54 protein-coding genes (1 of these 54 running past the window's edge) are annotated in these 57,671 nt (G+C 52.7%); 8 read left to right on the forward strand and 46 right to left on the reverse strand.

The window, feature by feature from the left end:
• The 6 genes from HOL66_01290 to HOL66_01315 all read right to left on the reverse strand — a co-directional run.
• A partial coding sequence (locus HOL66_01290; protein MBT5242858.1) for a nucleoside-diphosphate sugar epimerase occupies positions 1-113 on the reverse strand: 113 nt, incomplete at its 3' end.
• Positions 114-132: 19 nt separating this feature from the next.
• A complete protein-coding gene (locus HOL66_01295; protein ID MBT5242859.1) occupies positions 133-1,377 on the reverse strand; it encodes a class I SAM-dependent methyltransferase in 1,245 nt (414 codons plus the stop codon).
• Positions 1,378-1,380: 3 nt separating this feature from the next.
• Positions 1,381-1,851, reverse strand: a complete 471-nt coding sequence (locus HOL66_01300) for a hypothetical protein (GenBank protein MBT5242860.1) — start codon at positions 1,849-1,851, stop codon at positions 1,381-1,383.
• A gap of 241 nt (positions 1,852-2,092) precedes the next feature.
• Positions 2,093-3,031 carry a GDP-L-fucose synthase gene (locus HOL66_01305; protein ID MBT5242861.1) on the reverse strand — a complete coding sequence of 313 codons (939 nt, stop codon included), beginning with the start codon at positions 3,029-3,031 and terminating at the stop codon, positions 2,093-2,095.
• A gap of 126 nt (positions 3,032-3,157) precedes the next feature.
• Positions 3,158-4,045 carry a hypothetical protein gene (locus tag HOL66_01310; protein ID MBT5242862.1) on the reverse strand — a complete coding sequence of 296 codons (888 nt, stop codon included), beginning with the start codon at positions 4,043-4,045 and terminating at the stop codon, positions 3,158-3,160.
• A gap of 26 nt (positions 4,046-4,071) precedes the next feature.
• Positions 4,072-4,917, reverse strand: coding sequence for a hypothetical protein (locus HOL66_01315; protein ID MBT5242863.1), 846 nt, complete (start codon positions 4,915-4,917; stop codon positions 4,072-4,074).
• A 563-nt stretch (positions 4,918-5,480) separates the two neighbouring features.
• Here HOL66_01315 and HOL66_01320 point away from each other — a divergent pair.
• The gene (locus tag HOL66_01320; protein MBT5242864.1) at positions 5,481-6,029 is read left to right on the forward strand and encodes a methyltransferase, TIGR04325 family; all 549 of its coding nucleotides are present in this window, start codon (positions 5,481-5,483) and stop codon (positions 6,027-6,029) included.
• Positions 6,030-6,033: 4 nt separating this feature from the next.
• Here HOL66_01320 and HOL66_01325 read toward each other — a convergent pair whose 3' ends face one another.
• The 15 genes from HOL66_01325 to HOL66_01395 form a co-directional block, all read right to left on the reverse strand.
• Positions 6,034-7,038, reverse strand: coding sequence for a kinase (locus HOL66_01325; protein ID MBT5242865.1), 1,005 nt, complete (start codon positions 7,036-7,038; stop codon positions 6,034-6,036).
• A complete protein-coding gene (locus tag HOL66_01330) occupies positions 7,039-7,779 on the reverse strand; it encodes an NTP transferase domain-containing protein (protein MBT5242866.1) in 741 nt (246 codons plus the stop codon).
• Complete coding sequence (locus HOL66_01335; protein ID MBT5242867.1) at positions 7,772-8,716, reverse strand: SDR family oxidoreductase; 945 nt, start codon at positions 8,714-8,716, stop codon at positions 7,772-7,774. Before HOL66_01335 ends, HOL66_01330 begins: the two co-directional genes overlap by 8 nt.
• Positions 8,717-8,761: 45 nt before the next feature.
• Positions 8,762-9,931, reverse strand: coding sequence for a DegT/DnrJ/EryC1/StrS family aminotransferase (locus tag HOL66_01340; GenBank protein MBT5242868.1), 1,170 nt, complete (start codon positions 9,929-9,931; stop codon positions 8,762-8,764).
• Between the two features lie 39 nt (positions 9,932-9,970).
• Positions 9,971-11,041, reverse strand: coding sequence for an alpha-ketoacid dehydrogenase subunit beta (locus tag HOL66_01345; GenBank protein ID MBT5242869.1), 1,071 nt, complete (start codon positions 11,039-11,041; stop codon positions 9,971-9,973).
• Positions 11,025-11,996, reverse strand: coding sequence for a thiamine pyrophosphate-dependent dehydrogenase E1 component subunit alpha (locus HOL66_01350; GenBank protein ID MBT5242870.1), 972 nt, complete (start codon positions 11,994-11,996; stop codon positions 11,025-11,027). Before HOL66_01350 ends, HOL66_01345 begins: the two co-directional genes overlap by 17 nt.
• Positions 11,997-12,114: 118 nt before the next feature.
• On the reverse strand, positions 12,115-12,819 hold the full coding sequence (locus HOL66_01355; GenBank protein ID MBT5242871.1) for a glycosyltransferase family 2 protein: 705 nt from the start codon (positions 12,817-12,819) through the stop codon (positions 12,115-12,117).
• A 99-nt stretch (positions 12,820-12,918) separates the two neighbouring features.
• Positions 12,919-14,424 (reverse strand): radical SAM protein, encoded by a 1,506-nt coding sequence (locus HOL66_01360; protein ID MBT5242872.1) that lies wholly within the window; start codon positions 14,422-14,424, stop codon positions 12,919-12,921.
• Between the two features lie 58 nt (positions 14,425-14,482).
• On the reverse strand, positions 14,483-16,459 hold the full coding sequence (locus HOL66_01365) for a radical SAM protein (GenBank protein ID MBT5242873.1): 1,977 nt from the start codon (positions 16,457-16,459) through the stop codon (positions 14,483-14,485).
• Positions 16,460-16,593: 134 nt separating this feature from the next.
• Positions 16,594-18,735, reverse strand: coding sequence for a hypothetical protein (locus tag HOL66_01370; GenBank protein ID MBT5242874.1), 2,142 nt, complete (start codon positions 18,733-18,735; stop codon positions 16,594-16,596).
• 24 nt (positions 18,736-18,759) lie between these two features.
• Positions 18,760-19,704 (reverse strand): NAD-dependent epimerase/dehydratase, encoded by a 945-nt coding sequence (locus HOL66_01375; protein MBT5242875.1) that lies wholly within the window; start codon positions 19,702-19,704, stop codon positions 18,760-18,762.
• Entirely contained in the window at positions 19,701-20,111 is a 411-nt protein-coding gene (locus HOL66_01380) for an FdtA/QdtA family cupin domain-containing protein (GenBank protein MBT5242876.1), read from the reverse strand. The genes HOL66_01375 and HOL66_01380 overlap by 4 nt, the downstream gene beginning before the upstream one ends.
• Entirely contained in the window at positions 20,108-21,118 is a 1,011-nt protein-coding gene (locus HOL66_01385) for an NAD-dependent epimerase/dehydratase family protein (protein ID MBT5242877.1), read from the reverse strand. The genes HOL66_01380 and HOL66_01385 overlap by 4 nt, the downstream gene beginning before the upstream one ends.
• 3 nt (positions 21,119-21,121) lie before the next feature.
• Positions 21,122-22,219, reverse strand: a complete 1,098-nt coding sequence (locus HOL66_01390; GenBank protein MBT5242878.1) for a DegT/DnrJ/EryC1/StrS family aminotransferase — start codon at positions 22,217-22,219, stop codon at positions 21,122-21,124.
• The gene (locus HOL66_01395) at positions 22,216-23,439 is read right to left on the reverse strand and encodes a class I SAM-dependent methyltransferase (protein MBT5242879.1); all 1,224 of its coding nucleotides are present in this window, start codon (positions 23,437-23,439) and stop codon (positions 22,216-22,218) included. The genes HOL66_01390 and HOL66_01395 overlap by 4 nt, the downstream gene beginning before the upstream one ends.
• Positions 23,440-23,630: 191 nt before the next feature.
• On the opposite strand from HOL66_01395, the gene rfbC reads away from it, so the two are divergent.
• Genes rfbC through rfbA form a run of 3 tightly spaced genes read left to right on the forward strand, consistent with a single transcriptional unit; the run spans position 23,631 to position 26,156 of the window.
• Positions 23,631-24,185 carry a dTDP-4-dehydrorhamnose 3,5-epimerase gene (rfbC, locus tag HOL66_01400; protein MBT5242880.1) on the forward strand — a complete coding sequence of 185 codons (555 nt, stop codon included), beginning with the start codon at positions 23,631-23,633 and terminating at the stop codon, positions 24,183-24,185.
• Between the two features lie 19 nt (positions 24,186-24,204).
• Complete coding sequence (gene rfbB / locus HOL66_01405; protein ID MBT5242881.1) at positions 24,205-25,281, forward strand: dTDP-glucose 4,6-dehydratase; 1,077 nt, start codon at positions 24,205-24,207, stop codon at positions 25,279-25,281.
• On the forward strand, positions 25,278-26,156 hold the full coding sequence (gene rfbA, locus HOL66_01410; GenBank protein ID MBT5242882.1) for a glucose-1-phosphate thymidylyltransferase RfbA: 879 nt from the start codon (positions 25,278-25,280) through the stop codon (positions 26,154-26,156). The genes rfbB and rfbA overlap by 4 nt, the downstream gene beginning before the upstream one ends.
• Here rfbA and HOL66_01415 read toward each other — a convergent pair.
• The 11 genes from HOL66_01415 to HOL66_01465 all read right to left on the reverse strand — a co-directional run bounded on the left by HOL66_01415 (position 26,153) and on the right by HOL66_01465 (position 39,987).
• On the reverse strand, positions 26,153-27,034 hold the full coding sequence (locus tag HOL66_01415) for a glycosyltransferase family 2 protein (GenBank protein ID MBT5242883.1): 882 nt from the start codon (positions 27,032-27,034) through the stop codon (positions 26,153-26,155). The genes rfbA and HOL66_01415 overlap by 4 nt on opposite strands.
• Positions 27,035-27,067: 33 nt before the next feature.
• Positions 27,068-27,763, reverse strand: coding sequence for a glycosyltransferase family 2 protein (locus HOL66_01420; GenBank protein MBT5242884.1), 696 nt, complete (start codon positions 27,761-27,763; stop codon positions 27,068-27,070).
• A 135-nt stretch (positions 27,764-27,898) separates the two neighbouring features.
• The gene (locus tag HOL66_01425; GenBank protein MBT5242885.1) at positions 27,899-29,839 is read right to left on the reverse strand and encodes a hypothetical protein; all 1,941 of its coding nucleotides are present in this window, start codon (positions 29,837-29,839) and stop codon (positions 27,899-27,901) included.
• Positions 29,839-30,840, reverse strand: coding sequence for a glycosyltransferase (locus tag HOL66_01430; protein ID MBT5242886.1), 1,002 nt, complete (start codon positions 30,838-30,840; stop codon positions 29,839-29,841). The genes HOL66_01425 and HOL66_01430 overlap by 1 nt, the downstream gene beginning before the upstream one ends.
• Positions 30,830-32,722, reverse strand: coding sequence for an asparagine synthase (glutamine-hydrolyzing) (gene asnB, locus HOL66_01435; GenBank protein ID MBT5242887.1), 1,893 nt, complete (start codon positions 32,720-32,722; stop codon positions 30,830-30,832). The genes HOL66_01430 and asnB overlap by 11 nt, the downstream gene beginning before the upstream one ends.
• 1 nt (position 32,723) lies before the next feature.
• Positions 32,724-34,442: a heparinase II/III-family protein gene (locus HOL66_01440; protein MBT5242888.1), complete on the reverse strand. Its 1,719-nt coding sequence runs from the start codon at positions 34,440-34,442 to the stop codon at positions 32,724-32,726.
• An 8-nt stretch (positions 34,443-34,450) separates the two neighbouring features.
• A complete protein-coding gene (locus tag HOL66_01445) occupies positions 34,451-36,139 on the reverse strand; it encodes a hypothetical protein (protein ID MBT5242889.1) in 1,689 nt (562 codons plus the stop codon).
• Positions 36,140-36,170: 31 nt separating this feature from the next.
• Positions 36,171-37,118 carry a phosphoglycerate dehydrogenase gene (locus HOL66_01450; GenBank protein MBT5242890.1) on the reverse strand — a complete coding sequence of 316 codons (948 nt, stop codon included), beginning with the start codon at positions 37,116-37,118 and terminating at the stop codon, positions 36,171-36,173.
• A complete protein-coding gene (locus tag HOL66_01455; GenBank protein MBT5242891.1) occupies positions 37,115-38,176 on the reverse strand; it encodes a 3-dehydroquinate synthase in 1,062 nt (353 codons plus the stop codon). Before HOL66_01455 ends, HOL66_01450 begins: the two co-directional genes overlap by 4 nt.
• 4 nt (positions 38,177-38,180) lie before the next feature.
• The gene (locus HOL66_01460; protein ID MBT5242892.1) at positions 38,181-38,900 is read right to left on the reverse strand and encodes an SDR family oxidoreductase; all 720 of its coding nucleotides are present in this window, start codon (positions 38,898-38,900) and stop codon (positions 38,181-38,183) included.
• On the reverse strand, positions 38,893-39,987 hold the full coding sequence (locus HOL66_01465; protein MBT5242893.1) for a methyltransferase domain-containing protein: 1,095 nt from the start codon (positions 39,985-39,987) through the stop codon (positions 38,893-38,895). The genes HOL66_01460 and HOL66_01465 overlap by 8 nt, the downstream gene beginning before the upstream one ends.
• A 121-nt stretch (positions 39,988-40,108) precedes the next feature.
• On the opposite strand from HOL66_01465, the gene HOL66_01470 reads away from it, so the two are divergent.
• Positions 40,109-40,261, forward strand: coding sequence for a hypothetical protein (locus HOL66_01470; GenBank protein MBT5242894.1), 153 nt, complete (start codon positions 40,109-40,111; stop codon positions 40,259-40,261).
• Positions 40,262-40,264: 3 nt separating this feature from the next.
• Positions 40,265-42,205 carry a phospholipid carrier-dependent glycosyltransferase gene (locus HOL66_01475; protein ID MBT5242895.1) on the forward strand — a complete coding sequence of 647 codons (1,941 nt, stop codon included), beginning with the start codon at positions 40,265-40,267 and terminating at the stop codon, positions 42,203-42,205.
• Between the two features lie 18 nt (positions 42,206-42,223).
• Here the strand turns inward: HOL66_01475 and HOL66_01480 are convergent, their stop codons facing one another.
• The 6 genes from HOL66_01480 to HOL66_01505 are packed head-to-tail and all read right to left on the reverse strand — an operon-like array spanning position 42,224 to position 48,934.
• Positions 42,224-43,246, reverse strand: a complete 1,023-nt coding sequence (locus HOL66_01480; GenBank protein MBT5242896.1) for a Gfo/Idh/MocA family oxidoreductase — start codon at positions 43,244-43,246, stop codon at positions 42,224-42,226.
• 11 nt (positions 43,247-43,257) lie between these two features.
• A complete protein-coding gene (kdsB, locus tag HOL66_01485) occupies positions 43,258-44,028 on the reverse strand; it encodes a 3-deoxy-manno-octulosonate cytidylyltransferase (GenBank protein MBT5242897.1) in 771 nt (256 codons plus the stop codon).
• Positions 44,025-44,798, reverse strand: coding sequence for a 2,4-dihydroxyhept-2-ene-1,7-dioic acid aldolase (locus tag HOL66_01490; protein ID MBT5242898.1), 774 nt, complete (start codon positions 44,796-44,798; stop codon positions 44,025-44,027). Before HOL66_01490 ends, kdsB begins: the two co-directional genes overlap by 4 nt.
• Positions 44,791-46,455, reverse strand: coding sequence for a hypothetical protein (locus HOL66_01495; GenBank protein ID MBT5242899.1), 1,665 nt, complete (start codon positions 46,453-46,455; stop codon positions 44,791-44,793). Before HOL66_01495 ends, HOL66_01490 begins: the two co-directional genes overlap by 8 nt.
• Entirely contained in the window at positions 46,410-47,447 is a 1,038-nt protein-coding gene (locus HOL66_01500; GenBank protein MBT5242900.1) for a class I SAM-dependent methyltransferase, read from the reverse strand. The genes HOL66_01495 and HOL66_01500 overlap by 46 nt, the downstream gene beginning before the upstream one ends.
• A complete protein-coding gene (locus HOL66_01505; GenBank protein MBT5242901.1) occupies positions 47,444-48,934 on the reverse strand; it encodes an ABC transporter ATP-binding protein in 1,491 nt (496 codons plus the stop codon). The genes HOL66_01500 and HOL66_01505 overlap by 4 nt, the downstream gene beginning before the upstream one ends.
• Before the next feature lie 3 nt (positions 48,935-48,937).
• On the opposite strand from HOL66_01505, the gene HOL66_01510 reads away from it, so the two are divergent.
• Positions 48,938-49,135: a hypothetical protein gene (locus HOL66_01510; protein MBT5242902.1), complete on the forward strand. Its 198-nt coding sequence runs from the start codon at positions 48,938-48,940 to the stop codon at positions 49,133-49,135.
• A gap of 146 nt (positions 49,136-49,281) precedes the next feature.
• Here HOL66_01510 and HOL66_01515 read toward each other — a convergent pair whose 3' ends face one another.
• The 7 genes from HOL66_01515 to HOL66_01545 are packed head-to-tail and all read right to left on the reverse strand — an operon-like array spanning position 49,282 to position 56,945.
• A complete protein-coding gene (locus HOL66_01515; GenBank protein ID MBT5242903.1) occupies positions 49,282-49,983 on the reverse strand; it encodes a WbqC family protein in 702 nt (233 codons plus the stop codon).
• Positions 49,980-51,011, reverse strand: a complete 1,032-nt coding sequence (locus tag HOL66_01520; protein ID MBT5242904.1) for a hypothetical protein — start codon at positions 51,009-51,011, stop codon at positions 49,980-49,982. The genes HOL66_01515 and HOL66_01520 overlap by 4 nt, the downstream gene beginning before the upstream one ends.
• Positions 51,008-52,018 (reverse strand): N-acylneuraminate-9-phosphate synthase, encoded by a 1,011-nt coding sequence (locus HOL66_01525; GenBank protein MBT5242905.1) that lies wholly within the window; start codon positions 52,016-52,018, stop codon positions 51,008-51,010. The genes HOL66_01520 and HOL66_01525 overlap by 4 nt, the downstream gene beginning before the upstream one ends.
• Positions 52,015-52,938: a hypothetical protein gene (locus tag HOL66_01530; GenBank protein ID MBT5242906.1), complete on the reverse strand. Its 924-nt coding sequence runs from the start codon at positions 52,936-52,938 to the stop codon at positions 52,015-52,017. Before HOL66_01530 ends, HOL66_01525 begins: the two co-directional genes overlap by 4 nt.
• A gap of 7 nt (positions 52,939-52,945) precedes the next feature.
• The gene (locus HOL66_01535) at positions 52,946-54,097 is read right to left on the reverse strand and encodes a DegT/DnrJ/EryC1/StrS family aminotransferase (GenBank protein MBT5242907.1); all 1,152 of its coding nucleotides are present in this window, start codon (positions 54,095-54,097) and stop codon (positions 52,946-52,948) included.
• Positions 54,094-55,203: a radical SAM protein gene (locus HOL66_01540; protein MBT5242908.1), complete on the reverse strand. Its 1,110-nt coding sequence runs from the start codon at positions 55,201-55,203 to the stop codon at positions 54,094-54,096. Before HOL66_01540 ends, HOL66_01535 begins: the two co-directional genes overlap by 4 nt.
• Positions 55,200-56,945, reverse strand: coding sequence for a hypothetical protein (locus HOL66_01545; GenBank protein ID MBT5242909.1), 1,746 nt, complete (start codon positions 56,943-56,945; stop codon positions 55,200-55,202). The genes HOL66_01540 and HOL66_01545 overlap by 4 nt, the downstream gene beginning before the upstream one ends.
• Before the next feature lie 66 nt (positions 56,946-57,011).
• Here HOL66_01545 and HOL66_01550 point away from each other — a divergent pair, with 66 nt between their 5' ends.
• The gene (locus tag HOL66_01550; GenBank protein MBT5242910.1) at positions 57,012-57,650 is read left to right on the forward strand and encodes a hypothetical protein; all 639 of its coding nucleotides are present in this window, start codon (positions 57,012-57,014) and stop codon (positions 57,648-57,650) included.
• On the opposite strand, the gene HOL66_01555 is transcribed toward HOL66_01550, so the two are convergent.
• A protein-coding gene (locus HOL66_01555; protein MBT5242911.1) for a CBS domain-containing protein crosses the window boundary here: on the reverse strand, positions 57,647-57,671 show its final stretch. The gene runs 1,064 nt beyond the window's last position; the window shows 25 of its 1,089 coding nt (coding positions 1,065-1,089); its start codon lies beyond the right edge, outside the window — the gene reads right to left on this strand; the stop codon is at positions 57,647-57,649. The two genes, HOL66_01550 and HOL66_01555, sit on opposite strands and share 4 nt — an antisense overlap.

The raw sequence follows: 57,671 nt of genomic DNA on the forward strand, positions 1-57,671 counted from the left end.
AGGAAACCCCGGCCACCGGTCAGTAACACCGTCTTGCCCGAAAAGTCCTTAGCCTGAATGGCCAGCCGCTGACAGATCTCGTCGATATCGGATTTAAGCAGAAATTCGGTCATGGAAATGTCTTCTTCGTGGTTAATGGGTTTCAAGACTGGGCAGGGGTACAATAAAGCGGCCACCGGAGGCTTTAAAACTGTCAAGTTTCGCCATGATCGGGGTGGCAAAATTCCACGCCAGAATGACAATGTCATCTGGTTTATGCTCTTCAATGGCGCTTGAGGGCACGACCGGGATATGCATACCGGGGCTATAAAGCCCTTGTTTTAAAGGACTGTCATCGACGATAAAATCAATCAGGTCTGCTCCGATATCGAAATGATACATCAATGTGGTCGCCTTGGCGGGCGCACCGAAGGCCGCGATGGTTCGCCCGGCGTCCTTGCTGGCGCGTAACAGGGTGGATAATTCCGCCTTCAAAACATCAATTCGCAGGCCAAAATCCCGGTATGTTTCAGCCTTGTCCAGTCCCATCTTTTTTTCAAGGTCGATCAGCTGGGCAACGGAAGGGGCAACGGATTTGCCACCACCGGTTTGTTGGGCGACGGCACGCAAAGAGCCGCCGTGTGTGGAGACACGCTCAGCACCAATCAGTTCCATACCGTGCGCCGCCATGAAAGAAACAAGCGGTGCAACGGTGTGATAAGCGAGATGTTCGTGGTAGATGGTGTCAAACAGGGTGTGTTCGAAAACATCAAGCAGATAAGAAACCTCGAATACGAAAACCCCGTCATCGGCAAGTAACGCAGCAATCCCGTTCAGAACCCCGCCCAGATCATCAATATGGGCGAACACGTTGTTGGCGGTTATGACGCTGGCCCCGCCGTGTGCTGTCCGGACATCCCTGGCCATGGCCGGGGAGAAGAAACCGGCAATCGTCTCGATCCCCTCAGCGCTCGCCCGGGCGGCAATGTCTTTGGCCGGATCAACGCCAAGAACCTGATAACCGGCCTTTTTAAACGCTTTCAGTAAGGTTCCGTCGTTTGATCCAATATCAAAAATCAGTGCACCGGGTTGCGGGGCATACGTGTCGATAACGAAGGCGGCGTAGTCTTCAAAATGATTCACGAAAACAGGAGAGGTTCCCGACACATAGACATAGTTTTCAAACAGCACCGCCGGATTGACAACATCCAGAAGCTGAACATGGTGGCAATCTTCGCAGAAAAAAACATCAAGGGGAAAGGTCGGCTGGATTTTGTCAAGCTGATCTTCGGCAACGAAAGCATTGGCGGGCGGTGTTGGCGCCAGCGACAACACTTCACTTAAGTGGCTGCTACCGCACAGGCGGCAGGTTGTTCTACGATGACAAGCGGTACCCATCTTCTAATTGTCGTCTTCGGGCCGCCAAGAGATGCTGTCCGCATCATCAAGCATATCAACCCGCACCACATCGGCTTCATAGGTCGCCTGATCGCGTGGGTTGCGCGACAGAGTTAAAAACACAGTATTTTCAGGGAACTTCATGCCGTGATCAATCATCGGCGGGGTGAAGACCATCTGGCCTTGTTTAACCAAAAGCATTTCAGGCTCATCAGTGCTGCCGGTGGTACGGTGGTAATATTCGATGGTTCCTGAAATGACATAACAGTAATGCCAGTCGGTTTTGTGATAATGATTGGCCCTGAGTGCACCCTTTTTTGATTCAATCATCACCGCCGATTTCATCATCCGGTCAACCAGCGGCTGAATGGCCCCGCGATCATCAACAAACGGTTTTTCAAGCGGCACGATGGCCTCATCGGGCCAGCTTAAGCGTTCTTCTTCGGTGACGGGATCGATATCGGGTTCGGACATGAATCACAGTCTCCCTTTAGCGGGATTCAACCGGGCTAAAAAACAGGGTAGTTAAACACCCGTTTTGTATAATCTGACTGGCCTGCAACAGCAAGGAGTAATAGGTCTCGTAGAGATCCTGGCATGAGTCCTGTTGCTGAAAAATACATGAAGACTTTTCGAACGATTATCGATTTCGTCAATCTTTGTTTGGTCGGCGAACAAGAGCATCTTTTCAGTTGCGATCCATCATAAGACTGTTTCACGGTCTGAATGATTCAGCTTTATTTTCAAGAAACCACCGATAGGCCTGGCTCAGGCCATCATCGAGGCTGGTTTTCGCCTGCCAGCCAAGATTGGACAGCTTGCTTGTATCAAGAAGCTTTCGCGGGGCGCCATCCGGCTTGGAAGTATCGAACGTCAAATCGCCCTTAAACCCCACGACCTTACAGATTGTTCGCGCCAACTCGCGGATACTGACTTCAATTCCGGAGCCTACGTTAATTGGGTCGATACAGGAATAGTTCTGCATCAAAAAAACGAGGGAATCGGCCAGATCATCGACGTAAAGAAACTCTCTCAAGGGTGTCCCGGAGCCCCAAACCAGCATGGATTCATCCCCACTTTCCTTCGTCTGGTGGGCTTTCAGAATCAGCGCGGGAATGACATGGCTGAACTCAACGTTAAAATTATCGTCGGGGCCGTAAAGATTGGTCGGCAACACGGATATGAAATCACAGCCATATTGTTTTCTGTAGGCTTGACATAGTTTGATCCCTGCGATTTTTGCGATTGCATACCATTGGTTGGTGGCCTCCAGGGGGCCACTGAGCAAAGCCTCTTCGACCACAGGTTGGGTGGCGTTCTTGGGGTACAGGCATGACGCCCCGAGCAACATCAACTTTGCAACACCGTTTTTCCACGCACCGTGAACGACGGAAGTTTCTATGGTCAGGTTATCGTAAATAAATTCTGCTGGAAGGGTGTCGTTGGCTAAAATTCCACCTACCTTTGCGGCGGCTAAAAACACCACCTCTGGCCGGTGTCGCGCCATCCAGGCATCGACGTCCTCCCGATGACGCAGATCAACCTCGTCGCGCCCGACGGTAAGCAGTTCGCAGTCCTCTCGCTGCAGCCGCCGGACGATAGCCGAACCAACCATGCCTTTATGACCGGCCACCATGACCCGTTTGCCGGTCAGGGAGAATGCGGATTTTTGTTTTGCATTCATTTTAGAAATAATGAACCTTCCATGTTTTTAAAGTTGAAAAATAGCTGTTCACGCATTTGGAAGCGTCAAGACATCCTGTTTAATACCAGAGACAGATCATTGCAGCTTGCCGATTTTTTTAACGGCCAAGTCAAATTGCGCCAAGGAGGAAATGCCCATCAGCATGGTGTCGATCTGCCCTCGTTCGAGAACCCATTGGTAGGCGTACTCATCCAATGTCAAACCCTTATCCCCTGAGACTCTGACAAGTGCCTCGATTTTGACGGCCGTTTCATCCTTCAGCAGGTTGTCATAGTAATCCCTGTGCCGCGTTGCTTCTATGAGGCGTCCGCCCGGTCGGGACCCGTCGGAACGAGCGCGGTATTTTCCGGTTAAAAGACCTTCACACAAGGGGCTGAAGGAAATGGTATTCAAAGATCGTTGCCCATGCAATCGCCACAGGGGATCATCCCTAAATAATAGATTGTGCCTTACATGGATGCCATCGATTGCGTCGAGCAATCGAGGTGAAGCCAAGACGGCCAAGATGGAGCGGGATGAAAAATTGCTGATGTGAAATTCTCGAATCAACTCTTCGGATTTTAATTTATCGATAATCCCGGCAAGGGCCGCGAAATCCGGAAGATTAAGATCGTTATGGAGAGTGAAGTAGTCGATCCGATCGACCCTCAACCGCTCAAGACTACCTTCCAATCCCGATCTGATCGCCGCTTCCAACTGCCCCGGCGGCAATTCTTCGAGATAAAATTTTGTTGCCAGCGTTATCAAGTTCCTATCCAGTTTCTGGAGAGCCATGCCGGTAATTGTTTCGGACAAGCCATTTCCGTAGCTGGGTGATGTATCGATCACGCCAATGCCCACGCTCATGCACCGTTCAAGAATAGCCGAGGCTTCCTGCAATGGCACCTTCCAGCCGAACATCATGGTGCCAAGGCCGACGCGGACCATCGGGTTTTGTAACTTATTCATCTTCCCCGCAACCAAAAGGCAATCTCCCTGAAAGGTCACATTCAGCCAACTGGCAGGGCACGATAGCGATCTTTCACCAAATGTGACTGAATCGTATTACAGGCCATGAACCAGCGGCCATCGTGGGATTGAAAGTTTGTCGGCCTGTCCGGATCGATAAATTCGACACCATGGGGAATAAACGAATACCAGCAGACGATATCCCCGCAACTCATATTATCTTCCAGCATGACGCGCTCGCCCGCGCCGTTGATGATATAAAAGCCGCCGGCATCATAATCGGTTTCCGACGAGGACAGGTGAAAACCAAACAGCGCACGGATGCAGAAATCGGGGTCTGTGTGTGTTGAAATATGACCACCACCACGCGGATAATTAATGAGTTGAATGCGGTCGACCAGGCCGTCAGCTGGTAAATTGGTCTTGAAGGCGCCGGGCGCATAGCCGTTGAAGATTTTGCATAATTCCCAATAGGTATCGGCAGTGTTGAAAAGTTCACCGTTTCCTTCATTCCAACGAAAAAAATAATAGGAATGATCCAAAACCGTATAACCACCATTAGCGGTTTCCATGGTATCGTTTATTTCGTGCCAGTCGGGACAGTCGGGAATAATTTCATTGTGGGATGCGGAGTTTAACGCCGCAAAATCGAAGGCAACCTTTTTGATCTGATCAACCTTTTCCTTCAAAAGGGCGTTTTTAAGGATGATGGCCTCGCCGGCAAAGATCCGTTCCGCGACCTCCGCTGCGGCCTTTTGGTCCGCTCCCAACACCAGCTCGGAAAATTTGGAATATTCCATTTGAGAAATGCCGGTAAGTGCCCTCGGCCTGTCGCCTTCCTCCAACAATTGTTTCCACTTGTTTGCAAAAAAACGTGAGTGATCCATACTGACTCCTGTTGTTGCAAAGGCTGCTCATAGGCCGATAATTCAAGAGCCTCTCTGCTGGTTCTCATAAAGGTATATGTTAAATTCGCTAGCAATAATAGTCACTTCCATTAGGGGCGACAGTTTTAAATTAAGATTTTGGAGTTTTTTGAAACAGGCTTGCCAAATACAATTGGATCATCAATGATGCGATCAATGTCCACCTTGAAAATGGTGATTTGCAGTTCAACACTCGAGGCTGGTGTCGCTTCGAGTTGACCAGGAAAGCAATGCTTAAATCTGTTGAGAAATTCCTGAAGTTATTCATCCCGCCGGTTTTTTCGCATCTCTGGCGAAAGATAAGGCCACGGCGTATCAGGGGACACCTGATCTTCGCACCAGATGGATCGAACACACAAATAAAGGCGTCTGAAAAGGGATGGGACTCCGAATATATCGTCGCGGACATGGAACGTGAGATTGACAGTTTTGCCCGGCGATGCCGGGGGGCCGGGCCGCTATCCTTCACCCACCTGAGCAGTGAATCAAAATCGGAGAACCCCCTTCGTCTTCATAACCTCCACATGACGTGGGCCTACGTTATAGCCCTGGCCTCACGAAATAAAGAAGCCATATCAATTCTTGATTGGGGAGGGGGTCTTGGTCATTTTTATCAGCTGGCGAGGGCCGTCCTCTCCGAAGATGCGCTCGACTACCATTGCAAGGAGATTCCTTCGACGGTGAACGTTGGGCGACGCATTAATTCTGCCGTCACCTGGTATGATGACGAGGCGTGTTTGGTTAGGACTTTTGATTTAATTCTTGTCAGCGGATCGCTTCAATATATGGAAAACTGGGCGGGGTTTCTCGGCAAGCTTGCGGCCATCGCCGATGACTATCTACTGTTATTGCGAACGCCCGTTGTCGATGAAGGCGATGGTTTTTATGCTATTCAACGCATCGGCGAGACGGAACTCCTACACCAACTATTCAGCGAGCCGGAAATTCTCGCCGTGATGGATGATTTTGGGTTTTCTCTGGTCAGGGAATTTTTTGATGGCAGCCGGCTGAGGATCGTACAGGCAGAAATCGAGTGCGAATTGAAAGGGTGGCTGTTCCAAAAAAAGACCTGATGGCTCAGTTGCGACCTGGCCAGACAGACTTGTTAATAATGATTTTAGAGCCTTCGTCATCGACATCAAAAGGTACATGAATGAGATGAGAAAGCTTCTTCTTGAAGTTTTCCTGGTTTTCCGGTTCAACATAAAAAATCATAAATCCACCACCACCGGCACCGAGAAGCTTGCCCCCAACCGCCCCGGCATCAATAGCGGTTTCATAAATGGAGTCAATTTCCGGGGTGCTGACGACATCGACAAGACCCTTCTTCAACTGCCAGAATTCATCGAGCAGGTGACCGATTTCGGATAATGGCCGGCTGGCCGAGGCGAGGATATTTTCCGCTTCATCCACCATTTCCATCATTTTAAAGACATGGGCCTGACGTTTTGACAGATTGGCGATTTTCTTTTCGGCGATCAAGGATGCGAACCGTGATAGACCGGTAAAAAACAGCATTAAATTACCGGTCAGTTCCTTGCGCCGCTCTGCCTCTACGTTCAGTGGCCTGACGTCGATATTTCCGCTTTGTTTGAAATCGATCCTGTTCATCCCGCCAGTCGCTGCCCAAACCTGATCTTGTGAGCCGACGTGCTCCTTAATGACATTCTGCTCCATGTCAATGGCTGCATTTGACAGTTGGAGTTTAGTCAATTCCAGGCCTTGAAAAACATTGAGCGCATTGATTATTCCGACGGTGAATGACGAACTCGAACCAAGTCCTGAGCGAGCTGGTAAATCTCCGTCATGGTGAATTTCCAATCCCATATCGGGCTGCATAACCTGCAAACTCGCCCGAACGACAGGATGTTCTATTTCATCAATTTCCTTCACCAATTCAATTTTTGAGTGGACGATCCTGTGCTGGTGTTCGAAGAAAGGCGGTAGCTGACGCACTGAGATATAACAATATTTGTTAATTGCCATGCCGAGCACACATCCGCCATGTTGCCGATACCAACTGGGGTAATCGGATCCTCCACCGAACAGTGATATGCGAAAGGGAGTACGGCAGATTATCATTTAACACTTTCCGTCCGGCATAACCGATCTTGCGGTTTGCAAGCTTTCAGGTGTGCCAATATCTATAAAGTTTGCATTATTTTGCACAAAACAGTGAATGGATTCTGGCTGCCGTGAGAAAAAGAAATCCTGTTCAAGTGATCGCCCCGCAACTGAATCTAGGGCATCGAGCGCCGCTTGCGTGATCAGGTATATTCCCCCGTTTATCAATCCGGCGGAATGATTAGTGACATCTTTTTCAACAAACCTGAGAATCCGGTCGGCCGCAAGCTCAAGATGGCCGTAGCGCGACACATCATCCACATGGACGCCAACAATGGAAAGTTCTGTGCCGCTGGCCAAGTGCGCCAAAAGGAATTTGTCAATGTCTACCTCCAGCCAGGTATCTCCATTGATCACCAAGACATTATCGCTCAATAACCTGTTACGCAAAAAGCGAATTGCACCAGCCGTTCCCAGGGGTTCTGGTTCAATAACTGTTTCCACGCCGGGCTGCCCCCTTACATGCCGGACAACCTTATCGGCCAGGTGGCCCAGGCTGAGGATGATGCGGCGAGCACCGGCCGCTGTTAGTCTGTCGAGCAGGTGGTCAATAAAGGGCCTGCCGTTAATCGGCGCCATAACCTTGGGGGTATCCCCCAGTGAACTGCGCACACGTGTACCCAGCCCACCCGCTAGAATAACGATATCGATATCGCCAAGAATACGAACTTCACCGACGGTTTTTCCGGTTTCAGACATTCCCGTAAACAGAATTTTTAATCATGGTGTATCCCTTGATCAAATCGCGGATACCATCTTCCAGGCTGAAAGCCGGTTTGTATCCGGTGGCTTCAATTTTATCGTTGGAGACAATGTAATCCCTTTTATCAGGGTCTTCGCCGATGGGGGCTTCGATGGGGACAAAATTTGGCAAGTGAATTTGAATTGTTTCACACAGTTCCCATTTCGAAAGATTGGCTTCGGACAAGCCGACGTTATAGGGTTCACCTTTCATCGCCTCGAAATTTTCCAGCGCATGCAGAAACGCACGGGTTACATCGCGGACATGAATGAAGTTACGTTTAAAGTGACTTTCAAAAAGAACCACGGCCCGATCATTGACGGCCCGATAGGTGAAATCGTTGACAAGCAGATCGATGCGCATCCGCGGGGCCATGCCGAACACCGTAGCGAGGCGAAAACTGACCGTATTGTCCCGCGACAAGGCCTCGGCTTCGACCTGAACCTTGTGTTGGCCATAAAGCGAAATCGGGCGCAACGGCGATTTCTCTGTGCAGAATTTTCCGGCCTCGCCAATTCCGTAACCGCTGTTGGTAATCGGAATCAGCACCCGCTGGTCGGGGCTCAAGTTTTTCAACAACATCATCTGCCCGTCCAGATTCGTCGTCGTGGCGCCGATCGGATCCTGGGCGCAAATAGGAGCGCCCACCAGGGCGGCAAGGGGAATCACCACATCGGCCTTCGCCAGTAGTTCTTTTAGTAGTGTTTCGTTACGGGCATCGCCGTTGACCACATTGAAATTCGGATTGACACAACTGGTTGCCAGGGAATTTTGCCTGAACATGAAGTTGTCCAGAACAGTGACATGAAACCCTTTGCCCAGAAATTCCGGAACCAGGATTGACCCCAGGTAACCGGCTCCGCCGGTTACCAGAACGGATAACTTTTTGGACATGATATCTTTTTCTTCCAATTTTTAAGGAGAATGAATTTTACACGTTCAGCCACAGGCCCGGTCGAGAACATTGTGCAATTCCCTGATCTGTGGTTGCAAGTCTGCAGGATGGTTGCCAACGAAAAATCCATGGTCATGGACCGTATCGGCATTTTTTAAGTCACCCACTATTTCAATATCGTAATGCCTGGCGACATCATGTCGCATAATATTGCCGCCGGTTATCATACGATAACCGATATCGGCTTTGCTCAGCTCCGCCAACACCCGGGTCCGGTCGAAGTTGTAGGTGGGATTTAAAATAATAGGAAAGGAAAAGGCCGAGCTTTTCCCCGTTTCACGTTGAATGATGAACCTGTCATCACCCCTGAACAAATCTTGAAACAGGGCCAGATTAGCGCGCCGAACCTGCGTCATTCCAGCCAGTTTCTGAAGCTGTCTCAACCCGATGGCACCGCTCATTTCAACAGGGCGGAGGTTATAGCCGGGTAGGATAAACCGATAAGCTTCAAAAAAATCATCGTCCCCAGATACAAAGATTGACGAGTCACCGGGTAAATCACGAGTCCAGCCATGGGCGCGCAAGGCGCGCATCAAATGATATAGTTCCTCGTCATCGGTAATCGCCATCCCGCCTTCCATGGTGGCGATGTGATGTGAAAAGAAAAAACTGAAGGTATTGATATCGCCAAAGGTGCCCGTTTTGCGGCCGTTCAATTCCGCATCCGCAGATTCACAATTGTCTTCAATAAAATACAATCCGTGATCGTCGGCAAATTTCCGCTGGACGTCCATAGCAGCGGGGTTGCCAAGAATGGACACACCAACAAGTAACTTCGTATTGGGTGTCAGGGCGTCCTCCAGCTTGCTGACGTCAACATTCAGGGTCTCCAGTTCCACGTCAACGACACGCATCTTCAGTCCGTATTGCTGCAGCGGGCTGTAGGTTGTGGCCCAGGCAATAGCTGGAACAATGGCCTCGTCGCCTCGTTGCAGAGGTCTATTGCGGGTAAAGCAGAGGCTGGCGACAGCAACCAGATTGGCGGAGGATCCGGAATTAACCATTACGGCGTATTTCTTGCCGAAATAACCGGCGAAAGCTTCCTCAAAGGCGGCTACCTTTGGCCCCATGGTATAGCGGTCCGATTCAATGACTTCGTTGATTGAAGCAATTTCATCGTCATCCCACGAGGAGGCGGCTAGATCAAGAAACATGGTGTTGTTTTCTTTCTATTGGCTGAAAAATTCAAAGCTCTAAAACGGGCCCTTAAATTCACTCTGGTAGGCTAATTGTGCTTTTTCGCGATCCACCTGCAGCTCCCTGGCATCTGGGCGCACCATGGCGAAAGCCTTGGCGGCAATGGTCCGGGGATTTGGATAGAACCTGTCTTCCAAACTGGGCGTTGTTGGACACGGCGTTGGCGCAAACCCCATCCGGGCCATGACGATGCCGTCTTCAGAGGTACTCCGTTCACTGACTGCGGCCAATATTTCCGCGCTCATTCCGCAACTTTTCCACGCATTATCAACAATCAGAAGCCGCTTGGTCCGTTTGGCCGAAGTGACAATGGTATCGATATCAAGCGGCACCAGCCAAATCGGATCGATGACTTCCACGGTGATGCCCTCGTCAGCCAGCAACTCGTTCACCCGCAGACATTCGATCACCATATTTGAAATGCCTACAAGGGTTATGTCATCCCCCTGAGTGCAAACCCGCGCCTTGCCCGGTTTCACCTCGAAGGGTTCCGTGGGGACATAGGCCTCCGTGTAATAAAGCAGCCGGTGCTCGGTAAACACCACCGGATTGTTGTCGCGGATAGCGGCAATCATACAGCCTTTGGCATCATGGGCATTTGATGGTGTGGCCAGCTTCAGTCCCGGCACATGGGCGAACATGGAATAAAGCGCCTGCGAATGCTGCGGACCCTGTCCCCATGATTTTCCGATGATTGAGCGAACCACGAGGGGAACCGTGACCGTGCCACCGTACATGTAGTGGGATTTTGCGGCCATGTTGATAAGCTGGTTCATCGCCAACATCATGAAATCCATGCGAATATGTACGTGGACCGGTCGCATCCCGGCCATGGCGGCGCCAATAGCAACACCCGTCATGGCGTCTTCGGAAAGGGGCGTGCCGAAGATGCGTTCGGGGCCGAATTTTTCCAACAGCCCGCGCACGGATCCTTGAATGGATGTATGGTCGTCAACATCCAGACCCATAACGAAGACGTCTTCATCCAGCGCCATTTCCTGGGCAACTGCTTCACACACGGCAGCCCCATACGAAAGCAGTCGCCGGCCATTATTCTGCGTAGACATGACGATGCAATTCTTCCATGGTCGGGAAAGGGCTGTTTGCGGCAAAACTCATCGCGGCATCAATATCGGCCTCCACGTCGGTATCATGTCCGGCGACAACATCGCCGGGCAGCAAGTCCGCAAGAACCGACATTTGGTCATTTTCAATCCAGGGAATTGACGCTTCGCGGGGGCGATAATTGGCGTCGAAATCCTCCTCAGGCCCCACATGGGAGCGCCATCGGTAGGTCGGGCACTCCATAAAAGCCGGCCCCTGGCCCGCCCGAATACTCATTGCGGAACCTTCTGCGATAGAGCGGATATTGAAAATATTCTGATCATCAAGCCGATGGGTAGGGATGCCGAATCCCGCAACCCGGTGGCAAATATCCATATGGGCCCAGCGCCGCTCAATCGGCGTGTGGACGGCGAGGGCATTATTTTCGCAAATAAAAAGCACGGGTAATTTTTGCAGCGATGCAAAATTCAGGCTTTCATAAAACACCCCTTCTTCCGTCGCCCCGTCACCAAAGAAACAAACCACTATCCGACCCTTGCCTTCGCGTTTCAATTTCAACGCATGCCCCAGGGCAATGGGAATATTTGTCGCGACAACGCCCGAACTGCCGATCATATAGTGCTCACTATCGACAAGATGCATCGAACCGCCCTTGCCCGCCGCACAACCGTCTATTTTACCGTAGAGTTCCGCCATAAAGGCATTCAGATTACCGCCGTTGGCCAGGTAAAGGGCGTGTCCCCTGTAGGTGCCGGCGACATAATCATCAGCTCGTAAAATATCACAAACTCCAACCGGTATGGCCTCCTGTCCAATCGATAGATGGACAGGACTTTTAATAACATCGGTGCGATAAATATCGGCAATCCGCTCTTCAACACGACGAATCAACCGCAAGCCGCGATACAGCCGACTGAGGTCTTCTGCCGAAACGTTATTCGGGGGATTTGATGTCATGGCTCCAGAAGGGATGAGGGTGAAAGGTGCTCTTTGGCGCATCTATAACACAAGGCCGCACGACCCGTCCAGAAAATGGCGAGCGCAATTGCCGTCTTTTTGGGTAGCGCTTTCCTGATTATTTCCAGAACCAGAGTTCCCGGAAAAAAGAAGTATAAAATGACAGGCCCCACTTAATAATCTGGAGCTTTCTATGACCGCCAATGCGTGGCGGTTCATCGCCGGGAATTTCGCCGACTTTCAGGTTTCTCTTCAGGGCCCGCACGGACAACAAGGGTTCAATTCCCAGTTTTGTCCGATACAGTTTTTCATAAAATTCGAAAGTTTCATCGAGATGGATATCGAGTTCCTTGTAAAGGCTGCTCCGCCACGCCCGATAAATAACCATGCAATCCGTATAACTGCCGCCATAAAGAACATTGACCGTCGCGGTAAAAAGCCAATTTCCAAAAGCCGTTATAAGACTGTCATCTTCACTTTTTGCACCGTCGAGGTATCGCGACGCGATGACCATATCGAAACCGTCTTCCATCTTGGCGATCAAATCGGGAAGAAGTTCCGGAATGGAGTTTCCGTCCGGGCTAAAGGTAATAACGATATCACCGGTGACCAGTTCAAGGGCCTCGTTATAGGCGTGACGCAGACCTTTTTGAGTTTGCACATGGACCTGGTAACCCTGTTCACGTGCCCATTCAATGGTCCCGTCCGTGGAGCCGCCATCGACAATAATGATTTGATGAAAAAGGTCGGAGTCCACCCTCGGCATAATCACTTTCATGCCTTCAACCTCATTCCAGGTAAAAACGAGAAGGGCCACTTTCATCAGTGTGTTACTCCAGGGGAAATACTTCAATAAACAGGTTTAAGCAGTGGTTGTCATGGCTCGAAAATAAACGACGGCGGCAATCAAAACCGCCGTCTCTTATGAGTCTTTATTATCACTTTCCGGTATGTGTTGTTCAATAATCTTGCGCGTCAGGCGGTGTTTGCTCATTTTCTCGATGTGCCGCCGTGTTTGCCAGCCGAAACGTTGGGTAATCATATCAAGATAACGCGGGTTTTCAAAATATTCGTGGAAGGCATTATCCCGAAAGGCCAAAACCTCCGCCGAGGACAAGGCGTTAGTTGGCATTGGATGGCAGTCAAAACTGTGTTGGGAATATCCTGACCAATTTTCCGGCAGGGGCAAGCCGCTGCTTTCCGCCTCAAGATAAAGCGGCGACCCCGGATAAGCCATGGCAGAATAAAAGTTGGCAAATTCGCAATTCAGTTCCTTGGCCAGTTCAAGAGTTTCGCCCATGGTTTCAAAATTGTCGTCCGGAAGGCCAAATATAAAGTTGCCGATGACGCTGATTCCGGCCTTTTGAATGTCGCCGACAATGTTAACTATATCCTTGGAATTGAGCGCCTTTTGGGATTCTTCGCGAACATGCTTGGACCCAGACTCGATACCAAGTGCCAGCCACTGGATTCCGCCATCGCGAAGTAACTTTAACTGATGCGATTGAATCGTATCAATCCGGGCATAGGCCCAAATATTGAGCGGTCGATTGAGATCTGCTAACCCTTGGCAAATGGCCGTTACATGCCTTTCATTCAGCACGAACATTTCATCAATGATTTTGAATGTTTCTATGCCGTAATGAGAGCTCAGGTAGTCAACCTCGGCGACGACTTTTTCCGGCGAACGCATGCGATATCGATTGCTGTCAAAGGGCGCATTTATGCAACAAAATGCGCATTTATAGGGACAGCCAAGGGAGGTGTAGATCGATGCGTAGGGTTGACGCTTTTCAAGATTTTTGAAGCATTGCCAGTTATGAGCACGGTATTTGTCCATTGGCAACAAGTCCCAGGTATTCCCGTGCAGTTCGTGATCCAGATCTTTTATCAAGGGGGCCGGGGAATTGACTGAAACGTCCTTCGCGTTCCACCAAACCAACCCCTGGACCCCGGCCAAGTCATCCGCCTTGGATTTAAGCGCCGCCAACAGTTGGACGACGGTTGAGGGGCCTTCCCCCTTGCAGGCGAAATCTACCGGTTCTTCCCTCAGGGTCCTTTCCGGCAAAGCCGATACATGGCCGCCCAGAATGATGATGGGGATTTCGGGCGTCCTGTTCTTTATCGCTCGCGCCGTTTCGTTCGCAGGTGCCATCTGCTGGGTCGAGGCCGAGGGCTGATGCCCAAAGACGACTAGCCCGACCAGTCGGGGGTTCATTGCCTTTATCCGCTCACTGACTTCGTCAGGACCGATTTCTTCTGCTTCCGAATCGACAAGACGAACAATATAGCCATGATCACGAGCATAACCGGCGATCAGCCGGCACCAGAGAGGCGGCTCGACAGCGGTCAGGTCAGTGCCCAGGTTTTGATAAAGGCGCTTTCGCCCGCCAGGGTTTATAAGAACAAGGTCGATTTGGTCAGTCACTGGTTATTAGCTCTGCTGTTCAAAATTGAGGACTTAGCGTCCACGACCTGTGAAAATCCTAGTATTGCTCAACGGAACAATATTCGGCGGGGACAAGAATGAGGTCACTTTTGCGACCCCAAAGAATTGTTTTTCGTGCATACAACCGCTTATCGTTTTCAAAGTTCTCGGGCTCCAAAGTCAATTGTTGGGGCGAGGCTTTCAATGGCACGGGATTGGGCCCAAACAATTTTTGAAAATACTCGGGAATGTTCAAGGAAAATAATTTGGCGCTTTTTTCCGGCAGCATCATCGTTGGAATGCGCATTTGTTGATAATCGACAACTTGAGATAACTCGTCATTGTCGAAGGTTTTACCGCTGCTTTGAAGAAACGATCTGCATATATCAAGCGTTTCTGAATAAAAACTATCGAGATCGGCCGATAAATTGAGAAAACAAGCCTCTTCAACGTCCCAATAAATATCTCCATGCTCGGGTAAAAATACTCCTCGCCCTTCGCCATCAAAAAATTTGTCTGCCTGGTTATAGAGGGCCGCAACTTGGTCACTCCATATTGGGCAAGCATCTTGATCGAAGCGGGCTTCAGAGATGCAGGAAATCAATTCTGAATGTCGGCACCCCAACCTATTAAACAAATAGCCAAGGATGAAATACCCCAATTTGAGGCTATGCAGCAGCATGGTAATCCAGGAGAACACCATCAAATGACGCCAGTCATCCTTGCTCATGGTATTGGTCGTAACGACGATATCCTCAAATTCGGGCTGCCAGTCCGCCGGTCGCTTTTTGGCATGGATCTCCGCAGCTTCAATCCGTTGAGTTACAATACCAAATTCCTTTTGGTAGTCGGAATCTCCCAGGTCCGTGTTCGGAAACACCAAACAGGAATAAATAAAAAGCTGATTGCTGAATCCGGAACTCAGGACCTCATCGACACCACCTATCCAGCTTGCAACAGTTTCGCCAGGCAAGCCAAGAATGAGCTCCGTATAGATGGGAATCCCTTTATCACCGAACTTTACCTGCAGACTTTTAGCTACGTCTATGCGGATGTTGTCTCTTTTTATATTTTTTTGCACCTGCTCACTCATACTTTGGTAGCTAATCGTAATTCCCTTTTCGAGACCGTGACTGTGCATAAAGGAGCCGATTTCAAGAATTTTCTCATCCGTATTCTTGCCGTAACAGGTTCGGAATTTTTCCGGGAACCCATATTTGTTTTTGGTCTCTGCAAGAAATTTTGCAATTTCCATATCACGCCGGTGCATGCCAAAATTTGAATCAGCATTGAAAACGTACTGAATGCCCCGTTTCCCCATCCATTCAATTTCTTGATTTACCCGATTGAGGCTGTGGTAACGGTATTTACGGCTCAGCCCGCCCTTTCCCCAATAACAAAAGGTGCATAAAAATGGGCACCCCCGGTTTGTCTCGACAATGGCCTGAAAAGTAAGGTCGTCCCTGGTGTCGATCAAGTCGTCAAACAAGCCGCTCACATATGGTGATGGATAGGTATCAAGGTCACGATTAAAGGGCCGATCAGTGGAGTTATTAATGAATTCCCCATTCGAATCACGCCATGAAACGCCGGCAAGGCCCGCGAGATCCTCTCCGTCGACCAGGCGTTCGAGAATTTCTGTGAAGGCTTCTTCTCCTTCTCCCCTGACGGCAATATCGATAAAGGGATATTGGTCAAAAAATGTTTCCGGAGAGTGCGGAACCTGGGCTCCGCCAACAACAATTTTACATTCGGGAAACCGGCGCTTCACCTCTCGCGCAACATGCAGGGACAATTGCTCGTTCCACATGGACATGGAAAATGCGGCGACGAAGGGGTCTTCATACTGTTTGATAATATTGGCCGACGCGTCCAAGTGAAACAAATATGGGCGAAATAAGCACGTTTCTCGAATTTTTTCAGAGAGTTCGGCGTGTGCCTGCAGCAACCCAGAGACCAGAGGCAGATAGGTCGTGCCGTCTAATAAAACATTATATTCGTTTAAATATATCCGTTTTTTAACGTCGTCAGGCACGTGTTTTTCCTTGCTACGTAACACTATACATATTGTGTGTGCGGCTATTTATTGAAGGGCTAATTTTGGTGATGAAAAAGAAATTGTGCCGGAAGGTAGTTGAAGGTGCGGATTCGTGTCAAGTTGTATCCACATCATCGAAGGACTTGCGCAATCAAGTACGGAGGCTTGTACTGACAGGCCATCTGCTGGGTACCGGCGGGAAGGAATATTCCCCAGAAAGTATAATTCGCAGGGAATAGTTTGCTGTCCCCCCCATCAACCTGACACCGCCAAAAGGGACTGTAACTGTTGGAGATGACGACGACAGCGGGACTGTCTGATTTGGCGACTTTTATTTGAACCAAATCTTTATCATATCGTGCCGATAAAATTACAGATTTCGCCAGGGGCGTATCCGGCGAAAGTGACATCGGTAAAGACGATGACTCAACAAATACTTTGTCAGCCAGTTTATGCCTATCTGCATTCCCCAGCGCATTCAGCAGATCAATTTCATTGGTAAATCTCACAACACCATCAACCGTATAGGCACGGGGAAATGCCGTCTTGTTCTCATAGATGAAAATGGGCCGATGGCCGGTAAAGTTCGCTTTCAAATTTGTCAGAATTTTATCTCTTCGTGAAAGTGCTCCCCACGACTGCTGAGGGCCGGAGAGCAGGGTTAGTCGCTCGTCGATCAGTCGGTCGCGTGACACGACATACTGTCCATTCATCATCGAGAGCAAATCAAAGTTCACAAAATCCGCCAATCGCCATTGACTACGGACATCCGTTCGTTCCCATCCTCGTCCGGCCCTGGTCGCCGGCAAAATGGATGTCAGTGAACCGGACTCGATTTGACCGAAGGTTTCCTTCCACCCGTTTGTTTGCCGCCAGGGCTCGACCATTTTGTGCCAAAAGGCCAGGTATCTTTTCGATGTCATCGGGTGGTAGCCCTCAATGGTTTCAATACCGTAGGAATTGAGCAGGCCACCATGCATTTGAAAGGACATCGCACGGCCGGGAGTCCCCTGTTTCCCGATAGTCTCTGCAAGATTCAGCAAGTCAGGATTGCGTGTGTTTTGATAAAAATTTCCCCACGACACCCAGGCCTTGGCATACTGGGCCTTGGTGTTCAGATTGACCGCCAGCACGTAAACAATCATCAGCACTGGAATACCGTGCAAGACCTTTGCCCGCAGGCCGTCTTTCGATGCTGCGGAGTTCTTTTGGCCAATAAAAAACTGCATGCCAAAGCCACTGGCAATGGCGGTCATCAACCCGGAACCCTGTAAGACATAAGTCGTCGAAAAGCCGTTCAGGAACGGAAAAACAGCCACCGTCATGATTTTCACAAGCCCCCCGGCGAACACCAGCCCGACGAGTACGCCCAAGGCCATCAAAAGCCTACCGCCCATCGCTCGTAGATTCCTGTCATAAAAAGACACGGCGAAGCTTGCCAGGAGAAACCCGAGCACACCCCACTGTCCTATCAAGGTTGATTTGACGGCCATGATTGCCGAGCGCATCTCGACTTCGAATGTTCCGCCGCTGCGGGTTTCCGGCATGCCCGAGAGCGGGGCATAGGCTAAAAGCGCGATGATGTCTTGCCAGCGGCTGGCCAGAATGGCGATGGAAAAAATAGCAATGATGCCCCAGTCTAAAAATTTACGGCGTCTCTCGATCACAAAAAACCAGATCACAAAAGTTACCACCGGCCAGGGGAAAAATCGGGTAATGAAACCGGAATGGGCAATCAGGAAGCCGGAAATGATGATGCCCGACCAGGCCAGGGTACTCTTTTTATTGTCCAGTAGATAGTGGAGTGCCAGCAGAGTCATGGGCAAATAACCTTGGACGGAAGAAATGAAAAATAATTCGCGAAAAAACAGGATCCCGTAGGCACAGCCGGCGAAAGCGCTGGGACCGGGGTCGAGCCTGAAAATTCGGCGGCACAATCCATAGGTGGCAAGAACGGCGGCCAGTATCGGGGCAATGACCAACACCTGAAAAGCCATCCAGGGGGGCAGCAAGGCGAAGACCCACTGATAAACCAACGTGGCGTAGCCCGTTGCCATCATGTCGGTGCCCGCCGTGGCGAAAGGCGTCCAGTGAGCAAAAGGGATGTCACGGGTAACAAAAGCGAGGTAATAGGGCAGGACAGAAATATTATCGCCAACAATAAACAAGGAATATTTTCCCAAGACGATATATTCCAGCACGATGAATCCGATCACGGCGGCAAACCGGACCCTGAACGGCAGGGCCAGCAGTTTCTTGTAAAACGCGCTCATACGTGCCTGCCTAACAGAGCCTCATCAACCACGGGCGCTTCCCGCCCGTCGCAGCTGTTTAATGGTGGCCTCGATGCCTGATTCCAGATCGCCCTTGGGCGAAAAACCCTGAGCGCTGATTTTTTCTGCGATCACTTCGTAAGACAACTGGTTCATAATTCGTGTATCGACGTAGCTGATTTCCAGATCCGGCACATGGACCCGGATGGCGTCAACGACTTGACGCACGGTCGCGTTGACGCTCAGCACGTTGTAGATGCTGCCGTCGAACAACCCGGACTCGATTGTGTGGACAACCACATCAACGGCGTCGCCCAGATCAAGATAAGGGCGTTTTTGATCCAGCGCCGTACTCCACACGGTCAAATTCTGTCCCATCACCGCCTGAAAGCAGAACTTGTTGACGGCCGTGTGGAACCGCATGCCCGGCGCGGTGCCGAAAATAGTGCCGAAACGAAAGGTGACGTGTCGCAAATTCCCGGCCTGGGCCATTTCAGTCAACAAGGCCTCTTCCTTTAATTTGGTCTCCGCATAGGGGCTTTGCGGCTTAAGGTCCTCTTCGTAACAATCTTCATCAACGATTTCATTCTGGGTGCCGTAAACGCTGGTGGTGGAAGGATAGATCAGCGGAACTCTGCAATCGATACAGGCCTGTGCGACATTTTGAGTGGCGGCAAAATTCTGTTTTTCCACCTGATCGGCTTTATCGAAGCTGCCGGCCGCATCGGTGATGGCGGCCAGATGGATCACAGCATCGGTGTCCCGGACGGCGTCAGATAAATCCATCTCGGTGACGTCGCCTTCAATGAAGCGGTAACGGGCGGATGCCGGTAAATCGAACAGCGATGCATAACGTTGAGTCGAAAAATCATCGATCATGACAATTTCAAGATTATCGAAATGATTCGGCAGTTCGCGGATCATACGCGAGCCGATATGGCCTAAAGCGCCGGTCAGGGTAATTTTCATTTTTTCTCACCACTGTTTGTGGCTGCACGACAAAATTCATCAAAATCCCGCAGGTAATCACTTTCCCTATAAACCTCATCACATAAGACCAGCAAAACTGTTTTGGAGTCGGCGTATACCTGCTCGGCCCAGATCATCGGTTTGATGTGCAGGGCGATTCCCGGTTGCTCCAGGGTTTCTTTCCACGAACGTTGTCCATCATTCAGCGTCACCTGGACCAAACCGGAAAGGCAGACCAGAACCTGATTGAGTTCCTTATGGGCATGGCCGCCGCGTTGATCGCCGGTCGATACATTCGTGATGGCGAAAAACCGTTTGATCGGGAAGGGAATATGCCTGCCCGCTTCCCCGATCACCAGGGACCCCTCGTCATCGATAAAGGATTGAAGGTCAATGCGCTCGCTCATGCTTCTCCGCTTTCAACGAAAGCGGCAATCGTGCGTTTAATGCCCTCTCGTAAATCCACCCCCGGATGCCAGCCTGTTGCGTCAGACAACTTCCGAATGTCCGCGACAAAATTTCGACGCTCGATCTGAGACAATTCGTCAGGCCAGGGAACATGAGAAATATTGACCTTCAATCCACGGGCGGCAGCAGCTTGGGTTGCTGCCAGCGTAAAGGCATCGTTGACCCGGTGGCCTTCGCCGCACCCAAGGAAAAAATGGTGTCCGTTAACCCGGTCCATGTTAGCCCCCGCATGGACAAAGGCTTCAATCACATCATCGATAAAGATGTAATCACGGATAAACTCCCCGTCGCCGTAAATAGACACGGGCTGATCATTCAGGGCGGCGGCGATCACTTTGTTTAAAATGCCCCGATCCGGGCTTCCGACGGCAACACCAGGCCCGTAAACATTGGCAAGTCGCAGGGTGACGCAGCGCAGTACATCATTTCGCGCATAGAGCTCCAGATATTGTTCGGCTATTAACTTGTGCAGATCGTAAACGGTTAGCGGGCTGTCCATACTACCTGGATCAACGGGAAGCTCTTGCGTCATGCCCGCCTGTGTCGCCGTTCCGGAATAAAGAACATCAATTTTTTTATCCCCGGTGAAAACGGCTTCCACCAAATTGATAATCGGCAGAACATTGGCGGCAAAATCGCTCTCAGGATTTTTTGCTGCCGCGTAAACACTGTTTTGCGCAGCGAAATGAAACACAATGTCTGCGCCCGATGTTTCAAGGGCGCTTTGCCAGAAAATCCGGCTCGACACATCTCCCGCGACAGACTCCAATCGGGCCTTTGTCGATTTGCCCGACCAATCACCGATGCCGCCATGGCGGGATGCCATGAAAATTTGGCAATCATACCCCGACAGGCGCTGAATCAGGGCACTGCCGACATAGCCTAAGGCCCCTGTAATCAGGATCGATTTGTTTTCATAGGCTAATTGCAGGGGGTCCGGGCTCACTGATTAATCCTCGAAAAAAGAGCGAACGGCTTTGACGACCTGCTCAATGTCATTCACCGTCAGCTCTGGATACATCGGCAGGGAAAGTGTTCTCATTGCCGCCCGTTCAGTCAGTGGCAGCCCGCCCTCGGCGGCTACGCCCAAGTAGGCTGGCTGCATATGAACGGGGACAGGATAATGCACGCTTGCCATGATCCCATTGTTCTTTAAATGGGCCAGCAAGTCATCACGCCTCGGACATTGCGGGGCGTACAGATGATAGGCGTGGCCTGTATCGGGCCGAGCCCCGGGCAGATTAAGGTCCAGGTCGGCCAACAGTTCATCGTATTGCGCCGCAATGGTGCGCCGCCGGTCGGTATCTGCATCAAGGTGGCGCAATTTTACCCGCAAAATCGCCGCCTGGATTTCATCCAGCCGAGAATTCATCCCCGGAACCTCGCTGACGCGATCAGAACGCCAACCGTATTGGCGCAGGGCAACCAGACGTTCGGCCAGAGCGCTGTCATTGGTGACAACCCCCCCGCCATCGCCAATGGCCCCCAGGTTTTTGGTCGGGAAAAAACTGAAACTGCCGGCATCACCGATAGCGCCCAATTTTGCCGCCCCGTATGATCCACCAACCGACTGGGCGCAATCTTCAACAATGGCGACGCCCTGACTCTTGGCAATTGCGCAGATAGCATCAAGGTCCGCCGCCTGACCGTATAGATGAACCGGGACGAACGCCTTCGTCTTATCTGAAAGGACTGCATCCAATTTGGTTGGATCAAGGGTAAAATAGTCGGGTTCAATGTCGATGAGGACGGGCTTGGCCCCGGTTCGCATAATCGCAGCCGCTGTCGCCACGGCGGTATGAGAGACCGTAATGACCTCATCCCCCTCGCCAATACCCAAACCCATCAGCGCCAGCGTCAGAGCGTCCGTTCCGCTGCCCACGCCGATGGCGTGTTTGACGCCGATATAGGCGGCGAACTCTAGTTCGAACGTCTTGACCTCGTTTCCCAGAACATAAATACCGCCGTCCAGCACGCGTCTTATGGCCGCATCGATTTCCGTTCGGTACGCCTGATATTGTGCCTTTGGGAAGCTGGCGAATATCATTCCTCTACAGTGACCTTTGGCACAAAGTTGATCCACTTGCCCCCGGCTGCCTTGTAGCCCTGCTCCTTTTCCATAATTTCCCTGCTGTGGTTCCAGGCAAACAACACTGCATATTCAGGATAGTCGGCGACAAAGTCCTCATAAGGCTTGATTGGCACATGGGTTCCCGGAGAATACTTTCCCTGTTTGGTGGGGGTGGTATCCGAAATATAGGAAATGTGATCGGGGGTTATGCCGCAGTAATTCATCACCGTGGTGCTTTTCGATGTGGCACCATATCCGGCAACCTTCGCGCCTTTTGTACGCAGGTCTTCAAGTACGGTCATCAACTGCTGCCGCGAAGCCTCACAATTTTCACGAAATCGCTCGAAGGTCTCGGCCCGGCCCAACCCCAATTGCGTTTCCCTGGCAATCCGTTCGGCGACCGCCTTACCTGGCTGTTTGGCTCCCTTTTTGGCCAGGGTATAGCGCATGGATCCCCCGTGGGTGACTTGTGGTTCCACATCGACCAGCTCGAAGTCATGACGACCGAAGGCATTGACCACAGACAGGGCACAGAAAACGAATACATGCTCGTCGTAAATCTGATCATAAGAAGTTTTCTCGACCACGTCGCCAAGGTATGGGTCTTCGAACACCATAACCCCGCCCGGCTTCAATAGAGTGTGCGCCGCCATGGCGACGCCGTTTAAATCCGGGATATGACACATCACATTGGCCGCCAGCAAAACGTCTGCCTGACCATATTCACCGACGATTTTTTTGGCGAGCGTTTCGCCGAAAAACTCGCAAATCGTGTTGACGCCTTCGGCTTGGGCCACCTCGGCAACGTTTCGAGAGGGCTCGATGCCAAGATGGGCGATATTCTGGGCGGCAAAATTCCGCAACATGATGCCGTCGTTACTGCCCAGTTCCACCACGAAAGGATTCGCGGCCCCCGAGAGGTGACGGTCTTGAATTGAGGTTGCAAACTCACGGAAATGAACCTGCATGTATTTAGAGGTGCCGGAAAAGAAGGCATAATTTTCATGAAACATCCTGGCCGGGTCAGGTTGTTCAATAATCTGCACCATGGAACAATTTGCGCAGATGGCCGGAGCCAGTTCGAAAAAATACTCTTCGGAAAACCCGTCAGAAGTCAGAAATCCATTGGCAATGGGCATTTTTCCAAAGCTCATGAAAGGCTTGATGACCGATCCACATATCCGACATTGTGACATTGTTAGCGTTCCCGCGGTAAACTCTAGAGAAGCAGCGGCCTGATTGACGAAAGGGAGGACATTTCCAGCCGTAAAAATGCCGCTGACATATGCCGCAAAAGCCAATTGTTTTCAAGCTATTCCTCTTGTCTTTCGAGAGACGCCATATAGAATTCCAATCTAATACGACAATCTGTCAGGAAAGAGGCACCATGAAGGTCGAAGATACGGCGATTGCAGACGTCAAAATCGTTCATCTGACCCCATTCCCCGATACAAGGGGGATGTTCGTTGAGACTTTTGATACGTTGGCGATTTCTAACCTTGGTCTGGATGCTTCATTCGTCCAGGACGCAACTTCCGTTTCGAATTTAAAAGGCACTTTTCGGGGGCTCCATTTTCAGTGGCCTCCACACGCGCAGGCAACCCTAGTGCGGGTAGTGTGCGGGCGAATTTTTGATGTCGCCGTGGACATCAGAGAAAGTTCACCCACCTATGGAAAGTCCCTGAGCGTTATCCTGGACGCCGATGACTGGCGCATGCTTTATCTTCCCAGGGGACTCGCGCACGGGTTTTGCACCCTTGAGGACAATTGCCACGTTGCCTATAAACTTGGGGATCATTATGCGCCGGGCCATGTCGGTGGAGTTCAACTTGACGACCCAGATTTGAAAATCGACTGGCCAATAGAGCCGGCAACCGGAATTATTTCCGACAAGGACCGCGCCAATCCCCGGCTCAAGGATCTGGCGACGATATTTAAATAAGATAAGGGATTTTTGACAGATGCGAATCTTGATTACCGGCGGGGCGGGCTTCATCGGATCGGCGCTTGTACGCTTTTTGCTCGCCGATGAATCCAATGAAGTGATAAACATCGACAAACTGACTTATGCCGCCAATCTTGAGAGCCTCAATACCGTTGAGAACAATCCGGCCTATCATTTTATTCAGGGCGATGTCTGTGACAGAGCTGCACTGAAGAACATCTTTTCCCAATACGCCCCCGATACGGTAATGCATCTGGCCGCTGAATCCCATGTCGACCGATCCATTGAAGGGCCGGATGATTTCATCCAGACCAATATCGTCGGAACTTTCCAAATTCTGGAAACGGCGCGTGACTATTGGATGGGACTTAAGGGAAGCAGGCACGATGAATTCCGTCTCCACCATATCTCAACTGATGAAGTCTTCGGAAGTCTGGACAAGGACGATCCGCCCTTCAGGGTCGATCATCCCTATGACCCACATTCCCCTTATTCAGCATCCAAGGCCGCCTCTGACCATTTGGTGCGCTCGTGGCACCATACCTATGGCCTGCCAGTTATTTTGAGCAATTGTTCCAATAATTACGGCCCTTATCAATTTACCGAGAAACTGATTCCCCTGATGATCCTGTCGGGTTTTGAAGGGAGGCCGTTACCCGTCTACGGCAAAGGCCTGAACACACGCGACTGGCTGCATGTGGATGACCACGCCGCCGCCCTGACGACCATCGTGAAAAAAGGCACGCCTGGCGAAACTTACCTGGTTGGCGGCAATGCGGAATACACCAACATTGATGTTGTGCGCATGATCTGCAAACTTCTTGACGAACTGGTCCCGGAGTCTCCGCACGCTCCCCACGAAAACCTGATCTCGTACGTGGAAGATCGCCCTGGTCACGATTTCCGTTATGCCATCGACGACAGACGAACCCGCGAAGAATTGGACTGGTCACCACGCTATGGTTTTGCAGAGGGTCTTCGTACAACTGTGCGGTGGTATCTGGACAATCGTCCCTGGTGGCAAAAGATGGCGAAAGAAAAATACGACGGCGCCCGCTTGGGGCTTGGCCAAAAGGAAGTAAAAAATCCATGAAGGGAATCATTCTTGCCGGTGGCAGTGGGACGCGATTGCATCCGGTCACCATCTCCGTCAACAAACAGTTGCTCCCCGTTTATGACAAGCCGATGGTATATTACCCACTTTCGACCCTAATGCTAGGCGGTATTTCGGACATTCTGATTATCACCACACCCGAAGCGGCGCCTGCCTTCAAGGCGTTGCTGGGCAACGGAGTGGAATTAGGGTTGAAGCTGTCCTACGCGACCCAGGATCGACCCAATGGCTTGGCCGAGGCCTATATCATAGGCCGTGACTTTATCGGCAATGATCCGTGCGCAATGATACTCGGGGATAATATTTTCTTTGGTCACGGCCTGCCCGAACATCTGGCGAATGCCGCCCGGCGCACCGAAGGCGGCACTATTTTCACCTATCAGGTTTCAGATCCGCGCAGTTACGGCGTCGTCGAAATGGATGCGTCGGGAAACATATCGAGCGTCGTCGAAAAACCCGAAGAACCACCCTCAAACTGGGTAGTAACGGGGCTGTATTATTTCGATAGCAAGGTTGCCGACATCGCCGCGACGATCCGGCCTTCCGTCAGGGGCGAACTTGAAATTATCGACGTGATCAATGCTTATCTTGCCAAGGGGGCGCTGGAAGTGGAATGGCTGGGCCGTGGCCATGCCTGGCTTGATACGGGGACGCATGAAAATCTGCTGCAGGCCTCCCAATATATCGAAACCATTGAGACCCGCCAGGGCCTGAAAATTGCCTGCCTTGAAGAAATTGCCTGGCGGATGGGCTTCATTGGTTTTGAGGACTTTGCCTTTTTGGCGAAAAAATATCCGGAAAGCTCTTATGGGCGGTATTTAAAAGCCCTGGCCACGACTGAAGTGAAAGCCTAGAGGCAACTGCGTGAGCTTCGTCCCATAAAATACGAGATGACGGCGTGGGTCGCCGAAAAATCACGCACGAACCGCTTGCGATCAAGTGTCAGGGCGTAAAAAAAAGCCTTTGGGGCCCTCTTTCGTAACATTATCCATGCTTGTTTGCGCATGGCATGGCGGCCCTCAAACTTTTCGGTTACATACATGTGGCTCCAGGCAAAATTCCAATCCTTGCGCCAATGCAACTTCCAGGACTTGGCCGCAGAATGGCTGTTGGCGTGATAGGCCGTGGCGTCGGGAAGGGCAATCATCGAATGGCCCGCCTGCGTGACCCGCATGCAAAGATCCAGATCCTCAAGATAGAGAAAAATATTTTCGTCGAAGCCGCCCAATTTCTGGATTACATCGGTACGGTACAAGGCAACCGCCGCTGTCAGAAACCAACTGCAGAACGGTCCGTCGGGAGCCTCGCGGGTAACACTGTGCGAAGTTTCAGCGGGCCCCATCACCCATAAATCCTGACCGTGGCGTGGAATCTGCAAACACGGTGCGGTAAAGGCCGCATCCGGATAGTCCTGTAACCCCTGATGGAGCCGTTGCAGATTTTCGACCGTCAGGATGGCGTCCGGATCTATCAGCAGGACATAGGGAGTCTTGGCGGCAAAAATTCCAACATTCAAACCGGCCCCATTACCCGTATTCTCGCCTGTACGAATGATGCGAACGCTCGGGAAACGTTTCTCGATCATAGCCAGCGATTCATCCGTGCTGTCATTATCGACAACGATGATTTCCTTTGCCCCCAACAATGGCTCTAGACATTCGTCGATGACATCTATGGAGTTGTAATTGACGGTAACCACCGTGGTTTCATCAAGCGCGGGTATTCGGTCCATTTACCTTAAAGGCCTCAATTAAATTAAACATGATCAGCGCAAAAACCGCATCCTGACAATCGTCCAGATTACCGAAATCACATGATGGGCACGGATTTTTTTGCCCTCCTCATAGGTCCGCCCCCGGTAACTAACGGGAACTTCATAAATCGATTTACTGACGTCAACGGCTTTGGACAGAATTTCAGCGTGCTGCTCCCAGCCTTCCGTTTGTAATTTCTCCGCATCGACGAGTGTGCTGCGGAACATCAGGTAACAACTATAGACATCCGTAAATGTCGTGTTGTTAAAAATATTGAAAACAAAAGTAATCACATAGTTGCCGATTTTATGCCAAAAATATGAAACCCGGACAAATTCAGGCGCCAAGAAACGGCTACCCATAACGACGTCGGCATCGAATTGCAGGATCGGCAACATCAATTGTTTGTAATCAGCGGGGTTATATTCCAGGTCAGCATCCTGGAACAGGATGTATTCGCCGGTGGCCACTTGCATGCCGGCCTTGACGGCGGCACCCTTGCCACCGTTTCGGGGTTGCTTTATCAGCTTCGTGTAAAGTTCCGGGTTGGCTTCCAGCAGTTCGACCGTCCGGTCTTTCGAGCCGTCATCAACAACGATTACCTCGAGCCTGATTCCGTCAATGCTTTGTGCGGATACCGCTTTCAGAATATCGAGGATTGTCGCTTCCTCGTTATAGGCCGGAATAAGGATCGTGATCTTTTTCAAGAAATACTCCTGATTTTTTTGTATCTGATTGATGAACCGAAATTACAGCAAGCGGGGCAATACAGAATGTTAGAAAGGCACTTATACTCAGACGCGTATGGCCTATCAAGGCACGAGTTGATTTCCGGCTTTCTGCTAGTCTTTCTTGCCGCTTACGTGTTCTGGTCCAGCCCTGTCAAAAGGACAGGATCGCCCGTCGACACGGAGAATCAACTGTTCAAGATCGGCGCTCGAATAAACTGCCAGGGATCGAGATGTGATTGCCTTGGAATTCGTACGGGTCAACTCCTTGACACAACCAAGAGAGAGTAACGTCTTCCATTGGCTCGGGCCCTTCTGGTTCGCCGAACCGATGTCTTCATTCACCTTTATGACGGTGCTTAAAATATGTGTAATGCCAAGCTTTCTGAGCTGACTGAAATAAAGGCCCGGATTGAAAGCATGTGGACGAATATCAAGAAAGTTCTCGTTCGATGTGTGGGCATAATAAACCGGGATATCAAACAGGTAAATCAATTGTCGATTAACGACGAGAACGCGATCCGTCTGCTTTAAATTCTCGTTAATCCAGACCACAGCGTCATATCCGGAAATGTTGCGGGAGAGAAAATCAGCACGACTCACATCGTCAAAACTGTAGCGAAAATAATTTATTGAACTGGCAAGGTGCCCCGCCATTTGCAAGCCGATGGTAAGGATACACGCCAGCATCAAAGGTTTCGTGGCCTTGGCTTGACTGGCCCAATGGCACGCCGCAACCGCCACCAACATCAGGGCAACAGGATAGATCGGCAGAAGATGACGCACCCGCTGCGAACTGCCACTAAAAAACCAAAGTCCGTAATACAGGGTGACGACCAAAGACGCCGTCAACAGTGGACTCGCCAAAAGGCATCTGCGAAACCGCCACAACCCGGCCAGCACAAAAGGCAAAATCAACATCATAAATGGCCCCAAGCCGACCCGTTCGGAATCAAAGGCAAGTGATGTCGAAAATGTCGCTAAAAATGGATAGATCAACGCCGACAGCGGCGATAGTGGAACGCCCTGTTCACTTACGAACAGATTATCCCTCATTGCCTGCTGATGGGAGATGTCCCAAAATCCGGAATTGCCAACATTGAGGATACCATAAAGCATGGGGAAAACCGGATCTCCGGTATGCATCCAATTCCAGGCATACCACTGGAATCCCGCCAACAAAGCCGCCAGGCTAAACAGGAGCACTTGCTTCGGCCACTGGCGGAGCGTTAACACTCCACTGCCGCAGGCCGCAGCGAACAGCAATCCCGTGTACTTGGCACCCACGAACAGACCAGCGGCCAGACCCGATAAGACGGCATAGCGGAACAATTCCGTTTCGCGGCCCCTGATCAGGGCCCCGAGTGCAACAATGACAAAACCGGCATTTCGCACCTCGATCTGACCCGAACCGCCGCCATAAAGAACGGCGGGCGTGGTCAACCAGATCAAGGTGATCACCAACGACCAGGATCGTTCAAGACGGAAACGGCAAAGGAAATACAAAGCCCCCGCAACGCCCCATCCTGACACCATGGTCCACATGGTTAACGCCTTCTCGCCGCCAAGCCCCAGAGCCGGAATATATGTCATTTGAAGCAGCAGCGGAATGGCCCCATCGATGGCCCTGGGAACAAATATCAATTGCCCTTCCTGCCAGAACATTTTCGGCAGGGCAAAATGGTAGGCCATGGTGTCGGCATCGGCCGGAGGCGACACACCCTCCAGAACGTCGAGTGCCAAAACCAGAGCCAGACCGGTTAACAGCAATTGTTCTGTTGACGAATATACTTTGCCGCGACCGGCATCGGGTCGTCCCAACACTATCAGCCCAAAGACGCCCGCCGCCAACAGGGCAAGAACGGAGCCGGTATTGAACATTCCGGCCACACCCAAGAAGAACATCAGCCAACCGAGCACGCCCATGCCAAGGACGAACGCTGTCACCATCCGCTCTCCCCAGGGCAGGGAGTCTCGGATGCCGAGAAGCCACAAGGCAATTGCGCCCAATCCGACACATGAGGTCACTTCCAACAGAACAACCAGCGCTGACATCACAACTGCTCCAGCAAATCGAGGCCCCTGTGGACCAGATCCCTGAAGCGGTAAACATATGCTCCGAAGCCAACAACGACCCAAGCTAACAATGCCAACACCAGCCATTGGGGGGTGGCCGCCCGCGGGGAAGTTTGTCCGGACGCCAGTGAAATCGCAAGCAAATTCCAAGGCAGCTGCAGACCGATCAACAAAGCCTTGAAAGGGAAACCGCCACGCCGGTAAGCAATCATTGCTTCGAAATGGACGGCCAAAATCCTGAACAACAAATCAAACAGTCCGGGCGCATGACGTCGGGCAATGTCCAGCGAGCAGGCGAGGCGACGGGCGGTAAAGCTGGTGATCGAACTGCCCGTCACGTGATAACGCGAAAGAACATTGGGGAAAATGCTGAACGTTGCGCCATCACGTGCTAGCAATTTCAGCCATAATTCAAAATCCTGAGCTGTCGCCAGAGCTTCGTCAAAACCACCCACCTCCACCACTTCGGCGCGGCGGCAGACGACGCTCGATGTGGCGATGAAACCCTGGCGGAAAAGCCCGATATAAGGATCAGAGGCCTGTTGAAAACGGCGGGCACATTCAACCGTGTTTTCCGACCCGTCAATCTCGACGCGGATAAAATCATGGGCGACCAGTACATGGTTTGTGCCATGCAGAGCGGCCATGGATCGCTCGATCTTCTCGGCCATCCATTCGTCATCGGCATCAAGAAAAGCAACGAAGGTTAACTTTGCTTCCCGGAGGGCGTGATTGCGAGCCGCCCCGGCGCCCTTGTTTTGCTGAGCGATCACCCTCAGTTCGACGCCATTCATCTTTTCACGCATTGCCTCCGCCGCTTCAAAGGTGCCATCGTCGGAGCCGTCGTCAACGACAATGACTTCGCCGGGTTTCAATGTCTGTGCGGCCACGGAAGCGAGCGCCTGGCCAATACAAAACGCCGCACGGTAGGCCGGTACAATGACACTAACATCGGCCATCTTGTGCTCTTCAAGAGACATCGGCGAAAGCCTCCAATCCTTCCGCAGGCGGGCAGGCCGCAGCTGGTGATTCAACATGAATACGCACGGCCAACTCCAGCATCAACAATTGATAAATGCGAAAGCCATGCCGGGAAGGGTCGGCGAACAGGCGCTCGATACCGGATTTAGTCCACCAGCCACGCTCGAGGGTTTCCCGACGTGTCAGAATACGACGCGCCGGTTTTCCAAGACCGGCCTCAAGCCAGGCTAGTACCGGCGAGGCAAATCCCCGCTTGGGAGCATCGATAACAGCGGCGGGAAGATACGGGCGGGCCATGACTCTTTGAAGTGCTTTCTGCCGCCCATTCGGTGTGCGGATTGTCTCCGGCACCGCTAACGCCGCCTCGACCAAATGATGATCGAGGAACGGTACCCGCCCCTCGACACCGACGGACATGGATGTGCGATCAAGCAAGCTGAGCAAATCTCCAGACAAATATGTATTGATGTCGGCGCAAAGCATTGCCGTCTGCCTCTCCCCTTCACAGGCGTCGGCGAACGTGGCCTGGGCCGATTTTCCAACAGGGTTGGGCCAGCCAATGAGATCGCGAATAGGCGGAGCGAAGAAGGTCGTGTGATCGTGCAGATAACCGCCCGGATCAGATGTCCATTTTTCCGCCCGCGCCAACCGCCAGGCTGTCATTGGCGAAAGGGTGGAGACGGCTGGTTCAATCAATCCGCGCCGCAGCCAGCCTGGAAGCCGAAGATAGTTTTTTTCAATGGTTCGTTGGAAATAGCGCCCATATCCGGCAAACAATTCATCACCGCCGGTGCCGTTGAGCGCCACCTTGAGAGTTTTTCCCAATGCCTCCTCGATCAGGAAATTTGGCAATAGGGCGGGATCGCCAAGGGGTTCGTCCGCGTGCCAGGCAAGCCGCGGTAGGCTGGCCCCAACATCCGAGGCGGGCAAAGTAATGGTCGTGTGGCGGGTTCCGTAACGCAGCGCCACCTCTTCGGCCAACGGACTTTCGTCAACTGGCGAACCTTCAAAGTCAACGGTGAACGTATTTATCGGCCGGGTGGAGCGTTCGGCGGCCAGAGCCACCATGAGACCTGAATCGATTCCTCCCGATAACAGCGCCCCAACCGGGACGTCACTGCGTAATTGCAGGCTAATGCTGTCGCCCAGCAATTGCGTCAGGTGTTCGGTGATTTCGGCCTCGTTCACAGGCAGGTTGGTGGCCGGACGCGCATGCCAGTAACGCTCAATGGCAATGCCGCCATCGGCGTCGATGCGGAGCAGATGACCGGGCGGCAGTTGTCGGACCCCCTTGTAAAGGGTTGCCGGCGCCGGCACATACCCATGGGTCAACTGGACGCCAAGGGCGCGCTCGTCGATAGAGGCCGCAATCAACCCCGATGCAAACAGGGCCTTGATTTCCGATGCATAGAGAATTCCACCACCCGAAAGCTTCGCCCAATAGAGCGGTTTGATCCCCAAACGATCGCGCACAAGCATTAGGCGGTGGGGGGCTTCTTCGTAAAGCGCCAGGGCGTACATACCGTTCAGGACGTGTACAAACGCATCCCCCTGGGCCCGGTGAAGCGCCAGCGCAGCTTCCATATCCCCTTGTGTCTGATAGGGATAATCCCGATGTTCCTGCCGAATTTCCAGATAGTTGTAAATTTCGCCGTTGCCGGACAGCACCCGTCCACCTGCCTCATCGACGATCGGCTGTTCGCCGGTTTCCAGATCGATTATCGCAAGACGGCAAAAGCCTGCCTGGTATCGACCATCGACTGTTGCGTAACGGCCTTCGCCATCGGGGCCGCGATGAGCGATGGCGGCCAGCATAGCATCCATGTCCGCTGCATGGGGTGGCCCGTTGCGGGGCAGGAACAGTCCGGCGATACCGCACATCTTACAAGCACTCCAGGCTAAAACCACCGCGCCACGGCAAGCTGACGCATTTCTTCATGCGAATGGCATGTGCCGCCGTGCCGGCCCCGTAGGAGTGCCAGCATGTCACGGGCTCAATGGACATCTTATTGACGTCGCCCTGCCAACTCAGACGGTATTCTTTCTGTTGCCCCGCCAACACGATTGCACCATCCACGCAACGGGGTTTGAGTGGCGTAATGATCGTCCGCACCAAATCATGGCGGCTATGGCCGGCAAGATCATCGTCAACGCAAAGCCTGTTGCCGGCAAAATGCCAACAGCGTTTGTGTGCCCCAACACCAGGAAATCGGGAGAACCCATGATGAACCAGTGTCATGGTATCCGTCTCGATTTCAACCTGTGGTACCGGTCCGCCAATTTTACGGCGAAAGGTTTCATCGTAGTAGGGCCGGCTAGGCGGAAAACTACTCGCATGATCAACCATGAGACCGTTGTGGGCCGCCCCGGATCGATAGTAGGCCGCCTCACCTTCCTCGCCGTAACTTCCACGGCCCGGATCAACAATCACCGGTTCGTTCTCATAGTGGAGCTCGAAACCGCCAATATCCTGATGACCGTGGCCGGGCATGTGGGACCACCCCCCGGGCGCGACATGGGCAAGCATTGAAAAGGGACCGAGCGCAAGGCGGTGCCATCCTGCGGCGGACAGAGCCACCGACGATGCTGGCGCAATTTGCCGTCGCAAATCCAGGAACGCCCTGACGTCATCTTCCACCAATCCGGCAAGCCAGCCACCCGTGCCACCCGGAAGCAGGCCGGAAAGCCAGGCCGGAGAACAATCAGGTGACAGATCGCCAATCAAGGGCATCCCACCGGGCAAGGTCATGGCGTTGGCGGCTGAAAGTGCCTTTAAGGTAAATTCCTTCAGCATGCTGGCCTCTTTCCGTTCATAACGTTTAGCCGCGAGCCATGCCTCGGCGTAGTTGCGTGTCAACAGCAACTGATAATGGCTGGAACCCTCACGCAAGACCCCTTCAGCCGAAAAAATGCGTTCAAATTCATGGCATAAAATCTCCGCTCCCAAGCTGGCCGCCTTGTCGAGTTTAAGTTCAAGGCCCAGAAGATATAGTCCACGACCATTGTTGGAGAGGTGATTCGAGGTGTGATGGTCGCCGAAATATTCGAGCCTGTCGGCAATCACCGTTGCATGGGCGGCGAGAACGCGCACGGTATCCGCATTGTCTCCCGGTAACCCGTGACGGCGGGCGAATGCCAGGATGTTCACGGCCCGCTCTGCCGCAGTGTAAGGATGCCAGGCCCAGTCGCCGGAAGGTTCGCCGTAATTTGACCGCCAGGCCTGCCACAGAATGCCGACCCACGCCGGGTCGGCGGCGGCGCCCATAAGGGGCAGCCAGGCGAAGCGGTGCATCGCCAAAAGCGTTTCGATGTCGGCGAAAGTGCGCTGGAAAAAGGCTTCGCTACCGGATGCATCAAGCATAAGTTTCTCTCCGGCCAGACGGATGTCTATCCTTCCTTCGGGCTGTCCCGGCGCAGCACCCGGATAGTTTTTGTCTGCATCCTCCAGTTCAAGAGGTAGAAATTCGGTCAAATACGGCGGTCGATGCGCCTCGAAGGACGGCTCGCCCGGCCAGCGTCCCAATAACCGCCCAATCAACCAACGCCGCAGCACCGGATCGCCGGCGAGTTGGCGAATTTTGCGATGAATTTCAGTTATCATTCAACATCTTACGGTTTGAACAACATGTACCCGCCGACGACTTCGCGCGTCACGGAAGCAGGAAACAGAAGGGCCATTTTACGAGGTGCCATAACGCGCGTCCGGCGTTCATGAAGCTGGGCGATAATGTTCCAGGAAACCCGCTCGCCACCGTTCAGAGACTCTGCCAAATTCTCGGCTATCTGCCTTCGCAATACCGCCTCGTCCCACAACTTTGGCCGATGATAAAAAGTCGCCGGTTCGCCAATGAAGGATGATTTTCTAGCCATCAGATCAACGGCATTCAGGACGGGGCTAAAATGTTCCCCATCCTCGTAAAACCCAAGAAGGGTAAAATCATCCTGCATGCTAGCCAGCAGTTTGAAGTCATTCAGATCTGCTAGATCGATGTTTGAATTTCGCGTCCACTGCCCTGTCAACCTATACATTTCCATGTCCATACGGGCGACCGGATAAGATCTTGGAAGTTGCAGGGCGAAGGCCACCGTGACAATAATCGTAACGAAAACCGTAACCGGTATCCCCGAGAAAGGTTTCAGCATGGACTCCGTCATCCTGGAAAACCACTTCGACAAGGCGAACGTGATCGCCAGCACGAAGGAGGCGTATCCAATTGCGGTGATATCGCCACGCAACAGGAAAAAAGCCGTCAACACACCGGTTTTTTCGTACCAGGAAAATCGGTCGTTTTGCAGGACCAGAACCAGCACGATCATAGAAAACAGAAAAATTTGAAATTTGGCGGCCCGAACCGGACTCAACATAATGAGTTTGGGATTAGGGTAAATTTTATAACCAAGAGTGAGGTAATAAACACCAAACACGACGAGGCCAAGCGTAACAAGGGAAACACACCAATACAGACGGCGAAAGTCCGGGTTCCTCAGACGATTGGCCAAAAAGGGTGTCGCAGCCAAGGATGCCACGAAAAGAACAAGAGCTGACACGGGTTGAAGATGAAAGGCGACTTCCAAATCTTCTCGTTCCATGACCCGTTCGCAAATTCGAATAAGCGCCTCGGCCTCTTCGGGGAAGGCAACCCTGCCACTTAAACCGACAATCGCCATCACAGGCAGCGACAGGGCCAGGGCATCGGACATTTTAAAGGGGCGCCGTAGCAGAAAATAAATCAGGGCGACGGGTAAAAGGACAAATCCGCCTTTTGGCGCGATTAGCAAAACCAGTGTGATGCACAGGGCACTCGGCACGGCTTTGCGCCCAGCCATGAAATATAAGGACGCAATTCCCAGCCCGTGGGCCAGGGCATTTTGGGCGATGGTATGCGGCGTGCCGGCGCCGCCGTGTACGGTTATTAGAATTTTATAAAAACTGAAGCCGAGCAACAATGTAATAACGCTGGATATCGCAGGATCGTTGATGTCGAAATATTCCCCGACCATCAGAAAGGTCATCCACAGTGCCAGAGCGGAAACAGCCAGAAAGAAAAGCAGCCCGTAGAAATCGTCATATAACGGCAACCTGAAGAACGCGATTACATCGTAAAAAAAAGAACTGTTTAAGGAAATGTGATCTTGCAGATAGATATCACTGGTTAATTCGCCCGGGTTCAGCGCCTTATAATAAGCACTACGATAAAAACTTTTCGGGGTACTGTATTTGGCAAACGAGACCGCCAACAACAACAACCAGCAGTAGGTCACGGTTAGTGTTTGGAGTAAATTTCGCGAGGCAGTCATTGTTTATTAAATCAATCTTCGCCTGTCGGCTTCAGTAAATGCCGGATGTTGGTACGGCGTTGTTTTCGAGGCCGCCGATGGCGGCGCGACCCATGGCCAGAATGGCCTCCTCAGCACTGCCGCCAATGTGTGGGGTGGCAAGGAAATTCGGCAGGGACAGGAGTTCGGAATCTAGCGGCGGTTCCACCGCAAAGACATCGAACGCAGCCCCGGCCAATCGACCATCCATTAACATCGTCTTCAGGGCTTTCTCATCGACCAACCCCCCACGTGCCGCATTAATTAAAATCGCTGTCGCCGGCATCAGGGCCAATCGCTCGGCCGTCAGGATGTTACGAGTCGTCTCGTCGAGGGGAAGATGAATCGTGACCACCTCCGAGCGGCGTAACAGCCCTTCCAGATCCACCGCCTCAACCCGGTTGGTGGAATAGAAGTCAGAAAAGTCGAGAATATCGTGGGCAAGAACCGTGCAGCCGAAGGCGTTCAAAATCGGCACCAAATCCTTCCCGATATGGCCACACCCAACAATGCCGACCGTTCGTTCAGACAAGTAGCGGCCCATATGTGGACGCCAAGTGCCCAAACGCACTTCTGAATTTGCTGCGGGAACGTGCCGCAACAGGGAAATCGCGAAAGAAATTACCAATTCGGATACGGAGCGCCGATTTACCCCGCCACTCCAACCAAGGCTCACTTCGTGTTTTTGCATGGCCTCAATATCTATCATGTCAAGCCCGACCCCATATTTACTGATCACCTTTAAGCTAGGCAGCTTTTCAAGCACGGTCGCATCAATAGATTCCAGCGCGATAATCGCCTTTTTGTGCCCTTGCAGAAAATTGACGAGCCCGTCACCTTCAAGGCTCAGTCCCTGATCATTAAAAGTGACGTTTTGATACTGATCGAGCAATTCGGCACGCAAATCAGGATGTTTGGAAAATGACCGTGACGTGACGGCAACGGGAGTTCGGTTTTTCACCGAATTCGTCCTTCATCAAGAAACTGCTTACAAGAAGCGGAAAAGAATTCATCATTGGCATAGCCATCTTTGAAAATTCTGCCATCTTTTCCTGGCAGGATCAGGGTGACATTTCCAGCGCCCACGTTCTTTTTATCCTTTGATATGGCTGCGAGAAAGACTTCGAGGGGTATGGGAAAATCTTCAAAGCCCCTGTAGTTTTCTTTTAAGACGGGATGCATGCGTTGGAAGTTTTCTTGCGAACCAACAAAAAGTTTTTCAGCAACAAAATTAGCCATGTCCATGCCAATCGTAACTGCGATCCCGTGCGGAATGGCAAAAGCAGTTGCCGCTTCTATGGCGTGACCAAAGCTATGGCCAAAATTGAAAACATTGCGGATGCCGTTATCAAATTCATCTTCTTCTATGAAACGTTGTTTAACTTCAAGAGAGCGCCGGATGTATTTCATCATCAAGGCCCTGTCGGAAAAGATATTGCCGTAATCAGCCGCAATGGCATCAAAATCTTCAGGCCCGGCAATAGCGTGTACCTTCAGCATCTCCCCAACTCCGGAACGCAAATCCCGTTCGTCAAGGGTATCGAGAAAATGAGGACAGATGGTGACACGCCTAGGCGGGGAGAAAGATCCCAATATATTCTTGGCGTTGCCACAATTGATCGAGCTTTTTGAGCCAATGCATGAATCAGCCTGAGCCAGTAGCGTTGTTGGATAAAAACTCCACTCTACACCACGTAAAATTGACGTTGCCAGAAAGCAGGTGATATCCTGAATAATGCCGCCGCCGATTGCCAATAAGGCGTGATCACGCCTTATCCCATTGTCGACCAAATGTTCTACGTATGCCGGGGTATGGTCTAACGATTTGTTTTCTTCTGTCGCTTTAATAAGCAACACGGAAGAAGACGCGAGAACTTTTTTGAGCTTCGTTGCGTATAAATCAGCGATGCGTTCATCAATAATAAAATGGCAGTTTTCAGATATATTCCTATCCATGCTTGCAAAGGCTTCATCATCAAAGAAAACAGAATACGGCCCTTTGTGGGACTGGATAGTCATTTCCCTAGACACGCGTGAAGCCCCCGTCGATGGCAATATTCTGCCCGCTTATGTATGTATTTTCAGGACCAGCCAGCCAGACAGCAAAAGCGGCGATTTCCGTAACGGTTCCCAATCGGCCAATCGGAACTTGAGACGTCAGTTCGGAAATACCCTCGTTTCCCAGGATAGAACGTGTCAGTTCGGTGTCGATAAATCCCGGCGAAAGGCAATTGGCCAGCACGCCGGATTTAGCCACTTCTGCGGCAAGGGCGGCCGTCATGCCATCAAGCGCAAATTTGCTGGCGGAATATGCCCCCCGGTGAGATTTGCTGATTTTACCCCAGATCGAACAAATATTAACAATACGTCCCCAACCTTTCTTGGTCATGCCCGGCAATGCAGCGCGGCAAAGACGGAAAGGTGCGTGAACATTGACTTGTTGAATAATGGCAAAATCTTCCAGGTTTATCTCCGCAAAGGGGGCAATCTTATTGATTCCCGCATTATTGATTAGAATGTCTACCGACAATTCAGTTAATTGCGCGGTAAATTCCTGAAAAGTTTTCTCATCTGTAAAGTTGACAGCTCGATATTCACAACCTGTGGGCGTTTCGCCGTCAGGCTTCGTACCAGTTATGATGACCTGAGCGCCCTCGGAAAAAAGGCGCTCCGCAATTGCGCGGCCAATACCACGAGTCCCGCCTGTCACCAGAGCTCGTTTTCCCTTTAGATATTTACTCATCTTTCTCCGCCACAATGTTCCAAGAAAAACCAATAAAGCGCCCAAGCCACAACTCCATGGCTGTCTCTGTCATATATGGCGCTCCATAGACGAGCACTCCCCCGGAATGTGCCCTTCGACCCATCATTTTCAGAAGAGAAAAACGAATCTGACTCAATTTCGGAACGCAAAAATTATCAAACTGAAAACTCGATTTTCTCAGACTATGAATGGTAAAATGACGAAATGAGTAACGCATTTGCTTTTCCGAATAAACCCTGGTTATGGGGTTCTTCGTATCTGCAAACTTTGGCTTTCCTTCTGTCAGGCGCCCAATCCACTGAGCCTCGGGCCAATGGAAAATTTCACCGGTAATAATTGCCCGCGGCAAAATATTAAGCCAGTAAGTAGTTGAGTGCCGTGAATATAGCATGATGATAGCTTTGCCACCTGGTTTCAAGATCCGGAAAACTTCCTCAATGCATTTATCTGTGTTTTCTGAATGGTGAAGAACACCGTTCGAATAGACGATATCAACACTATTGTCACGGAAGGGTAAATTTTCTCCATCCGCTTGATACGCGCGTCCATTTCCTTCAAGTAAAAATAATTTCCGATTAGTCGCCATGACCCGTTGTGGCGTGATATCAACGGCGACAACTGATGCCCCGTGCAATGCAAACAAGGATGAATGTCCTCCGCCCCCCGGTCCAATCTCCAGCACCCTTTTTCCGGCAATATCTTTGAGCGGCATTTCGATGGTCGCCATATGCCTGCGCTGGACAAACAAATCTTCCAGTTTAGCCAATTGTTCCTTGAGCGTTTCGGCACTCAATTCGTCTTCGTGGCCAGCATAAAGCTGGTGATACAGATCGCCCCACCATTTTTGAATATCGGTCTTGGTTGCCGTATCAGACACATCGGACATAAGCGAGCAAAGCAGCTTTTCGCCATCGACCGGATAATCGGCGCCGCAGGTGCCACAAGCAACTCCGTCATTGCCATTAATGTGTAACGCCTCCGCGTGACACGCCGGACAGCGTAGAAGGTATTCCGTATCTTTGGAAATGATCCTGAGAAAAGAAATATGTTGTTTGTGTTCCGCCATGATAGAAAGAAAGCCCTTGCGTTCAAGGTTTTGGCACTGCATTGACCTGTTAGGTGCAGGGTGTATAGTCCCCGGTGACAAACAGAAAATATTTGATTGGCCAAGCCTGTGGATAGTGGTTATGTCGAAATCCGAAAATTATAAAGCTCTTTTTCCTGCCCTTGGAGTCGCCTGGTGCGCTGTGGTAATGGCGACATATTACGTTTCCAATGTCGGCTACTACGAAGAAAAAGTCGGCGTCTTTGCAAAATTCCTGTTTGAGGCATTGCAATAGTCCGTGGCAAGCATTTTGTTCGTTCTGGTTTTTTTCGCCGTCCTCGCTGCTCTCGGTTTTGTTGCGGTCTCAAAGTTTGATCGCCAGCAACGTTTGAGCGGGTTCGAGCGGGTATTGTTTTCTTTTGCCACTGGTTGTTACGCCATCTATTTCGGCGTTTTCGCGATCGGCTACTGGCGTCTCGACAGCACGACTATGGGAATACTGGCTGGGGTGCTAATTCTGACCGCCTTGCCCGTCCTCGGCCGCCTGGCATTACGGGATTTCGGCCGGACGTTCGCACGTGTCTACCAGATGGCTCGCGGCGACAGGCTGCTGGCGCTGTTGTGGCTCGCCGTTATTGGCGTCGGCCTGAGTGCCATCATTCAGGGCATGGCACCACCGAATGATTACGACAGCCTGATGTATCATCTTTCGTATCCTCAGCACGATATTGAACTGGGCCGCATCGCGGTTCCATGGGGCCGCGACAGCGGCACCCAGACGGGGTTGTTTCCCGCCATGATGAGTAATATGACCCGTTTCGCCTTGGCGCTGACAAACGCGGGGGTAGCACAAATGCTGCATGGTGTGTTCGGTTTGCTCGCCGCCGCCGCCGCCGCCGCGCTGGCCTTGCGTCTGAAAATGTCGCAATCAGTCGCGGTTTTGGCGGCCCTGTTATTCTTGTCCATTCGTTTCGTCGTATGGGAAATGGCGACCGTCGAGGTCGATATCGCCTTTGCCGCCTTTTCCATTTTGGCCATGCTCGCCTATACGCTGTGGCGGCAACATGAAACCTTCGGCCTTGCAGCCATTTTCGGCTTGATGATCGGCGCCGCATTACTAACCAAGTATCAGGGATATCCCTTCGCCGCCGCGTTCGGCCCGCTTATCCTTTATGATCGCTTCGTGGGGCGAAAAAACTGGTCGGCCTTTCTGGCCGGTCCCGCGGTGGCCTTCTGCGTTATCGTACCGCACCTAGCGCGCAATGCGATGATGACGGGCAACCCTCTGTTTCCCCTGCTCAACAATTTCTTCAACCCGGAAGAGCCAGTCTATTTCGAGACGTCGATTTTCGAACACTATGGACCCGGGATGGGCCTGCTTGATTTGATCATGGCTCCGTGGAATTTTTCCATATTACCGATGCAACACTTCGATGGAATGGTTCTCGGGGCCCCTTATCTGCTGGCGCTGGTCCCGCTGGTGGTTTTTGATTTGCCCCAAGCCAAACGCTTGCGTCCAATGTTAACCATCCTGGGCGTTTTTTTTGTCGTCTGGTTTTACCTGTTGAACCAACAGGTTCGGTTTTTATCGCCGGTTATGCCCCTGCTGGCGATCTTTGCAGCGGCTGGTGCCACCGCTCTATGGCGGGCCGTTCGACAGCACAAAGGATTGAAACCAGTATATATTGCATTGATTGGCGTTTTGTTTATCAACCAGTCTATGTTCGTCGGCATCTATTCCGCCATCAGGCTGCCGGTTGCTCTTGGCCTCATGACAGCCGAGACCTTTCATTCGAAAACACCAACCATGACCGGAGCGATGTATGGAACTTGTACATTTATACGCCGGAATCTAAAGCCGGGTGAACAGTACTTCTCCGTCGTCTGGCCCCATTCCTTTTATTGTCCGCAGGTCTCCGTAACATTGAGCTATTTTGACGATGAGGCAAAATGGTGGAGAGAAACCGATCAACCACCGGAAATGAATTTCAACACATTCATGCAAAGAGTGGAGACGGCAAACTTTCGTTACTTCTTTGTGCCCACAGCATTTGAGCAACGTCGCAATGATACGGCAAAGGCAATAATAACAAAGGTAAATCCCCTGGATTACAGGTTTGGAAACTATCTCCAACCTGTATTGAGCCGATTGCAACCCGTTTTTGAGGGTCATTATTCGGCAGTTTATGATGGTCCTGCCGTAATCGAATTGCTCAAAGACCTTCCGCAGCCAGAGTAACGCTGGTCGAAGGATCATTCACGAACCAAGTCCCCATCGGGCCTTCCATTGCGGATCGGCACAATAAATCCGGTAAACAAGCCGCATCGTTTCCAGGGCATCGTCCACCGACCCGCTGATGACTGGGGTATCATTGAAAATGACATCGGCGAATTCCGCAATTTCACGCTCCCACGAGGGGTCATGATCGTAACGTGTAATTTCCTCTTTCGGGTCACCAACATCGGAATTCGCGGCCCAGGCGACGGCCAGGGTTTCTTCGCCATAACTTTTTGAGCCGCTGAGAATTCCCGACAGGTTGACCGCGCCTTTTTCCAGGGTGACATCCAGTGAAAAACGATGACGCCATTGTGTTGCTGTCGAATGCAACATCGCCACCACGCCTTCCCTGGTCCGCATCAGGGCATAGGCGTTGTCTTCGACGTCATAACCCCAAAAGGCATTGCTGAGGAAACTGTGAATTTGCTCGAACTCGCCAGCGAACAAGCGCATCAGGTCAACCATATGGATTCCCTGATCAAGCAGGATGCCGCCGCCGGCTATCTGACGCCGTGTGCGCCAATCCGATGGTTCACCATAACTGATGAATTTGGATTTCCCGTAAACCCCGCGAAGGTTAATGACCCGACCCATTTCGCCGGATTGAACAATGCCTAAGGCGTTTTGAATACTGTCATGGTAACGATGATTGAAGCCGTATTTTAGTTTCAGCTTGGGGTGTGCTTTGCTGCATTCCACGACTCGGGATATATCCTCAAGGTTGCGCCCTGGCGGTTTTTCACAAAACACATGAAGGCCGGCATTAAGACCGGCTATCGTTACCTCTGCAGCGATGTCGTTTGTCAGGCAAACGAACAGGGCGTCCAGGTCTTCCTTCAGCAGTGCGGTGTAGTCTTTATGAAAACGCACCCCGTCATCCAGTTCCCCGTCGCCGGGAAGCGTGCGGTCGCACACCGCGACGGTGACCATATCGGGCCGTTGTTGAATGAATTGGTGGCGGCGCTGGCCGACCACGCCAAAACCGGCGATGCCGATTCGCAGCGGTAATTTTGTCACGACAACTCCAGATACTGGCGGGTCAACGGGTCGTCCCGAAGCAGGCCTTCACCACGGGTCAGGTCTTGTTGGGTGTCGATGCCGATGGTTTCGGTTTCGGTGAAAACGGCGTACAGGGCATGTCCGTGTTCGAGTACGCGCAGCATATCCACGGACTCGATATCTTCAAGAGGCGTCGGCTGCAGGGCGCTGAACCGCTTGAGAAATCCCCAGGTAAAGGCCATGATTCCGGTTTGCTGATACATCGGCACGGTTGCCGTGCGGGCCCGTGAGGGAATCGCCGCACGGGAAAAATAGAGCACCCTGCCGTCGGGCGCGGCGACGATTTTTACGGTGTTCGGATCGTCATGATCCTCGGGCCTGTAAAGTCTTGAACCAAGATTGATAGCCGGGGCGCCGGATCGGTTTTGCGCCGCGACCACGTCTTCGATCATTATCGGCGAAACCAAAACCTCGTCGCCCTGAACCATGACGACGACGGTGTCATCTTGGGCATCGGGATATCGGGCGGCGACCGCTTCCTGGACTCGGTCCGTACAGCGTTCGTGACTATCGGCTGTCATGATCGCCTCGCCACCGTGGGCGATAACGGCATCGTAAATTTCCGCATCACACGTCGCCACCGCGACATGGGAAAGCCCGTCGTACAGACGACAGCGATCATGGATGTGCAAGATCAGCGCAAGCCCCAGCATCGGCTTCAGCGGCTTGCCGGGAAATCGGCTGGAACCCATGCGGGCCGGAATAATGCAAATTGGCCCGGTCATGATGTCGATCCGGTGATCGACCGGATGCCGCCGAGGGCGCCCCGCATGGCGATAATATCGGTACAATACGCGACGAATGTAAAACCGTCATCAATCCGGCCTTGCAGGGCCCCCGCGTCCGGCTCGACTTGATGGATACCCACCGCCTTGCCGTTTTCCCGGCACGCCGTCTTGACCGATTGAATGGCATCCATGACCGCCGGGACATCGAAATCCCCGGGATGGCCAAGGTCGCATGACAAGTCGTAAGGTCCCAGGAACAAGGCATCGACGGATTTTTCGGCGGCGATATCGGCCGCCGCATTAACCCCGGCGCGAGTTTCAATCTGCGGCACTAGCAGTGGTTGAAATTTATTCATGTAGGGACCGAAATCATCGCCCCACCGATTGCAGCGAGACAGCCCGACGCCGCGCCGGCCGGCCGGCGGGTACTGGCAGGAAAGGGCGAATTCGCGGAAATCGGCGGCACTTTCGACGGTCGAGACGATCAACCCGCCGGCCCCCAGGTCCAGCAGACGCCGGGCCAGGTCGCGATGCTGTCCGCTGATCCGCGCCAGCGGAACGACGCCATGCCGTTCCGCCGCGACGAACACCGCCTCGGCCTGCGATATATCGGCGGAACCATGTTCCATGTCGAGCGCCAGCCAGTCAAAGCCGAGGCTCGCCATCGCTTCCGCTATTTGCGGCGACCCCGTGGTCAACCAGCCGCCGATACTGAGCTTTCCGGCGGCGAGACGGGATTTGAGAGGATTTTTTGTGGCTTCAGCCATTGAGCAGTTCCTTACGCCAAAGTTCCAATGACACGGCGGCAAAGAACTGTTCGCCGTGTGGGGGAGTGGGCCGTTGGGAGCTGTTCTGGTCGGCAACGGCCAGCAGAGTTTCGTGCAGATTTTGCGATGTCGCGGTCGGCAGGGTGACGTCTTGCGGCATAATATCGAGGGCCATGCGTTCCCCGGAAAGAAACCGAATGGTCGGAAGGCCGCCAAGACAGGCTTCTAGGCCGACGCTCGTCGCCGCGTACAGGACGGCGGAGAGCCCGCCCTGCCGGTTGAGCGGATCGCCGGTTCTGGTCAGTCCCGGCGCCTCTTCAAACGCGCAGGGCGACATCGGGTGATCCTTGACGACAAATCGCAAGCCGTGCGGCAAAAGGCGGTGCGCGGCGGCAATTATCTCTGCCGATATTTTCCGGTCAAACGGTAGCGCGACAAATACCGGGCCTTGCGGATCATAATCAAGCCGCCCCGTTTCAGGAAAACGAAAAGCGCCGCCGAGCCCGAGCCGGTCCTCCGCCATGCCAAATGCGAGCAATTGGTTCAGCGTCGATGGTCCGCTGCAAAAAACCTTGTCCGGCAGGCTATCGGTGCCGTCGCGGTTGGCTTCGGGGGAATAGTTCAACATGTGGCGGCCGATCACCGCATGCTGGTAACCGATGGTGCGAACCCCGGCCCGGCGTGCGGCGCGGACAAAATCCTTCTCCCAGGCGTGGTTTTCCCACGGCCAAGCCACGGTCCCGGGGTTCGCCTGCTTAAGCCAGCGCCGCTGACAACGTTGTTGCCAAGCAATCATAGCGCCCTGGCCGCAGCCGCCTTCCAGGGCGGCGGCGCGGCGGATTAACCATCCGAACGAGCCCGCCAAGTGCGTGCGGCCCGGTCGCCATCGCGCCCAAGGCAATGTCAACGCATCAATTGGCGAGCCCCAGGCATGCAGGCTGAAGGTCCGGTCATCCCTAGCCAGTTCGATGGCGCGCCCGGGCGGGCAATCGACATGAAGAACGCGGACCAATTCATCGACGTCGCGCATCAGTGTGCCGAAGTAGCCATCGACGCCATCGGCCGTGCTGGTCGGGTGGCCGTAGACAAGAAGGCTCGCGCAGACTTGCGGGCATAGCTCCCGGTGTCCCCGTGTACGCCACCAGGCGAGCAGATTTACCAGGGTAACCTTTGTCCGGGCCAGCGGCCCGCGCAGACCGAGCCGAATCTTTCCGCCCAATAATGGCGGCCTTGCCCCCGATGAGACGTTGTCCAGTGTTTCGAGATGGCGAAACATCCAGGGGTCGTCACAGACGACAAGGGTCATCCCGGCCCCGGCGGCGGCGTCTTCGACGAGTCGCGACCAGGCCAGCATGACGCCGAAATCCGAAACGTTGGCGGCGGCGGATGCCGTGTGCGACAGGGCGGCGGAAGAATCCTCGGACATCGAGCGGGCCAGTGTCAGCCAGGTATTCGCCATGCTTTCGAATGCGCATTCCAGCCGGCCCTGAATGTCGGCCATCCTGGTTTCAGGGTCGAGCCCCCCCGTTGCGGATGGGCCGATGGCGAACCAAGCGTCGTAGGCCGTCTTGTCCGGCGCATCGCCGGGATGGTGAAGAACAACGGTCACGCCTAGTCCGCGTCCCGATCCGACATCGGTCGCCGCGCGACAATCCACATATGGGACGATTTCCGGGTTTCCTTCAGTTTTTCCTGAAGCGCCGTCCGGGCCGCGTCATCGCCGTCAAGGACAAGCCGCCGAACAACGGCGTCCTCAATACGGGATGGGTCTTCCAGCGCCGCGTTACGGACGATGTCGACATCCAGTTCTCCCGGCGTAAACAGGTCGACAAGTTCCAGGTCAGCCCCAGCAAGCGCAACCTTGACGCCCTCCAGGCTGAGGAAGGTCAAGTGGTGGGGCGGCGAGACGGCTTTCGAATGCACGCCAAGCGCCTTGATATCGAAGCCGTCACCCGACAGGCCGGAAAGAATGATAAGGCCGCCGGGTCGCGCCAGTCGCCGCAAGGAGCGTAGAAACACGACGCTATCAGGGATATGTTCGATGACCTCGAAGCAGGTGACGCAGGCCGCCATGCCCGTCCATTCCGGGTCTCTGGCGGCATCGTCGGCATACCCTTCGAAAACACGTACGGACTGATTTTTTAAATTTTCCGCATGAAGGCGTCCCGGCTCTATCGCCGACACCGGGGTTTCGGAAGATACCGCCTTGAATTCTTCCAGAAAAAGCCCGGCCCCGGCGCCAACATCAAATAACTCACCCCCCGGGGCTCCGGTTGCATAGGTGTCGATCAGCGATGCCACACGCGCCGCGCGCGGAGCAAAAATAACTGTCCGGCGGGCTTCCGCCACGGCCGGGGAAAAGACCGACGCCCAATAACTCGCCGATGCGCTGTCCCGGTAAAAATCCACTAGGGCTTCCGGCGTTGGCGCCGGCGATACATAGAGCGTCCCACAGTCGCCACAATGAGCAAGGCTAAAGCCGTTCTTTTCGAATGCGGGTCGTTGCTCATGCCCGCCGCATCCCGGGCACCGTCGTTCGGCCAACGTGCCGGGTGTTTCCGCCATGCGTCGGGCGTCCTCGGCGCTCAGGCGCAGGTATTCGTCGAGCAGTGCGGTGGGACGGATTTCGTTTTCGCTGAAGCCGTTCATGATTGCGGCGTGCCCCCCAGGTCGGCAAGCGCCACCAGTTTGGCGAAGGTCTCGTTGCCGGACTTCAGTTCATCGAACGTGCCGATGCCCGATATGCGCCCCCCCGCCATGACGCATAACCGGTCGCACGACCTGACGGTGCTCAGGCGGTGGGCAATGATGATAATCGTCTTGGATCCCTTGAGGTCGTTTATGGCGTTGGTGATGTCGTGCTCCGTCTGGCTGTCCAGCGCCGACGTCGCCTCGTCCATGACCAGGACATCGGGGTTGTGGTACAGCGCCCGGGCGATACCGATCCGCTGGCGTTGGCCGCCGGACAGGCGGACGCCGTGTTCACCGACCAAGGAGGAAAGGCCGTCAGGCAGCTGCGCCACGACGCTTTCAAGACGGGCGAGGCGGACGGCCCGGTCTACGGCGCCGTCGTCGATGTCCGCGTCGTCCAGGCCGAGGGCAATGTTGCGGCGAATGGAATCATCGGTCAGATAGATATTCTGCGGAATATATCCGAGCCGCGCCTGCCAGCGCCGCACGGATCCGGCAATGTCGTTTCCGTCGATCAGCATATGGCCTTCGGTCGGGCTCAACACGCCGAGGATGAGATCGGCCAAGGTCGTCTTTCCGGCACCCGATTCACCGACCAGGGCGATCGATTCACCCTTGGCGATGGTAAAATTGATGTCGGACAGGACGCGGGTGTCTGTCCCCGCGTAACGATAGCCCAGGCCGATCAGGGCGATTTCGCGCTCGAAGGGAAGGGGTCGGCGTTCTTCGGGGGCGGAGACGTCGTCGTCCTCGACGCCGACGTAGTCCTTGAAGTCCATGGTGATGCTGCCGACGGAGGCGATGCCGGAGCGGACGGTGGCGATGGCGCTGATGATGCGATTAGCCGAGGGCACCAAACGGAAGGTGGCCAGCGCGAACAGCCCCATCACCGGAATGGCGGCCTGGATCTCGTCGCCTTTGCCGAGGATGAAAAGCAGGACAAGCCCCAATCCGGCAATGGCGATGACTTCGGTGACGTTTCGTGGCAGCTGGGTTAATGACGATGTGAAGGCCTGGCATTTTGCCTGCCCCAGGGCCTCGCGGCGGAAGACGCGAACGAAGAAGTTTTCGCGGCCCAAGATCTTGGTTTCCTTGACCGAGCCGACGCCCTCGTTGATCATACGGATCATTTTTTCGGCATGGGCCTCGCGGCGGTGGCTCCAATCGGCCAGGACGCCCTGCGTCAATATATAGAACCCGCCGGTAATGACGATGAAGACTCCGGCGACCGTCATGGTGGCCAGCAGTTCGGTCGCCAGAAGAATGACCACGACGGCGAGGACGAGAAGCACTTCCATCATAATGTTGAGCAACGGCAACAACCCGCGGGTGAACAACATGGCGGCAGACTGAGTGATGTTTCGAGTCAGGTTGGCAGTATTGCGACCCAGGTGAAAGACATAGGGACGCGACACGTAGTTGTGCAGAATCCGACCCTGTAGCAAGGCTTGTTTCTTCAAGACGAATACGTTTTGCAGCAGCGTCAGACCAAACAGGATCAGGTTCTTGACCAGAAAAAAGGCCAACAGCAGCCCGGCGAAGACGATGGTGAAGCGATCCAGGGAACCATTACCAAGAACATCGACGGCCTTGGCGATGTACGGGTTGGTGTCAAGTACATTCGGGTCGGCGATGATCTGCAATAGGGGCAGGAACAGGCCCAGGCCGATCATCTCCAGCAACGCGGTGAACAGCATCAGCCCGGACAGACCGGCCAGCTGCCAGTGGGTCCGCCGGTCGAACAGGCCGAGAATCGATTTGATATACTGGATCACGGATCAGACGCTCGCATTCAAGAGGAGGCCGAGGTACATTGCCGCACGATATCCGTGGCGGCGGGGCCGCAGTTCAGGACGACGTCGAGGCTCGACAGGTAGGGCGCAAAGTCACCATGAAGCTGCGGATACGCGGGGTGATGAAAATCCTGAATTTCCAATTTTATTCCGGCGTTTTCAAACAGCGCCGGTTCCAGATAATCCAGTGCCCCGATACCCGACAGATAAATATCGCCACCAGCGGCATGAACCAGGTCGATCAGCCGCTGATTGCCCGTTGTATCAATGGCTAAATCAGATGCCATGACCCGGTCGATAGAAATGTTGAAGGAGTCGAACAGAAAATTGATAAAAGCCATGTTGATGTCGATCAGTTTCTCATGCGGTTGGCCGTAAACCGCCTCAATCGCCGGGAAGATCATGTCGAAATGCACGGCCCGTCGGTAATTTTCCGTCAACACCGCAAGGTGACGGTCGGCCCATGATTGTTGACCGGGGCGCAACAGAACCTCGTTTATTTTTTGATGATAATCGCCCTTCTGCAAGATCAGGCTCAGCCATTCCGGGCCGCGCGGCGTCTTGATTTTATCACGATGGTGCCACCCCCGCCGTATAAACTGAACATCATCCAACACTATAAAAAGATCACAGGACAACAGCCTGTCAAAAAAGCCTAGGTAGGGCACAAAGTCCGGCTGATGGATGCAAATTCGCTTCATTGGTTCAGACTTTCGGAAATCAGTTCCACACATCGCCGCAATCCCTGACCATCGACCAGTGCCGGCCCTTTTTGTGCCATGTCCCGGCGGGCGGAAGGGTCGGCGGCCAAGGCGGTGACGGCGATGGCGGCGAGAGAAAAATCCATATCGCGTTCCCAGCCAAGATCAAGACACGTGCCGTGTGCGGCGCAATAACGAATGGTATCGACTTCGTGCGGTTCCGAGGCGATCGCCGCGGCAGGCACACCGATGGCCGCGAGTTCATATAAAGAAATACCCCCGGCACAGATAACCAGATCGGCAGCCGCGAACTCGGCGATCAGTGACGGAACCTCGTGTAGTATGTGCACATTATGAGATGAGGCGGCAGCGATCTTTTCCAGGTGATCCGATGGCTCGCTTGCCGGTCCCAGACTAACCCGGATATCAAAGGTATCTGGAACTCCGTTCAAGGCATCCAGCATCCGTTCGGTTACATTGTGAGTATCCGTTCCGCCGAAGGACAACAGGATTTTTCTTGCCTGATCCACCTTGGTTCCATCACGACGCACAACTTTAGCTACGTCGCTGTTCAAAATCATATAGGCCGGGCCTTCATAAAGGGCCGCCTGAATACCATCCGTAGAATAGGCGCCGTGCTGGGCGACGATGGCGTTGATCGCCACATCGGCACATTCAAGCCCGGCTTTCGTATCGTCCATGACGATCAGGCGAGCGTCCGTCGACTTTTTCAAAGCTTTCAACAGAGAGCCGTCGCAATCGAGAACATCGAGCAACACCACATCAGGATCGAACGTGTCCAACACATCCGCTGGTACGTAGGGGCTATTACGGTCCTCGACGGTGAAAATCGGTAAATCCGTCTCGCGCAACAGTCGCTCCCCGGCTGTCCCGCCCAGCGTTACATAGACTACTTGCCGCCCAGTTACCGACAGGGCGCACCCGAGCGCCCGAATACGATAGATATGCCCCAGTCCAATCTGATGATCACCATCGGCACGAAGAATTGCTTTCCCCGTCGAGGTCACACCATATCCCACGTTAGCAAGGTGTTCTCCGGAATATCCTGACCGGCCGTACGTCCAACCATTTTTTCGAACTCATGCGGATGAATGCCGTCTGACGGTCGGCGAATTGCTATGTCGGCAGCCTCGATCATTTTACCCATCGAGATAGCGCGTGCACTGAACAATGATTTTCGGGCGGCGGTCCGCCACTTTTCTTCAGTCGCTGCGATTTTCTTGATGCCATCTCCCAATGCCTTCGGTGTCAGGCGAACCCGGTCCACGAGTCGCTTGAATTCATCCGTGTCGAGGGCGGCCTGGGCGTCGGGCAAATCAAGTGCGCGGTCCATGCAGAAATGTTTTTCGATGACCACCGCACCAAGCGTTGTCGCCAGAATGCTGGTAAACTCATCAGTGGTGTGATCGGAAAGCCCTACCGGCAGGCCGAATTTCGTTTGCAGGGTTTCGATCACCCGGATGTTGGCGTCTTCTGCCTGCGACGGATAGGACACCACGCAGTGAAGCAAAATCAGTTGCTCGTTGCCGGTGGCTAGTATGGTCTCCACCGCCCTGGCGATTTCATCCATGGTGCACATGCCGGTAGACACTAACATCGGGCGTCCCCGTTCGGCGATATGCCTCAGGAACGGAAGGTTGGTCAGATCATCCGAGCCGGTCTTGTAGGCAGGCGAGTCGAAGGCTTCCAAAAGATCTACGTCTTCCGGATGGCTTGGCGTCGAGATCCAGTCAATTCCTTCCGCCTTGCAGTGGGCATCCAGAATTTCGTGGTCTTCGCGGTTGAGTTCGTATTTCTTGAAAAATTCGAACTGGGAAACCCTGGAGCCATCCTCGAACGTAAAGAAACTGCCCGGTGTTGAAATGGTTTCAGCGCGATACGTCTGAAACTTGACCATGTCGGCACCGGTTCCGCGCGCGGCGGTGACCATCCGCTTCAGGGTTTCGATGTCGGCATACTTCGCCCCGATTTCGGCGATGATTAAAGGAGCATTAAATTGACTAAGAAACTTCATGAAAAACACATTCCCGGCTTGATAGGTTTTGCTTTAGTTGACTCATCTGCGAGACTGTAATCGGTAATTTTTATTGTGCCATTAACCGCTTGAACGCAGATGCCGCCATCCGATGATGACGATAGTACCTGGCCTGGCTCGCCCTGCTTTTCACTAGCTGGCAGGTTCACAGAAGAGACATTTTTGATTAACACTTCAAAGTTACCTAAACGGGTTCGTGCAATAGCTACAGGTGGCGATACAGCTCTAACAAAATTGATAATTCTATCAACTGGTTGATTCCAGTCTATGTAATCATCTTTTGTCGTTCTACGGTTCATGAAAAAACCATCCGTGGGCTTCTGTGCTCGCCTGGGATAGTTTTCTGAAAGTATCCTTGGAAGTGTTTCAATGAATAATTCTTTCGTCGCCTCTGAAAGGCGAACAAGAAGATCACCAATTTTATCTTGAGATGTAATAGGCACTTCAACTTGGGAAACTATGTCTCCAGCATCAACATCGTCAGAAATTGCGTGTAGGGTAACGCCCGTTTTAACCTCACCGTTAATCATTGCCCAGACTTGCGGAGCAAACCCCTTGTATGATGGCAGCAAAGAATCATGGAGGTTGAAAGCGCCGATACGCGCTGTGATATAAACATTTCGTGGAATAATTTTTCTATAGTTGATAGAGAAGATTGCGTCTGGACACGCTTTCTTGATCCCTCTTTCAATCTCCTCGGAGCTATGTTCCTCAGCAATGAGGACTTGAATGCCGAGTTTTTTCGCGGCCTCTTCAACAGAAGCAAACCATACATTTTCTCCTTTATAGGGTTTGTGAGTTACCACAAAAGGAATCATTATATTTTCTTGCTGAGCAAGCCACGATAGGCATGCTTCTCCTGCATTATGAAAGGCAAATAAGACTACGGCGTGTTTCATGATCTGTTTAATTTCTATTCTTAATATTTAGTCCAGTTTTTAGAGCCTTGATGACGCTAGCAGCAGCCTCATCGGGCAGATGCGGATACAGCGGCAGCGACACAATCCGTGGTGCTATATCCGCGGTAATCGGCACGTTGGCGGAATATCCTTCGAAGGCCTGGAAAAGATGAATGGGGTGGTAGTGAATGCTGGTCTGGATGCCATCGGCTTCCATCGATTTCATAACACTGTCACGGCCCGGTCCATCTTTTGGAAGCAGGACCGGGAACACATGATAGGCGCTTTTCCCCGGATGATCACCGAACGGAGACGTCACATCGGGCACATGTTCTTGTAGCAACTTCCGATAACGGGCAATCACTTTTTTCCGCAGAATATTTTTTTCCGGCAGCGCCTTTAGCTGCACAATGCCCAGCGATGACCTGATTTCGTCGATCCGGAAATTGAAGCCCAGCTCTGTTACGTCGTAGCCGAAGACATGGCTTTTAAACCGATCATAACTGCTTTTGGTCATGCCGTGCGACCGCATCACACGCATACGGTCGGCCACCTCGGGGTGCGGCGTTACAATCATGCCGCCTTCGCCGGTGGTCATGTTCTTGTTGCTGAAAAAGCTGAAGCACCCGGCATCACCAATCGTACCAAGTTTGCGGCCGTACCATTCCGATACCAGCGCATGGGCGGCATCTTCGATGACCTTCAATCCATGGCGTTCTGCAATTTCCATGACCCGGTCCATGTTGCAGGCGTAGCCTCCATAATGGACAACAATAATGGCCCTGGTTCTGGGCGTGATCTTGCGTTCAATATCGTCGGGGTCGATCGTCCAATCAGATGTCGAACAGATATCCGCGAAAACCGGCGTCGCCCCGGCATACCGAATGGCATTGGCCGTGGCGACAAAGGTAAGGGATGGACAAATAACTTCGTCATCGGGACCAATGCCCAGTGCGACAACCGCCAAATGCAGCGCGGCGGTACAGTTTGTCACTGCGATAGCGGAGGTAGCTTCTATATCGAGGGCACCGGCGAAATCCTTTTCGAACTGTTCCGTCCTGGGACCGGCGGTCAGCCAGTTGCTGTCCAGCACCTCCATAACCGCCTGCTTTTCTTCATCGCCAAGACGAAGATCAAAATAGGGGACCTGCCAAGTCATGCGGAAAGATTCTTTCTTTTCCAGCCGTCCGGTGTATTCAGATTGGAGACTGACGTTTCACCGTCCACATATTTTTCAGCCACCACACTTCGGGTGCCGACCATCACGTCATCGTCAAAGGTTTCCAGCGGTAGATAACACTGCGCACAGGGTCCAAGCTTTTCGCAGCCCTGATGCGTCGTATGCCAGGTCCGAACCTGGGTCATTTTCGGGCCATGCCAGATTTCGTGAATGGTCTGCGTGTTGGCATCGCCAACGATGAAATCTCCAATTTCATCGTTAGAACACATCATGCAAAGGCCATCTGCACCGATCACAAGGCGTTGATAAATTTGCGGGCAGGAAAAATCCGGGATCTTCGGAAGGTCCCGGGTGTCCTGATGGAAATCAATCAACGGGTTTGAACTGACCATATCGGATATGGGGGCGAAAATATTATAGAACGCTTCTGGATCGCCTTCTATGGCAGGCAATATACTTTGAACCTTAATGACGGGTTTGACCGAACCGGCATCATCCTTGATTTTCTGGAAGGCGGTTAACTTCGCCACCATGTCATCGAACTTCGATGGGCGGCGAATATTCTCATATGTTTCATGCGTGCCGTCGATGGAAAACGTCAACCAGTCGATACCCGCATCCATCATCTCCTTGAACATCGCTTCATCGAGACGCAAGCCGTTGGTCAGGGACGAGACTTCCTTGATGCCGCGTTCCTTGGCATAGCGGGCACACTCAACGACCTGGGGATGCAGGAAGGCCTCCCCTCTGAAGCTTAGGCGAATTGAATAAACACCGCCTTCGACACACTCGTCGATCAGTCGGGTGAACAGATCAAAGTCCATGATTTTGGCGTTGACCTTTTTCTTGAATTCATCAGAAATCGTGTAACACATGGGGCATCGCAGATTGCAGATGGAAGCCAATTCAAGATCCACGTGCAGCGGGTAGTCGGCAATTTTTTGCTGTTTTGCAAAGTCTTCCCACTGGCGACGGTTTTCCTTGTAGGCATCTTCACAGCCGCTGCCTCGTTTGGCTTCGAATGCGGCCTCGCGCTCAGCGGTTTCCAGAGTGAACTGGCCTTTATTTATTGGAGTGGTGCTCATGGTGATGCGAAAGCTCCCGTCTGTGAATCGTCTGTATAAGTTTCAATTGTATGCCGCATAACTGAGAAAAAATCCTGATCGGGCATTGCGATCATTTCGTCCAGACCGTCGAAATTGTATGTCGCCCGCCCGGCTTCTATATCTTCGATCTTTTGGATGACGTCATCGGCGGTTTCAACGATGATTTCCGGAAAGTTCCGGAAATAGTATTTTTTGAATTTTGGATCCGCGTCGAACACGAATGACTTAACGCCAAAGCAAACCGCTTCTGCCGACACCGTTGTTCCGGCGCCAAGGGCATAGGAAATTTTCAGCAGCAGGTCGTAGGCGACGACATCTTCGTAGATGACGACGTTTGCCGGTGCCTGCTCCACCTGGCGTTCGAAGCGTTGTTGTTCGACATCCCCCCGTCCGGCTTTCATTTTTACGTAAACAGTCCTGTCGGAAAAATGTTCGGCGACGCGAAACGTTTCCGCCATCAGGAAATCCGAATTCCGATGCACGATCGGGAAATAGGCAATGTCATCGGGGCGGGTTTGGTGACGCCGGGCAAAGTATTCCGGGGTCATGCGAAAACATCCCGTGGCAACAACTTTCATGTGGGATGGCCACATATCCCGGTAAAATTTTTCATACAAATGCCAGCCCATCACCAGGTAGATGTCGAAATCAACTTCGTTCCATTCCGAAATATAGGTGTTGGTTGGAATCCCATGCATCATCCCAATCGACGTTCCACCGACTTTGCGGAGTTCCTGATTGCGGATGATGTGATCGATCGAATAGTCATCGCGACCGAAAAAAAAGCGCGGTTGGTGGCGTTGGAAAAATGCGGCGAACATCGCCCGCTTGCCGACCAGGGTGCAGTACCGACCGAACAGCCCCGGCTCCACCGATGAAGTCGTTTTCCAGAGCCGCCACATGTCACCAACCAACGCCGCCGACAGTTTCGCAAACCTAGCAACGTCAGTCCTTGCGTCGCCCAACACACAGCCGGAGTATTCCTGGAAATTCCGTTTGAAATTTTGCCGCGTCGCCTCAGTTCGATAGACCAACAAGGCTTCGGATGGGTCGTCGGTGAGGTTTTTCAGCAACTCGCGTTCAAACCGCAGGCTGATGATATCAACGGCGAGGTGATATTTTTGCAGGAGGGCCGGAGTTGGTCGGGTCCTCAGGGCCAACCAGCCCAGGGCCGCAACCAGAATACCCAGTCCGTTCAGGATGTTGTACAGCGGCCGAAGCAGCCGCCCGCCGTTCCCCTTGAAGGGCGGCTCGCGATCGAAATATAGCTGATATACTCGCCCCATCAGCGGCGGCGCGCCGACCAGTTTCCAGGTGTCGGGCTGCCGGTTTTCCTCGACCCACTTAATCAGTACCAGCACCGAGATGACGTCGGTTGTGTAATCGGTCAGGCACTTGCGCATAGCGTAACCGTATTCGGCAACGGCCGATGCCGCGTCCGGCTGAGGATAAATTTCGGCTAACCGGTCGGCGACGGTTTGAAATATGTCGTTAAAACGCCCGTCACCCGGCAGGCCTTCGATCCAAGACAGATCGGCGGAAATGGCCTTGACGTCGCGGACCAGGCCAAGCCGAAACGCCAGCGCTGCGACCGCCCGTAACGGCCCCCGCAGGAAGCGGGTGTGCGGCAACACCCCGACAATATGGACTTCGTACCGCATCAACCCGAAGACCAGCAGCGGGATGAGCGTCGTTTCCGACAGCACCAGAAATGTTTTCAACGGGGTTGTCTCCGGCCTTCGTTTGTGTGCAAATTTGTAGCGAACTTTGACAATGATGGAACTGTTATGGATTACAAAATGAAAGTCCTGGCGATCGGCGCACACGCCGATGATGTCGAACTCGGGTGTGGCGGTAGCCTGCTAAAATGGGCGCGGGAAGGCCATGAAATTTTCATTTATGTGGTAACCGAGTCAGGATATGCGAAACACGATGGAACGGTTATCCGTGCCACCGAAACCGCCCTGACGGAGGCCCGGATTTCCGCCGAACGCATCGGCGCCAATCTCGTCCAGGGCGATTTCAAGACCTTCGGACTCGAACCTGGTAATGCCCTCAACTCGGCGATCCTCGCCGTTATCGAAGACATCCACCCCGACCTGGTGGTCACCCACTGGGATGGCGATTCCCATACCGACCATCGCGCCATCGGTGTCTCCAGCCTGCACGCCTGCCGCCATGTTCCCAGCATTTTGATGTATGCCAGCAATCTTTATCATGGGACGACGGCGTTCGACGGGCGCATTTGTGTAGATATCGGCGATACCCTTGAAGACAAACTGGATCTGCTGGCAATTTTCGAATCCGAATTCAAACGGACCGACGGGAAGTGGCGCGATCAGGTGCACCATCAAGCTGCCCTCGCCGGGCTGTCGTGGAACGTCTCGCACGCCGAAACCTTCCAGGTCGTGCGTCACCTGCTTTAGTCCGGCTTATCGAAAAATTTC

The sequence above is a fragment of the Rhodospirillaceae bacterium genome (assembly GCA_018662005.1).
Taxonomy (GTDB): domain Bacteria; phylum Pseudomonadota; class Alphaproteobacteria; order Rhodospirillales; family JABHCV01; genus JACNJU01.

Coding starts and splice junctions, on each gene's coding strand:
- HOL66_01295 (MBT5242859.1), bottom strand. CDS start 1,377: ATGGGTACCGCTTGTCATCGTAGAACAACCTGCCGCCTGTGCGGTAGC.
- HOL66_01300 (MBT5242860.1), bottom strand. CDS start 1,851: ATGTCCGAACCCGATATCGATCCCGTCACCGAAGAAGAACGCTTAAGC.
- HOL66_01315 (MBT5242863.1), bottom strand. CDS start 4,917: ATGGATCACTCACGTTTTTTTGCAAACAAGTGGAAACAATTGTTGGAG.
- HOL66_01320 (MBT5242864.1), top strand. CDS start 5,481: ATGACGTGGGCCTACGTTATAGCCCTGGCCTCACGAAATAAAGAAGCC.
- HOL66_01325 (MBT5242865.1), bottom strand. CDS start 7,038: ATGATAATCTGCCGTACTCCCTTTCGCATATCACTGTTCGGTGGAGGA.
- HOL66_01330 (MBT5242866.1), bottom strand. CDS start 7,779: ATGTCTGAAACCGGAAAAACCGTCGGTGAAGTTCGTATTCTTGGCGAT.
- HOL66_01335 (MBT5242867.1), bottom strand. CDS start 8,716: ATGTCCAAAAAGTTATCCGTTCTGGTAACCGGCGGAGCCGGTTACCTG.
- HOL66_01340 (MBT5242868.1), bottom strand. CDS start 9,931: ATGTTTCTTGATCTAGCCGCCTCCTCGTGGGATGACGATGAAATTGCT.
- HOL66_01345 (MBT5242869.1), bottom strand. CDS start 11,041: ATGTCTACGCAGAATAATGGCCGGCGACTGCTTTCGTATGGGGCTGCC.
- HOL66_01350 (MBT5242870.1), bottom strand. CDS start 11,996: ATGACATCAAATCCCCCGAATAACGTTTCGGCAGAAGACCTCAGTCGG.
- HOL66_01355 (MBT5242871.1), bottom strand. CDS start 12,819: ATGAAAGTGGCCCTTCTCGTTTTTACCTGGAATGAGGTTGAAGGCATG.
- HOL66_01370 (MBT5242874.1), bottom strand. CDS start 18,735: ATGAGCGCGTTTTACAAGAAACTGCTGGCCCTGCCGTTCAGGGTCCGG.
- HOL66_01375 (MBT5242875.1), bottom strand. CDS start 19,704: ATGAAAATTACCCTGACCGGCGCTTTAGGCCATATCGGCTCGCGTATG.
- HOL66_01380 (MBT5242876.1), bottom strand. CDS start 20,111: ATGAGCGAGCGCATTGACCTTCAATCCTTTATCGATGACGAGGGGTCC.
- HOL66_01390 (MBT5242878.1), bottom strand. CDS start 22,219: ATGATATTCGCCAGCTTCCCAAAGGCACAATATCAGGCGTACCGAACG.
- HOL66_01395 (MBT5242879.1), bottom strand. CDS start 23,439: ATGTCACAATGTCGGATATGTGGATCGGTCATCAAGCCTTTCATGAGC.
- rfbC (MBT5242880.1), top strand. CDS start 23,631: ATGAAGGTCGAAGATACGGCGATTGCAGACGTCAAAATCGTTCATCTG.
- rfbB (MBT5242881.1), top strand. CDS start 24,205: ATGCGAATCTTGATTACCGGCGGGGCGGGCTTCATCGGATCGGCGCTT.
- rfbA (MBT5242882.1), top strand. CDS start 25,278: ATGAAGGGAATCATTCTTGCCGGTGGCAGTGGGACGCGATTGCATCCG.
- HOL66_01415 (MBT5242883.1), bottom strand. CDS start 27,034: ATGGACCGAATACCCGCGCTTGATGAAACCACGGTGGTTACCGTCAAT.
- HOL66_01425 (MBT5242885.1), bottom strand. CDS start 29,839: ATGTCAGCGCTGGTTGTTCTGTTGGAAGTGACCTCATGTGTCGGATTG.
- HOL66_01430 (MBT5242886.1), bottom strand. CDS start 30,840: ATGTCTCTTGAAGAGCACAAGATGGCCGATGTTAGTGTCATTGTACCG.
- asnB (MBT5242887.1), bottom strand. CDS start 32,722: ATGTGCGGTATCGCCGGACTGTTCCTGCCCCGCAACGGGCCACCCCAT.
- HOL66_01440 (MBT5242888.1), bottom strand. CDS start 34,442: ATGATAACTGAAATTCATCGCAAAATTCGCCAACTCGCCGGCGATCCG.
- HOL66_01445 (MBT5242889.1), bottom strand. CDS start 36,139: ATGACTGCCTCGCGAAATTTACTCCAAACACTAACCGTGACCTACTGC.
- HOL66_01455 (MBT5242891.1), bottom strand. CDS start 38,176: ATGACTATCCAGTCCCACAAAGGGCCGTATTCTGTTTTCTTTGATGAT.
- HOL66_01460 (MBT5242892.1), bottom strand. CDS start 38,900: ATGAGTAAATATCTAAAGGGAAAACGAGCTCTGGTGACAGGCGGGACT.
- HOL66_01465 (MBT5242893.1), bottom strand. CDS start 39,987: ATGGCGGAACACAAACAACATATTTCTTTTCTCAGGATCATTTCCAAA.
- HOL66_01470 (MBT5242894.1), top strand. CDS start 40,109: ATGTCGAAATCCGAAAATTATAAAGCTCTTTTTCCTGCCCTTGGAGTC.
- kdsB (MBT5242897.1), bottom strand. CDS start 44,028: ATGACCGGGCCAATTTGCATTATTCCGGCCCGCATGGGTTCCAGCCGA.
- HOL66_01490 (MBT5242898.1), bottom strand. CDS start 44,798: ATGGCTGAAGCCACAAAAAATCCTCTCAAATCCCGTCTCGCCGCCGGA.
- HOL66_01500 (MBT5242900.1), bottom strand. CDS start 47,447: ATGAACGGCTTCAGCGAAAACGAAATCCGTCCCACCGCACTGCTCGAC.
- HOL66_01515 (MBT5242903.1), bottom strand. CDS start 49,983: ATGAAGCGAATTTGCATCCATCAGCCGGACTTTGTGCCCTACCTAGGC.
- HOL66_01525 (MBT5242905.1), bottom strand. CDS start 52,018: ATGAAGTTTCTTAGTCAATTTAATGCTCCTTTAATCATCGCCGAAATC.
- HOL66_01530 (MBT5242906.1), bottom strand. CDS start 52,938: ATGAAACACGCCGTAGTCTTATTTGCCTTTCATAATGCAGGAGAAGCA.
- HOL66_01535 (MBT5242907.1), bottom strand. CDS start 54,097: ATGACTTGGCAGGTCCCCTATTTTGATCTTCGTCTTGGCGATGAAGAA.
- HOL66_01540 (MBT5242908.1), bottom strand. CDS start 55,203: ATGAGCACCACTCCAATAAATAAAGGCCAGTTCACTCTGGAAACCGCT.
- HOL66_01550 (MBT5242910.1), top strand. CDS start 57,012: ATGGATTACAAAATGAAAGTCCTGGCGATCGGCGCACACGCCGATGAT.